Annotated in this window: 55 protein-coding genes (1 of these 55 only partly in view); 11 read left to right on the top strand and 44 right to left on the bottom strand. The window is 63.7% G+C overall.

Annotated features, from left to right (window positions below; all coding sequences use genetic code 11):
- From hflC to ndk, 12 genes are all read right to left on the bottom strand, one after another.
- Window positions 1–457 carry the 5' portion of a protease modulator HflC gene (gene hflC, locus P0D70_RS17855; RefSeq protein WP_408185452.1) on the bottom strand. It extends 446 nt beyond the left edge of the window, so 457 of the gene's 903 nt are visible here — the first part of the coding sequence; it begins with the start codon at window positions 455–457; its stop codon lies off the left edge, out of view.
- Between the two features lie 12 nt (window positions 458–469).
- The gene (hflK, locus tag P0D70_RS17850; RefSeq protein WP_408185451.1) at window positions 470–1,858 is read right to left on the bottom strand and encodes an FtsH protease activity modulator HflK; all 1,389 of its coding nucleotides are present in this window, start codon (window positions 1,856–1,858) and stop codon (window positions 470–472) included.
- Window positions 1,859–1,907: 49 nt separating this feature from the next.
- On the bottom strand, window positions 1,908–3,122 hold the full coding sequence (gene hflX, locus P0D70_RS17845; protein WP_177204955.1) for a GTPase HflX: 1,215 nt from the start codon (window positions 3,120–3,122) through the stop codon (window positions 1,908–1,910).
- A gap of 30 nt (window positions 3,123–3,152) precedes the next feature.
- Entirely contained in the window at window positions 3,153–3,389 is a 237-nt protein-coding gene (gene hfq, locus P0D70_RS17840) for an RNA chaperone Hfq (protein WP_006051315.1), read from the bottom strand.
- A gap of 153 nt (window positions 3,390–3,542) precedes the next feature.
- Window positions 3,543–4,880, bottom strand: a complete 1,338-nt coding sequence (gene der, locus P0D70_RS17835) for a ribosome biogenesis GTPase Der (RefSeq protein ID WP_091792934.1) — start codon at window positions 4,878–4,880, stop codon at window positions 3,543–3,545.
- A 447-nt stretch (window positions 4,881–5,327) separates the two neighbouring features.
- Window positions 5,328–6,473 carry an outer membrane protein assembly factor BamB gene (gene bamB, locus P0D70_RS17830; RefSeq protein WP_091792932.1) on the bottom strand — a complete coding sequence of 382 codons (1,146 nt, stop codon included), beginning with the start codon at window positions 6,471–6,473 and terminating at the stop codon, window positions 5,328–5,330.
- A gap of 86 nt (window positions 6,474–6,559) precedes the next feature.
- Window positions 6,560–7,189, bottom strand: a complete 630-nt coding sequence (locus P0D70_RS17825; protein ID WP_091792930.1) for a YfgM family protein — start codon at window positions 7,187–7,189, stop codon at window positions 6,560–6,562.
- Between the two features lie 78 nt (window positions 7,190–7,267).
- The gene (gene hisS, locus P0D70_RS17820; RefSeq protein ID WP_408185450.1) at window positions 7,268–8,608 is read right to left on the bottom strand and encodes a histidine--tRNA ligase; all 1,341 of its coding nucleotides are present in this window, start codon (window positions 8,606–8,608) and stop codon (window positions 7,268–7,270) included.
- A 21-nt stretch (window positions 8,609–8,629) separates the two neighbouring features.
- Window positions 8,630–9,946 carry a flavodoxin-dependent (E)-4-hydroxy-3-methylbut-2-enyl-diphosphate synthase gene (gene ispG, locus P0D70_RS17815; RefSeq protein WP_091792926.1) on the bottom strand — a complete coding sequence of 439 codons (1,317 nt, stop codon included), beginning with the start codon at window positions 9,944–9,946 and terminating at the stop codon, window positions 8,630–8,632.
- Window positions 9,947–10,032: 86 nt separating this feature from the next.
- Window positions 10,033–11,145 (bottom strand): helix-turn-helix domain-containing protein, encoded by a 1,113-nt coding sequence (locus P0D70_RS17810; RefSeq protein ID WP_408185449.1) that lies wholly within the window; start codon window positions 11,143–11,145, stop codon window positions 10,033–10,035.
- A gap of 216 nt (window positions 11,146–11,361) precedes the next feature.
- A complete protein-coding gene (gene rlmN / locus P0D70_RS17805; protein WP_091800296.1) occupies window positions 11,362–12,513 on the bottom strand; it encodes a dual-specificity RNA methyltransferase RlmN in 1,152 nt (383 codons plus the stop codon).
- 161 nt (window positions 12,514–12,674) lie between these two features.
- Window positions 12,675–13,100 carry a nucleoside-diphosphate kinase gene (gene ndk / locus P0D70_RS17800; RefSeq protein ID WP_007181343.1) on the bottom strand — a complete coding sequence of 142 codons (426 nt, stop codon included), beginning with the start codon at window positions 13,098–13,100 and terminating at the stop codon, window positions 12,675–12,677.
- A 294-nt stretch (window positions 13,101–13,394) separates the two neighbouring features.
- Between ndk and P0D70_RS17795 the strand changes: the two genes are divergently transcribed.
- The gene (locus P0D70_RS17795; RefSeq protein ID WP_007181342.1) at window positions 13,395–14,093 is read left to right on the top strand and encodes a Bax inhibitor-1/YccA family protein; all 699 of its coding nucleotides are present in this window, start codon (window positions 13,395–13,397) and stop codon (window positions 14,091–14,093) included.
- Between the two features lie 145 nt (window positions 14,094–14,238).
- On the opposite strand, the gene P0D70_RS17790 is transcribed toward P0D70_RS17795, so the two are convergent.
- The 10 genes from P0D70_RS17790 to P0D70_RS17745 form a co-directional block, all read right to left on the bottom strand.
- On the bottom strand, window positions 14,239–15,012 hold the full coding sequence (locus P0D70_RS17790) for an MBL fold metallo-hydrolase (RefSeq protein WP_091792922.1): 774 nt from the start codon (window positions 15,010–15,012) through the stop codon (window positions 14,239–14,241).
- A gap of 7 nt (window positions 15,013–15,019) precedes the next feature.
- Window positions 15,020–16,159, bottom strand: coding sequence for an NlpB/DapX family lipoprotein (gene bamC, locus P0D70_RS17785; protein ID WP_091792920.1), 1,140 nt, complete (start codon window positions 16,157–16,159; stop codon window positions 15,020–15,022).
- Window positions 16,160–16,291: 132 nt separating this feature from the next.
- Window positions 16,292–17,218: a 4-hydroxy-tetrahydrodipicolinate synthase gene (gene dapA, locus P0D70_RS17780; protein WP_091792918.1), complete on the bottom strand. Its 927-nt coding sequence runs from the start codon at window positions 17,216–17,218 to the stop codon at window positions 16,292–16,294.
- A gap of 43 nt (window positions 17,219–17,261) precedes the next feature.
- Complete coding sequence (locus P0D70_RS17775; RefSeq protein ID WP_408185448.1) at window positions 17,262–17,861, bottom strand: class I SAM-dependent methyltransferase; 600 nt, start codon at window positions 17,859–17,861, stop codon at window positions 17,262–17,264.
- A 73-nt stretch (window positions 17,862–17,934) separates the two neighbouring features.
- The gene (locus P0D70_RS17770; protein WP_408185447.1) at window positions 17,935–19,137 is read right to left on the bottom strand and encodes a tryptophan--tRNA ligase; all 1,203 of its coding nucleotides are present in this window, start codon (window positions 19,135–19,137) and stop codon (window positions 17,935–17,937) included.
- Window positions 19,138–19,143: 6 nt separating this feature from the next.
- Complete coding sequence (locus P0D70_RS17765; protein WP_408185446.1) at window positions 19,144–19,806, bottom strand: site-2 protease family protein; 663 nt, start codon at window positions 19,804–19,806, stop codon at window positions 19,144–19,146.
- 47 nt (window positions 19,807–19,853) lie between these two features.
- Entirely contained in the window at window positions 19,854–20,489 is a 636-nt protein-coding gene (locus P0D70_RS17760; protein ID WP_091800294.1) for an L-threonylcarbamoyladenylate synthase, read from the bottom strand.
- A gap of 157 nt (window positions 20,490–20,646) precedes the next feature.
- Complete coding sequence (locus P0D70_RS17755) at window positions 20,647–21,477, bottom strand: 3',5'-nucleoside bisphosphate phosphatase (protein ID WP_091792910.1); 831 nt, start codon at window positions 21,475–21,477, stop codon at window positions 20,647–20,649.
- A 148-nt stretch (window positions 21,478–21,625) separates the two neighbouring features.
- A complete protein-coding gene (locus P0D70_RS17750; protein ID WP_408185445.1) occupies window positions 21,626–22,510 on the bottom strand; it encodes an alpha/beta fold hydrolase in 885 nt (294 codons plus the stop codon).
- 85 nt (window positions 22,511–22,595) lie between these two features.
- Window positions 22,596–23,495: a ferritin-like domain-containing protein gene (locus P0D70_RS17745; protein ID WP_408185481.1), complete on the bottom strand. Its 900-nt coding sequence runs from the start codon at window positions 23,493–23,495 to the stop codon at window positions 22,596–22,598.
- Between the two features lie 333 nt (window positions 23,496–23,828).
- Here P0D70_RS17745 and P0D70_RS17740 point away from each other — a divergent pair, with 333 nt between their 5' ends.
- From P0D70_RS17740 to P0D70_RS17730, 3 genes are all read left to right on the top strand, one after another.
- Window positions 23,829–24,353 carry a gamma carbonic anhydrase family protein gene (locus tag P0D70_RS17740; RefSeq protein WP_408185444.1) on the top strand — a complete coding sequence of 175 codons (525 nt, stop codon included), beginning with the start codon at window positions 23,829–23,831 and terminating at the stop codon, window positions 24,351–24,353.
- Window positions 24,354–24,417: 64 nt separating this feature from the next.
- Window positions 24,418–25,368 carry an Hsp33 family molecular chaperone HslO gene (gene hslO / locus P0D70_RS17735; RefSeq protein ID WP_091792907.1) on the top strand — a complete coding sequence of 317 codons (951 nt, stop codon included), beginning with the start codon at window positions 24,418–24,420 and terminating at the stop codon, window positions 25,366–25,368.
- Between the two features lie 194 nt (window positions 25,369–25,562).
- Complete coding sequence (locus P0D70_RS17730; protein WP_408185443.1) at window positions 25,563–25,952, top strand: hypothetical protein; 390 nt, start codon at window positions 25,563–25,565, stop codon at window positions 25,950–25,952.
- Window positions 25,953–26,073: 121 nt separating this feature from the next.
- On the opposite strand, the gene ftsB is transcribed toward P0D70_RS17730, so the two are convergent.
- The 10 genes from ftsB to P0D70_RS17680 all read right to left on the bottom strand — a co-directional run bounded on the left by ftsB (window position 26,074) and on the right by P0D70_RS17680 (window position 37,948).
- Window positions 26,074–26,508 carry a cell division protein FtsB gene (gene ftsB, locus P0D70_RS17725; RefSeq protein ID WP_091792905.1) on the bottom strand — a complete coding sequence of 145 codons (435 nt, stop codon included), beginning with the start codon at window positions 26,506–26,508 and terminating at the stop codon, window positions 26,074–26,076.
- A gap of 107 nt (window positions 26,509–26,615) precedes the next feature.
- Window positions 26,616–27,899, bottom strand: a complete 1,284-nt coding sequence (eno, locus tag P0D70_RS17720; RefSeq protein WP_042322785.1) for a phosphopyruvate hydratase — start codon at window positions 27,897–27,899, stop codon at window positions 26,616–26,618.
- Between the two features lie 165 nt (window positions 27,900–28,064).
- Complete coding sequence (gene kdsA / locus P0D70_RS17715) at window positions 28,065–28,919, bottom strand: 3-deoxy-8-phosphooctulonate synthase (RefSeq protein WP_091792904.1); 855 nt, start codon at window positions 28,917–28,919, stop codon at window positions 28,065–28,067.
- The gene (gene pyrG, locus P0D70_RS17710) at window positions 28,916–30,589 is read right to left on the bottom strand and encodes a CTP synthase (protein ID WP_408185442.1); all 1,674 of its coding nucleotides are present in this window, start codon (window positions 30,587–30,589) and stop codon (window positions 28,916–28,918) included. Before pyrG ends, kdsA begins: the two co-directional genes overlap by 4 nt.
- Window positions 30,590–30,763: 174 nt before the next feature.
- A complete protein-coding gene (locus tag P0D70_RS17705; protein ID WP_091792902.1) occupies window positions 30,764–31,567 on the bottom strand; it encodes an alpha/beta fold hydrolase in 804 nt (267 codons plus the stop codon).
- 143 nt (window positions 31,568–31,710) lie between these two features.
- Window positions 31,711–34,455 carry a DNA internalization-related competence protein ComEC/Rec2 gene (locus tag P0D70_RS17700; protein ID WP_408185441.1) on the bottom strand — a complete coding sequence of 915 codons (2,745 nt, stop codon included), beginning with the start codon at window positions 34,453–34,455 and terminating at the stop codon, window positions 31,711–31,713.
- Between the two features lie 109 nt (window positions 34,456–34,564).
- Window positions 34,565–35,353 carry a TatD family hydrolase gene (locus P0D70_RS17695; RefSeq protein ID WP_091792900.1) on the bottom strand — a complete coding sequence of 263 codons (789 nt, stop codon included), beginning with the start codon at window positions 35,351–35,353 and terminating at the stop codon, window positions 34,565–34,567.
- 46 nt (window positions 35,354–35,399) lie between these two features.
- Window positions 35,400–36,143 carry a lipoprotein-releasing ABC transporter ATP-binding protein LolD gene (gene lolD, locus P0D70_RS17690; RefSeq protein WP_091792899.1) on the bottom strand — a complete coding sequence of 248 codons (744 nt, stop codon included), beginning with the start codon at window positions 36,141–36,143 and terminating at the stop codon, window positions 35,400–35,402.
- Complete coding sequence (locus P0D70_RS17685) at window positions 36,136–37,389, bottom strand: lipoprotein-releasing ABC transporter permease subunit (protein ID WP_408185440.1); 1,254 nt, start codon at window positions 37,387–37,389, stop codon at window positions 36,136–36,138. Before P0D70_RS17685 ends, lolD begins: the two co-directional genes overlap by 8 nt.
- 313 nt (window positions 37,390–37,702) lie before the next feature.
- On the bottom strand, window positions 37,703–37,948 hold the full coding sequence (locus tag P0D70_RS17680) for a hypothetical protein (RefSeq protein WP_408185439.1): 246 nt from the start codon (window positions 37,946–37,948) through the stop codon (window positions 37,703–37,705).
- A gap of 169 nt (window positions 37,949–38,117) precedes the next feature.
- Here P0D70_RS17680 and P0D70_RS17675 point away from each other — a divergent pair, with 169 nt between their 5' ends.
- From P0D70_RS17675 to P0D70_RS17655, 5 genes are all read left to right on the top strand, one after another.
- Complete coding sequence (locus P0D70_RS17675; RefSeq protein ID WP_408185438.1) at window positions 38,118–39,302, top strand: regulator; 1,185 nt, start codon at window positions 38,118–38,120, stop codon at window positions 39,300–39,302.
- A 40-nt stretch (window positions 39,303–39,342) separates the two neighbouring features.
- Window positions 39,343–41,049, top strand: a complete 1,707-nt coding sequence (recJ, locus tag P0D70_RS17670) for a single-stranded-DNA-specific exonuclease RecJ (RefSeq protein WP_408185437.1) — start codon at window positions 39,343–39,345, stop codon at window positions 41,047–41,049.
- A gap of 153 nt (window positions 41,050–41,202) precedes the next feature.
- Window positions 41,203–42,307 (top strand): peptide chain release factor 2 gene (gene prfB, locus P0D70_RS17665; protein WP_143048276.1). Its coding sequence is split into 2 segments (ribosomal slippage): window positions 41,203–41,283 and window positions 41,285–42,307, totalling 1,104 coding nucleotides; the frame shifts between segments, so codons are not numbered across the junction.
- A gap of 159 nt (window positions 42,308–42,466) precedes the next feature.
- The gene (gene lysS, locus P0D70_RS17660) at window positions 42,467–44,023 is read left to right on the top strand and encodes a lysine--tRNA ligase (protein WP_408185436.1); all 1,557 of its coding nucleotides are present in this window, start codon (window positions 42,467–42,469) and stop codon (window positions 44,021–44,023) included.
- Window positions 44,024–44,314: 291 nt separating this feature from the next.
- Window positions 44,315–45,043 (top strand): glycine zipper 2TM domain-containing protein, encoded by a 729-nt coding sequence (locus P0D70_RS17655; protein WP_408185435.1) that lies wholly within the window; start codon window positions 44,315–44,317, stop codon window positions 45,041–45,043.
- A gap of 122 nt (window positions 45,044–45,165) precedes the next feature.
- Here the strand turns inward: P0D70_RS17655 and iscX are convergent, their stop codons facing one another.
- From iscX to P0D70_RS17605, 10 genes are all read right to left on the bottom strand, one after another.
- Window positions 45,166–45,363, bottom strand: coding sequence for a Fe-S cluster assembly protein IscX (gene iscX / locus P0D70_RS17650; RefSeq protein ID WP_007181290.1), 198 nt, complete (start codon window positions 45,361–45,363; stop codon window positions 45,166–45,168).
- Between the two features lie 15 nt (window positions 45,364–45,378).
- Window positions 45,379–45,720, bottom strand: coding sequence for an ISC system 2Fe-2S type ferredoxin (gene fdx, locus P0D70_RS17645; protein WP_091792893.1), 342 nt, complete (start codon window positions 45,718–45,720; stop codon window positions 45,379–45,381).
- Window positions 45,721–45,879: 159 nt separating this feature from the next.
- Complete coding sequence (gene hscA / locus P0D70_RS17640) at window positions 45,880–47,751, bottom strand: Fe-S protein assembly chaperone HscA (RefSeq protein ID WP_091792892.1); 1,872 nt, start codon at window positions 47,749–47,751, stop codon at window positions 45,880–45,882.
- 117 nt (window positions 47,752–47,868) lie between these two features.
- Window positions 47,869–48,396, bottom strand: coding sequence for a Fe-S protein assembly co-chaperone HscB (hscB, locus tag P0D70_RS17635; RefSeq protein WP_091792891.1), 528 nt, complete (start codon window positions 48,394–48,396; stop codon window positions 47,869–47,871).
- Between the two features lie 169 nt (window positions 48,397–48,565).
- Window positions 48,566–48,889, bottom strand: coding sequence for an iron-sulfur cluster assembly protein IscA (gene iscA, locus P0D70_RS17630; protein WP_028199494.1), 324 nt, complete (start codon window positions 48,887–48,889; stop codon window positions 48,566–48,568).
- 151 nt (window positions 48,890–49,040) lie between these two features.
- Window positions 49,041–49,454, bottom strand: coding sequence for a Fe-S cluster assembly scaffold IscU (gene iscU / locus P0D70_RS17625; protein ID WP_007181285.1), 414 nt, complete (start codon window positions 49,452–49,454; stop codon window positions 49,041–49,043).
- Window positions 49,455–49,534: 80 nt separating this feature from the next.
- Window positions 49,535–50,758: an IscS subfamily cysteine desulfurase gene (locus P0D70_RS17620; protein WP_091792890.1), complete on the bottom strand. Its 1,224-nt coding sequence runs from the start codon at window positions 50,756–50,758 to the stop codon at window positions 49,535–49,537.
- Between the two features lie 75 nt (window positions 50,759–50,833).
- Complete coding sequence (iscR, locus tag P0D70_RS17615; RefSeq protein WP_091792889.1) at window positions 50,834–51,364, bottom strand: Fe-S cluster assembly transcriptional regulator IscR; 531 nt, start codon at window positions 51,362–51,364, stop codon at window positions 50,834–50,836.
- A 142-nt stretch (window positions 51,365–51,506) separates the two neighbouring features.
- Window positions 51,507–52,004: a low molecular weight protein-tyrosine-phosphatase gene (locus tag P0D70_RS17610; protein ID WP_091792888.1), complete on the bottom strand. Its 498-nt coding sequence runs from the start codon at window positions 52,002–52,004 to the stop codon at window positions 51,507–51,509.
- 182 nt (window positions 52,005–52,186) lie between these two features.
- Window positions 52,187–52,426 (bottom strand): hypothetical protein, encoded by a 240-nt coding sequence (locus tag P0D70_RS17605; RefSeq protein WP_091792887.1) that lies wholly within the window; start codon window positions 52,424–52,426, stop codon window positions 52,187–52,189.
- A 280-nt stretch (window positions 52,427–52,706) separates the two neighbouring features.
- Here P0D70_RS17605 and P0D70_RS17600 point away from each other — a divergent pair, with 280 nt between their 5' ends.
- A complete protein-coding gene (locus tag P0D70_RS17600; protein ID WP_408185434.1) occupies window positions 52,707–53,270 on the top strand; it encodes a hypothetical protein in 564 nt (187 codons plus the stop codon).
- 239 nt (window positions 53,271–53,509) lie between these two features.
- Here the strand turns inward: P0D70_RS17600 and P0D70_RS17595 are convergent, their stop codons facing one another.
- Together P0D70_RS17595 and P0D70_RS17590 are read right to left on the bottom strand one after the other, a co-directional pair.
- The gene (locus P0D70_RS17595; RefSeq protein ID WP_408185433.1) at window positions 53,510–54,925 is read right to left on the bottom strand and encodes a lactate utilization protein B; all 1,416 of its coding nucleotides are present in this window, start codon (window positions 54,923–54,925) and stop codon (window positions 53,510–53,512) included.
- A gap of 81 nt (window positions 54,926–55,006) precedes the next feature.
- Complete coding sequence (locus P0D70_RS17590; RefSeq protein ID WP_408185432.1) at window positions 55,007–55,729, bottom strand: (Fe-S)-binding protein; 723 nt, start codon at window positions 55,727–55,729, stop codon at window positions 55,007–55,009.
- A gap of 180 nt (window positions 55,730–55,909) precedes the next feature.
- Here P0D70_RS17590 and P0D70_RS17585 point away from each other — a divergent pair, with 180 nt between their 5' ends.
- On the top strand, window positions 55,910–56,716 hold the full coding sequence (locus P0D70_RS17585; protein WP_091792884.1) for an IclR family transcriptional regulator: 807 nt from the start codon (window positions 55,910–55,912) through the stop codon (window positions 56,714–56,716).
- Window positions 56,717–56,736 lie beyond the last annotated feature (20 nt).

Below are 56,736 nucleotides of genomic sequence, written 5' to 3'. Positions count from 1 at the left end.
TGTCCATGGCGGCACGCGCTTCGTCGGCGACGGCCTGCTGACGGGCCAGCGCGTCGGACAGCGTGACCTTCGCGAACGCATCGCCAAGCGCGCTGCGCGACAGCAAGGCGAGCCGGTCCGGCAGGCTCTGCGCGTCTCCTCGCGTTTCGGCGAGCAGCTTGAGCGGATCGGTCACGCGGTATTTGACGACCGGGTTCGCCAGCAAATCGGTTTTATCGGACGTCACGTAGCGGTCTTCGTCCGGGGCGTCGAGCGACTGGATACGGTTATCGACCAGCGTGACCGTTTGCAACGGCGGCGGGAGTTTGACGTGCAAGCCGGGGCCGAGCAGGCTCGGCGCCTTGTCGCCATGCGACGACAGGACAGCCAGATGCCGCTGATCGACGACGAACACCATCGACGAAGCGGCAAACAGCACGATAACGATAGCGACGACGAGCGCAATGATCTTGTTCATGATGTGCGCTCCTTATTGAACGTCGTCTTCGCGCATACGGCTGCGGAAGGAGTCGCGTGAACGCAGCGCGTCGCTGCTGGCCGCGGCCTGGCTGGCGGGCGTGGCGAGCGCCGCCGGCGCGGAGGCTGCGGTGCCGGTTGCGGAGGCAGACGGCGCGGCCAACGGCAACGCGGCAGCGCTCGCCGCTTGCGGCGCGGCAGCGGCCGCGGCGCCCGAAGCGGCAGCAGCCTCGGACACACGCTGGCGGGTCTGCTCGACCAGCTTGTCGAGCGGCAGATACAGCACGTTGTTGCCGCTCTTGCTATCCACAAACACCTTGGTCGTATTCGAATAGATCTGCTGCATGGTTTCCAGATACATGCGCTCGCGAATCACAGCGGGCGCTTTCGAGTACTGCGCATAGACTTGCTTGAAGCGTTCGGCGTCGCCTTGCGCCTGGGCCACCGTCTTGTCGCTGTACGTTTTCGCTTCGTCGATCTGGCGCGCCACGTCGGCTTGCGCGCGCGGCAACAGATCCGCGGCATAGGCCTCGGCATCGCGTTTCGCGCGCTCGTTTTCCTGACGGACTTTCGCGGCGTCGTCGAACGCGGCTTGCACCTGGCTGGGCGCCTGCACACCCTGGATCGTCACACCGGTCACGGCGAGTCCGGACTGATATTCATCCAGGGATTGCTGGATCGCCGCGATCAGTTGCTGGCGAATTGTTTCGCGATCCTGATAGAGGATGTCGTTGGTGCTGCGCGCGCCGACGATGCTGCGCACCGCCGCTTGAGCAGCCTGCATCACACCCTGATCGGGATCGACGCTGCGAAACAGGTAGTCAGTCGGCTTCTTCACCTGGTATTGCACGGCGAAGCGCACGTCGACGATATCCGCGTCGTGCGTGAGCATCGACGCGTCTTTCACATTCGCGAGACGCACCACGTTGTTGCGGCCGATCTCCACCTGACGGACCTGACCGATATTGACAAGCTCATGCGCTTCGAACGGATACGGCAGACGCCAGTGCACGCCCTGACCTGCCGTGTAGCGATACTTGCCGAACTGCATCACGACGCCGGCCTGGCCGTCCTGCACGACGAACACGCCGCTGCCGAGATAAATGGCCAGCAGCACGCCGATCACGATGCCCACGCCAATGCGCGCGCCACGACCGTTGTCCGGCCGCCCGCCACCCGCGCCGCCGCCCTTGCGACCGAACACGCGGCTCAAACGGCGGTTGAAATCGCGCCACATCTCGTCGAGATCGGGCGGCCCTTCACCTTCCTTGGTCGGTGGACGCTTGGGCTCGTTTGGACGTTGCCGCTCGCCATTGCCGTCCCCACGGCCCCAGCGCGGATCGTTCAGTGAAAGCATGGCGCGCATGCGCAGCCAGATACTCCGCTCGTTGTAATCGTTCACCTGTGTTCGTTCACCAGAGTAGACAGCGGGTCAGTGCAATTGGAACGGGTCAATGCCCGAGTTCTGGGACCTTGCGGTCGTCGCGTGGTGCTGCCGACCGGTCTTCTTCCGAGAGATCGACCAGCGTTTCGGGAAGAGGTTCGGCAGTAGCGATTTCAGCGATGGCAGCGCGCAGTGTGTCTAGCCCTTGCCCCGTGCGCGCGCTCAAAAAGACGCGCGAAATATTACCATACTCGTCCCTTTCAACCGCGTCCCCACGGGCCGCCAACTCCGGCACCGCGTCGATCTTGTTGAAGACGAGCACCTGCCGGATCGTGTCCGCACCGATTGCGTGCAACACCTCGTTGACCTGATCGATCTGGTCGAGCCGCACCGCGCTCGACGCGTCGACCACGTGCAGCAGCAGGTCGGCGTGAATCGTTTCTTCGAGCGTGGCGCGAAACGCCGCCACGAGCTGGTGAGGCAATTCGCGGATGAAACCGACCGTGTCGGACACCACCACCTGCCCCGCTTCGTCGCCGAGATAGACGCGCCGCGATGTCGTATCCAGCGTCGCGAATAACTGGTCGGCGGCGTACGCCTGAGCCTTGGTGAGCGCGTTGAAGAGCGTGGATTTGCCCGCGTTCGTGTAACCGACGAGCGACACGGACATGGTCTGATTGCGGCTGCGCGCGCGGCGCTGCGTGCCATGCTGACGGCGCAGTTTTTCGAGCCGCGTCTTGAGCGCCTTGATGCGCTCGCCGATCAAACGGCGGTCCGTTTCGAGCTGCGTTTCACCCGGGCCGCGCAAACCGATACCGCCTTTTTGCCGTTCCAGGTGAGTCCATGCGCGGATTAGCCGCGTGGACAGATACTGCAGTTGCGCGAGTTCCACCTGCAGCTTGCCTTCGTGGCTGCGGGCGCGTTGCGCAAAAATGTCGAGGATCAGACTGGTGCGATCGATCACGCGCCGATTAAGCGCTTGCTCCAGATTGCGCTGCTGCGCAGGCGCCAGAGCGTGATTGAAAATGACGAGTTCGATGTCGTTCGCCTCACACGCAAGACGCAACTCTTCGGCCTTGCCGCTGCCGACGAACATCTTCGCGTCGGGACTGGACCGGCGCCCGGTGAGGGTGACTAAGGGATTCGCGCCCGCGCTTTGCGCGAGCAGGCTGAGTTCTTCTAGGCTGGCTTCGAAATCGATCTTACCGAAGTCGATGCCGACAAGCGCTGCATTGATCAAATTGGAGGGTATCAAAATGAGGCGGCCGGAAGTAATCGCCAACGGGCGACGTTACGCCGGCCGCGACGGGGGTTAGGACTGTTCGGAATCCGGGTGGAAATTCACCGGGCGGGCTGGCACGACAGTCGAGATTGCGTGCTTGTAGACCATCTGGGTGACCGTATTCCGGAGCAACACGACGTACTGGTCGAACGATTCGATGTTCCCTTGAAGCTTGATGCCGTTGACCAGGTAGATCGACACCGGCACATGCTCTTTACGCAGTGCGTTCAAAAACGGGTCTTGTAACAATTGCCCTTTGTTGCTCATAGCAAACTCCGTATTTTTTTGCAGGTTGACTTAATTGACGACGAAGAAAAAGAGATCCGCCGTCAACCGCTACACTATAGCCGATTTTCATTTTTGCGCGAGCGACCTGGCCAGGCGGCCAAAGCCAGCACACACGCGGGTTTCAGCCTGGATTTAGCCTTTATCCGCGTAAGGGTTCGTCGACGATCTGAACTCTATGCGCAATGGAGTCCCAGTCAGCTTGAAAGTTTCCCGGAAGCGGTTTTCGAGGTAGCGTTTGTACGTTTCGGTGATCGCGTCGAGCGCATTGCCGTGAATCACGATGATCGGCGGATTCTGTCCGCCCTGGTGCGCGTAACGAAGTTTCGGGCGCACCGGACCACGCCGGCGCGGCTGCTGGAATTCAACGGCATCGATCAGCGCGCGCGTGAGCTTCGGCGTCGGCAGCTTGGCCATGGCGGCTGCGTACGCGTCGTCCACCGAGCGCATCAATGGGCCGATTCCGGTTTTTTCCGCAGCGGAAATGAAATGGAATTTGGCGAAGTCGAGAAATTTTAGTTTGCGTTCGAGGTCCGCCTTGGTGCGCTCGCGCACATGCGGATCGAGCCCGTCCCACTTGTTCACGCCCACCACCAGCGCGCGGCCCTGCTCCACCACGAAGCCCGCAATGTGCGCGTCCTGCTCCGAGATGTCCTGGCGCGCGTCGAGCAGCAGGATCACGACGTTCGCGTCGGAGATCGATTGCAGCGTCTTCACCACCGAGAATTTCTCGATCGCTTCGAACACTTTGCCGCGGCGGCGCAAGCCGGCGGTGTCGATCAGCGTGTACGGCTTGCCACCTCGCTCGAAATCGACGTAGATCGAATCGCGCGTGGTGCCGGGCATGTCGAACGCGATCACGCGCTCTTCGCCCACCAGCGCGTTGATCAAGGTCGACTTGCCGACATTGGGACGGCCGACGATCGCGATCTTCACGCCACGCGTTTCTTTCTCTTCGTCGCTTTCTTCCGGCTGACCGGCGTACGCGACTTCGAGTGCCTCGTTGATCATCTCCGTCACGCCGTCGCCGTGCGCCGCGGAAATCGCGCGCGGGTCGCCCAGACCGAGCTCGTAGAAGTCGGCGGCGACCGTGCTGTACTTCATGCCCTCGGCCTTGTTGACGACGAGGAAGATCGGCCGGCCGACCTTGCGCAGGTAGTCCGCAATCGACTTGTCCTGCGGCGCGAGGCCATTGCGACCGTCGACGATGAACACGACGATGTCCGACTCCTCGACCGCCTGGCGGGTTTGACGCGCCATTTCGTGCAGGATGCCGTCTTTCGCGACCGGCTCGAAACCCCCAGTATCGACGACCAGATACGGCCGGTCGCCGGCGCGCCCTTCGCCGTAATGGCGATCGCGGGTAAGACCGGGCAGGTCGGCAACCAGCGCATCACGCGTACGCGTGAGACGGTTGAACAGCGTGGATTTCCCCACATTGGGGCGCCCGACGAGGGCAATAACGGGTTTCATCAGATGTTGTTCACGGTGAAACGCGGGATCGAAATCGACCGTCCGCGTAGCGACGCCATGCGGCCGCTACACGGCAGCGTTTGACGAAAATTATCACGAATTCGGCCAGCCCCGGATGTGCTGTCAATATGCGCACCCGGGCGGACGGGGGTTTGGCTGTATGGGGCGGCGCCAAGGGGCCGCCAGGTCTAGTCTTTCCTGCTCGACGGCTCGCACGCCAATTCGAATACGACGCTCCGCGATATTTGCGAAGATGCCGCCGATGGTGGCGCCGCAAGCAGCCACCGATGGCCACGTGGGCCCGTGTGCCATGTCTGATCCGACTTGCCGGACCAGCCAGTCCGGCGCAATTCTTCTACTTACTCTGCCCTGCAACACACTCTTCTAAAACGCGTACGGCCGGCGAAGCCGGCCTGCACGCTCAACGGCGATTGCCTCCCCGCGCGATCAGCGCGGGCGGTAGCCGTACAGATCGCCGTCGTGCGTCAGCACCACCAGCGTCTCGCCGGCCAGCACCGGTGCCGCGGTGATCGGGCTGCCGTCGGTCTTCAGGCGGGCGACGAGCGTGCCGTCGTCGCGGGACAGGAAGTGCACGTAACCCTGGTAGTCGCCCAGCACCGCAGCGTGACCCAGAATGAACGGCACGCTCAGGTCGCGATTCTTCAGCTTGTCGTTCTTCCACAGCGGCGCGCCGCTGCTGACGTCGAACGCCGACACCACCGACCAGTCGTCCGCCGCGACCACCGCGCGGTCATCCTGCGCCAGACCGCTCGTGCTGGAAAACGCCTTTTCCCACACCGCGCGGCCCGAGTTCGCGTCGAAACAGCCAATCTGCCCCTGGAACGTCACGGCGCAGGTTTCCGAACCGACCAGCGTGGGCGGTCCGGTCACGTCGTTGATCCGCTCGACTTCCGTCACGCCCTTCGGATAGGACACCGGCGTTTGCCAGTAGTTGTCGCCCGTCTGCAGGTTGATCGCGGCGAACGCGCCACCCGGGAACCCCGCCAGCACGGCTGCGTCGCCCGCGAACGTCATACCCGACGACACGCGCAGATTGAGCGGCACCGCGCGGTTGCGGTAGTTCCACTTCTGCTCGCCGGTTTGCGCATTGAACGCGACGATCTGGCCGTCGACCGTACGCACCACCACGAGGCCGTTGCCGACGAGCGGCGGCGAAATGATCTCGCCCGGCGCCTTGGCGGTCCAGAGTTGCTTGCCGTCCGCCCCGAGCACGTACACGTCGCCCTTCAGGCCGCCGACAGCAGTGAGCGTGCCGTCGCTGCCGACACCTGCCGAGAGGTCGTCGTGCAGCTTGACACGCCACACGTCCTGCCCGGTTTGCGCGTCGATCTTCGCCACCGAACCGTTCGCGCCAGCCGCGTACACCGCATTGCCAACCGCCACCGGCGAGAACAGATAGCGGCCCGCCTTACCGACGCTCGCCTTCCAGGCCTGCTGCACGTCGAGCACGGGTTTGAACTCGGTGAGCGGCGTCGGCACGCGGCGCTCGTCTTTCGTGGATGAGCAAGCCGCCATGGTAAGGACGGTCATCGCACAGGCAACGGGCACAGCGTAACGTTTCAGCAGATTCATCGGTGGACGAAGCATTCAGAAAATTAGTTAAAGGAGACCGGTTGGTCGTTACACGCGGCGCCGATAATGGCGCTGACATGCGGCGATCAGCCGCCCAGCGCGTCCAGCTTGAACTGAATCAACTGGCGTGCCGAGCTATCGTTTTTCGACAGCGAGTCGAGCGCGAGCTTGTAAGCCGCACGCGCATCGTCGCGCTTGCCTTGAGCGGCGAGCAGATCGCCGCGGCCGTTCGCCACGATGCCTTTGAACGCGTCGGACTGCGGTTCGGCGAGCAGCGCCAGACCCTGGTCGTAGGCCTTGTCGTCGAGCAACAGCGAAGCGAGGCGCAGTTTGGCGATCTGCTTGAACTCGTCATCTTTCGCGTGATCGATGGTCCATTGCAGTTGCGCCTTCGCGGCCGGTTCGTCGCCCGCGGCGTACAGCGCCTTGGCCGCGCCCAGCGCGGTCATCTGCGCATACGCGGTGCGGCTGAACCTGTCTTCCATGTCGGCGGCGACGCGGGTGATCTTCGCCTTGTCGCCCGATGCCACGGCTTGCTGCACCTGGTCATACAGCACGGCGGCTTCCGCCGCCTCGCGCCGTTGCCAGAAATTCCAGCCGTTCCAGCCGGCCGCGGCCACCAGTGCTACCAGCACGATCCATGTGGTTGCATTGCCCCACTGCGTCCACCATGCCTTCAGACTTTCAATCGATTCTTGTTCGTCGTGGTAACTCATTGCCCGGCGATTTCCTCTTTCTTGCTACGTGTGCGTGTCGAGCCTGATTGCGAACCAACCGGCTCGACGACATCGCGATCAGTCGTCGCCGTCTTCGGCGGTTGCAACCATCGCATTGATTAGAAATTCGGTCAAGTCTTCGGCGGGCACGTTATGTTGCTCGTTTTTACCGCCGTTAGCATTTGTATCGCGCAGCGGCTTCACACCGACCGTGCCGTTGGCGATCTCATCTTCGCCGAGCACCACGGCGAAGGCCGCGCCGCTCGCGTCGGCACGCTTCATCTGCGATTTGAAGCTGGCCGTCTGACCGTCGGCGCTGCAATGCAGGATCACGTCGAGGCCCGTATCGCGCAGACGCTCGGCGATGATGAAGGCCTGCTCACGCGCCGCGTCGCCCTGATGGACCACGTACACGTCGCACCCTTCGTCTTCCGGCACAAGTTGCTCTTCTTTCAGCAACTCGAGGATCCGCTCGACGCCCATTGCCCAGCCACATGCTCCCGTGGGCTTGCCGCCGAGCTGTTCGATCAACGGATCGTAACGGCCGCCGGCCGCGACCGTACCCTGAGCGCCGAGCTTGTCGGTCACCCATTCGAACACGGTCAGATTGTAGTAATCGAGACCGCGCACGAGGCGCGGATTGATCGTGAACGGAATGTTGTTCGCTTTCAGAATGCGCTGCAGACCTTCGAAGTGCGCGCGCGATTCTTCGCCGAGAAAATCGATCAGCTTAGGCGCGTTCTGCGCGACTTCCTGCATGGCCGGATTCTTCGTGTCCAGCACGCGCAGCGGGTTCGTGTAGAGACGGCGCTTCGCCTCTTCGTCGAGCACGTCCATGTGCTTTTCGAGGTACGCGATCAGTTCGACGCGATGCGCCGCGCGCTCTTCGGCGAGGCCCAGCGAATTGAGTTCGAGCTTGATGCCCATTAACCCGAGATCGTCCCACAGCCGCTGGCACATCATGATGATTTCCGCGTCCGCGTCCGGACCGGCAAAGCCCAGCGCTTCCACGCCGACCTGATGGAACTGGCGATAGCGGCCGCGCTGCGGACGCTCGTGACGGAACATCGGGCCGATGTACCACAGGCGCTTCGGGCCGTCGTACAGCATGTTGTGTTCGATCGCCGCGCGCACCACCGCCGCCGTGTTCTCCGGGCGCATGGTCAGATTTTCACCGTTGAGCGCGTCCGTAAAACTGTACATCTCTTTCTCGACGATGTCGGTCACTTCGCCGATACCGCGCTTGAACAGCTGCGTATGCTCGATGATCGGCGTACGAATATTCTGGTATCCATACGAACGCAGCATCGACTTGACGGTCGTTTCGAAAAATTCCCACAGCCCGGCTTCCTGCGGAAGGATGTCGTTCATGCCCTTCACGCCGGAGAGCTTTTCGAGCTTTTTCTTCTGTTCAGTCATCTGTATGTCGAGAGCCGATATTTAGTTGGCTACCGTGGCGCGGCCATAGCTGCGCTCAACGTAGTCACTCACGATTTGCTGGAATTCTTGCGCGATGTTATCGCCGCGCAACGTCTTCACTTTTTCGCCGTCGATAAACACCGGCGCAGCGGGATTCTCACCCGAACCCGGCAAGCTGATACCGATGTTGGCCTGCTTCGACTCGCCCGGACCGTTGACGATGCAGCCCATCACCGCGACGTGCATCTTCTCGACGCCAGGATATTGATCGCGCCACACCGGCATCTGCGTGCGCAAGTAGGTCTGGATTTGCGACGCCAGTTCCTGGAAAAGCGTGCTGGTGGTACGGCCGCAACCCGGGCACGCGATCACCATCGGCGTGAACGAGCGCAGACCCATGGTCTGCAGAATTTCCTGGCCGACGATCACCTCGCCGGTGCGCGATCCGCCCGGTTCCGGCGTCAGCGAAATACGGATCGTGTCGCCGATCCCCTGCTGCAACAGCACGGACAACGCCGCGGTCGATGCCACTATGCCTTTCGAGCCCATGCCCGCCTCGGTCAAGCCGAGATGCAGCGCGAAATCGCAACGGCGCGCCAGTTCACGGTACACGGCGATCAGATCCTGCACGCCGCTGACCTTGCACGACAGAATGATCTGGTTGCGCGACAGGCCGAGTTCGACCGCCCGCTCCGCCGAGCCGATCGCCGACTGGATCAGCGCTTCGTACATCACGCTTTGCGCTTCCCACGGCGTGGAACGCGCCGCGTTTGCGTCCATCATCTTCGCGAGCAGATCCTGGTCGAGACTGCCCCAGTTGACACCGATACGGACCGGCTTGTCGTACTTCACCGCGGCTTCGATCATTTGCGCGAACTGCGTGTCGCGCTTCGCGCCGTGGCCCACGTTGCCCGGATTGATCCGGTACTTGGACAGCGCCTCCGCGCACGCGGGGTAATCGCGCAACAGCAAATGGCCGTTGTAGTGGAAGTCGCCGACGAGCGGCACCGACACGCCCATGCGGTCGAGCTGCTCGCGCACGGCCGGCACGGCCGCGGCCGCTTCCGGCGTATTCACCGTGATACGCACCAGTTCCGAGCCGGCTTGCGCGAGCTCCTTGATCTGGATCGCGGTGCCGATGGCGTCCGCGGTATCCGTGTTGGTCATCGACTGGACGCGCACGGGCGCGTCGCCACCGATGGTGACGAGCTGGCCGCCCCAACGGACGTCGACCGCATGCGACTTGCGCCGCGCAGCCTGGCCGCCGAACACCGGCTCGTCGGAAATAATCTTGCTACCAGATTGGGATTGAGCTTCGGAATGCATCGAAAAACCCATTTACGCCGCATGCGCCACACAAAAGACGTGGCGCCTGAATTGAAAAAGCGCCGCGGACCGGTTGGCCGCGGCGCATACCGTATTTGTCAAGGCAGTGCGAAACGCGCCACGTTACCTTTGGCAGCCGAATATTTCGACGGATCGACCGGCTGGCCATCGAGCGTCAGCGATTCAAGACCGGCCTTGTTGCCAACCGTGATCTTGAATGGTGCCGCGCCCGTCACTTCTTTCGTATCGCCTGCGTGCACGAGGCCGGAGAACACCTCCTTGCCATCCTTGCTACGCACACTGAACCAGCTGTCCTGTGTCACACGCAATGCGACGACTGACTCACCGGCAGCCGGCGCCACCGTTGCCGCCGACGCGCCCGCAACCACCGCCGCCGGCGCACTCGCGCCTGGCGCTGCAGGCACCTGGGCCTGCGAGCCTGCCTTGGGCTCGGCCATTGTTGCCGTGACCGCCGGCGCTGACGACGGCGTCGTGCCGGTGGCAAGCGGCGCGGGCATCGGCGTAGCCGACGCTGCGTTCTCTGCCGCCACCTGTGCCTCCGGCGCTGACGCAGACTCAGCCGCCGTTGCTTCGGAACCCGCCGATTGACCTTGCGCCACCGTACCCGATGCGCCCGTCACACCACCAGCGGCACCGTTCGCGCTCGCTTTCAAACGCGCAAGCCATGCAGACGAATCGCCACCGTTGGTGTGCCACATGCCGAGCGCGATCACCGCGACGATCACCGCCGCCACGCCCCACAACCATGAGCGGCTTTTTTGTCCGCTGCCGCCCAGCGACAGCGACACCCGCCCGCGCGGCAAATCTTTTCCCGACGACGCCGGCATCGACAGATCCGGCGCGGCCACACCCTTCTCGCGGCGCAGCACCGCCGTGAACGGCGCGGGATCGGCGCCGAGCATCTTCGCGTAGCTACGCATTACACCCAGCGCGAAGGTCGTGTCCGGCAAGTGGCTGATGTCGCCCGATTCGAGCGCGCGCAACTTGATGACTGACACTTTCAGACGCGCCGACACGTCGTCGACCGTCCAGCCTTTCGATTCACGCAGTTGGGTCAAGCGCGCGCCCACCGCCGCCAACGAATCCATGCCCGGCTGCACGGCGGGCTGCACCACCGCCCGTGCGACCGGCGCCGGATGGCCTTCGTTCGTGTCTGTGTCCTGCGGCTGCGGGTGCTGCGGCTCACTCATCCCAAATCCTTTCGCGTCGATTCTTTTTCACTTGTGCAACCCCGACAGGCTCAAGCCTCACGTCCGAATCGCAGACCGTTTATAACAAAATGTGCGGCCTTGTGTGCCGCTTCCGATCGCTTCTGCAAACTTTCTTTTCAATCGACGCTGGCACCGCAGGTTTTCGCGCTTTCGGGGAGCTTTCCCGACCATCGGCGCCCTGCGGTCCCCGCGCGATTACACGGCGCGAACCTCGATAATCTTCGCTGCCTTCCCGGTGCGTTCAGCAAGGCGAGTGCGGTCTTTTACCGCACCGGCCAACTGACCGCAGGCAGCGTCGATATCATCGCCGCGTGTTTTGCGCACCGTGGTGACGACGCCTGCGTCCATCAACACTTGTGCAAACCGCTTGATCTGTTCCGGCTTCGAGCGGATGAGGCCCGATTCGGGGAACGGATTAAACGGAATCAGGTTGAACTTGCACGGCACGTCGCGCGTAATGGCGAGCAACTCGCGCGCTTGCGCCTCGCTGTCGTTCACGCCGTCGAGCATGCAATATTCAAACGTAATGAAGTCGCGCGGCGCGACTTTCAGATAGCGCTGGCAAGCCGCCATCAGTTCGCGCAGCGGATATTTCTTGTTCAGCGGCACGAGCATGTCGCGCAGCGGATCGCTAGGCGCATGCAGGGAGACCGCGAGCGCCACCGGCAGATCGGCGCCGAGCCGGTCCATCATGGGCACGACACCCGAGGTGGACAGCGTGACGCGGCGGCGCGACAGGCCGTAGGCGTTGTCGTCGAGCATCAGGCGCATGGCCGGCACGACCGCGTCGTAGTTGAGCAGCGGCTCGCCCATGCCCATCATCACGACATTCGTGACGACGCGCTCGCCCTTGCCGTCACCGCCCGTGGCGCGACCGCCATCCACACCGCGCGACGCGCGCAGCGCGAACTCGGCCATACGCAACTGGCCGATGATTTCGCCGGTGGTGAGATTGCGGGAAAAACCCTGTTTGCCGGTCGAACAGAAACGGCAATTGACTGCACACCCGGCCTGCGACGACACGCACAGCGTGCCACGCGTTTCTTCGGGAATGTAGACAGTTTCAACCGCGTTGCTGTTGCCGACGTCGATCAGCCACTTGCGTGTGCCGTCGGTCGAAATATGGTCGCTGACGATGCCGGGCATCGAGATCGTGGCGCGCCCTTTGAGCTTTTCGCGCAAGGACTTCGCCAGATCGGTCATGCCGTCGAAGTCGGCAGCGTTGTATTGGTGAATCCAGCGCTGCAATTGCTTGGCGCGAAACGGCTTCTCGCCCAGGCTGTCGCAGTAAGCGACAAGCCCTTGGGCGTCGAGGTCGAGAAGGTTGACGGTGGGACTGCTCGTCATATCGAATCCTGCCATTTCAGTGCGAGACTACGTTCATGCAACAAGCTGCATGAACGCAATGCCGTTCGCGCCCATTCCTGCTGCTTTTACCTTACTACTTTGCCGGGCGATTCGTGCGATAAATCCAATCGGCTGCACGAACCGCGCAGGGCAAGTCCTGCTTAACGCGAGTAGACGTTCACTTGGGGGAAGAAGAACGCGATTTCGACTGCTGCCGTTTCAGGCGCGTCGGAACCGTGCACTGCGTTCGCGTCGATGCTGTCTGCGAAATCGGCGCGGATCGTGCCCTTTTCCGCCTTCTTCGGGTCCGTTGCACCCATCAGGTCACGGTGCTTAAGAATGGCGTTTTCGCCTTCCAGCGCTTGCACGACGACCGGGCCCGAGATCATGAAATCGACCAGGTCCTTGAAGAACGGACGTGCGGCGTGCACGGCGTAGAACTTCTCTGCGTCGGCGCGCGACAGGTGAACCATGCGCGAAGCCACGATCTTCAGACCAGCGTTCTCGAAACGGGTATAGATCTGGCCGATCACGTTCTTGGCCACTGCGTCCGGCTTGATAATGGACAGGGTGCGTTCGATCGCCATAAAAACTCCAAAAAATTAAGAGGTTACAGATTCAAATGAATCCGCTATTGTAGCATGTTCCCGTGTATGATTGCGATTGAACCCTTACAACACTGAAAGACTCCAAGCAGGAGTTTCCGAATACTGGTAGCGTTGGCCGTGTGGGTGCCAAGTCAGTATTTTCAGGGCATTGAAACTCCCTGCCCGCGCGCCAATCTTAGGGATGAGAGCGCCGCGCCGGTGACAGGAATTCCACGGCTCGCTACAACCCGCTTCACAACCATACGCAACTTGCTTCTGAGGTAAGGAGAGACCATGAACGATCATCCGTATAGCTTTGGCCGCAATGGCGCGGTCAGCACGGTCGAAACGCGTAACCGCGTGCTACGGAACACCTACTGGCTGCTCGCGCTGTCCATGATTCCGACAGTGCTCGGCGCGTGGGTGGGCCTCGCCACGGGTTTCTCGCTGTTCGCCGCCACGAGTCCCGCCATGAGCATGCTGGCGTTCTTCGCGATCGCCTTCGGCTTCATGTTCGCCATCCAGAAAACCAAAGACAGCGCGGCCGGCGTGTTCGTGCTACTCGGCTTCACGTTCTTCATGGGCCTGATGCTGTCGCGCATCCTGAGCTTCGTGCTCGGTTTTTCGAACGGCCCGTCGTTGATCATGCTCGCCTTCGGTGGCACTGGTGTGATCTTCGCGTCGATGGCAACCATCGCCACGGTCAGCAAGCGCGACTTCTCGGGTCTCGGCAAGTGGCTGTTCATGGGCGTGATCGTGCTGCTGCTCGCATCGGTCGCGAACGTGTTCCTGCATCTGCCGGCGCTGATGCTCACGGTGTCGGTTCTCGCCATCGTGATCTTCTCGGCCTACATGCTGTTCGACGTTCAGCGCGTCGTGAACGGCGGTGAAACGAATTACATCACCGCCACCCTCGCGATCTACCTTGACCTGTACAACGTGTTCGTCAACCTGCTCGCGCTGCTCGGAATTTTCGGCGGTAACCGCAACTAAGGGTGGCAAACCAGCCTGATTCAGGGCGCGGCGTTCGAGACGCTCCGCCTTGAAGAAAAAGCCCATAACGAGTAATCGTTATGGGCTTTTTTCATGGAATCGCGGCGCCTGCCGCGCGGGGCAAGCATCAGGAATCAGGCGCGGATCAGACGCTCAGCCACGCAAACCCGTCGTCCTGCGAAGCCACCACCACTTCTGTAGGCGCCGCGCCCAGCACGCCGGCCATAGCGGCCTGCGCCAGTTCAGGCGAATTGTTCTGCTGACTCAGATGCGCGGCGACCAGGTGGCGCAATCTCGAACGATCGAGCGAAGCCAGAATTTCAGCCGCCGCGTCGTTGTTCAGATGCCCATGATTGCCGCCGATGCGCGCTTTCAACGATTGCGGATAGCGGCTGCCCGCCAGCATCCGCACATCGTGATTGCATTCGAGCACCAACGCGTCGCATCCGCTCAGCACCGAGCTGATATGAGGCGTGGACGTGCCGACGTCCGTCAGCACGCCAAGCCGGCTCGCGCCGTTCGAGAGCACGTATTGCAACGGCTCGCGGGCGTCGTGCGGGACGGTGTAGGGGAGAATGCTGAGGTCGCCGATCGCCACCGCTTCGTCGCCCCAGAGCACCTGCAGGTCCACGTCGGCTTCGTCGGCGCCTACCGCGCGAGCGGTGCCCCAGCTCATGTACAAGGGAATCGACCACTTGCGCGCCAGCGTTAGCGCACTGCCAATGTGATCGCCATGCTCATGCGTGATCAGAATCGCGTCGAGACCTTCGACGCTCGCGCCAAGCCGCGTCAGCCGCCGCTCGACTTCCTTGGCCGAAAAACCGCAGTCGAGCAGCACACGCGTGGTGGTCGCGCCGCTTTGCGCTTCCACCAGCATGGCGTTGCCTTCACTGCCGCTGCCGAGACTCGCGAACCTCACGGTCCGCTTAGTTCAGTTGCGCGTGCAGCAGCGTCACGATGCGCTGCGCGTCGGACGAATTGTCCACCTGTCCGTTCGCGTTCAGCACGGCCACCTGCGTCACTGCATCGCCCTTCGAGCGAACGTTGACGAGGAATTCCTGACCCGGCTTCTTCGCCGTATTGCCGCTGTAGAACAGCTTGCCGAACAGCCCTTCTTTCTTCAGCTCCTGCATCGAATCCGCGTAGCGCACGTAGTAGATGCCCTTCGCACGATCGCGGTTGTCGACGGTGAAGTTGGTGCGGTCGAGCGCGAGGCCCACGCGCAGCCATGCGCGGTCGAACGACTCCTGCAGATCGAGCGTGGACGCGCCCGCGCTCTGGTCGAGCGTGGTCGGCGCCACCGCCGGACGCGCGTCGGTCAGCAACTGCTTCGACTGCGCTTCGGTCAGACCGAACTTCTGCATCAGCTTGGTCAGGAACAGCGCTTCCAGGGCCGGATCGCGAGGACGCTCTTCCCAACGCGAGGACGTCTTGTCCTGCCCTGTCATCACTTCTTCCATCGCGCTGTGCGTGATGGAAATGTCCGTTGTTTCGCCCGGCGCGCGCGACACGAGCGTGCGGAAGCTGTCACGCGTGCCCGACGAATACGCGAAATCGATGACCTTGCCGACCGTGCGGCGGAACCAGTCGTCCGGAATGTTGGCGCGGTTTTCAGCCCAGTCGGTCGTCATGATGCCGGTAGCCGGAGCGTCGGTCTTCAGCGCAAAGCCGTTCTCCTGCCAGAACTCCTGCAACTGCGACCAGAGTTGTTCCGGCGTGCGGCCGTCGACCACCAGCCAGCGGCGATCGCCGTCACGTTCGATATGCATGCCGAACGGATCCTGCGCGTTCGGCTGACCTTCGGTCGAATTGCCGGCGGCCGTGACCGCGCGCTGCTGCGCGCCGCCCAGCGCCAGATTGGCCGGCGGTGCGACATAGCGCTGATCGGTCGGCGTGGTGCTCAAATCGCCGGGAACGGCGAGCGCCGGCGCGCTGCCCGCGCCCTTGTAGTTGACGCGGTCGGAAGCAAACCAGTCGTTCAGCGTGTCACAGCCGGCGAGCGTCGTGAGGGCAAGCGCCAGCGCCGCCATGCGGGTTGCGTGGAGGGAAAGTGCGGAACGTTTCATGAGGTCCTTCGTGATGCTGGAACGCGGTGCCTTGGTTCTGTGTGCCGGGAACGTGGGCTGGATCGACGTCGGTTAAGGGAGTGCCGGTGGCAGGCTTTCGTTGGCGCTGGTGGTGCCGCGGACGCTGTCCGCCTAGCCCAGCAGGCCCGCTTCGCGCAGCGCGCCGCGCACCACTTCGTGGTATTGCGGATCGAGCGGCGTGAGCGGCAGGCGGATTCCGCCCTGCACACGACCCAATTGCTGCAGCGCCCATTTGGCCGGAATCGGATTCGATTCGATGAACAGGTTCTTATGCAGCGACAGGAGTTTCATATGAATCTCGCGCGCGGTCTTAGCGTCCGCGGCGAGCGCAGCCTTGCAGAGATCACTCATGGCGCGCGGCGCGACGTTGGCGGTGACCGAAATATTGCCGTGGCCGCCGAGCAGCATCAGCGCGATGGCGGTGGGATCGTCGCCGCTGTAGATGCCGAAGTGCGACGGCGCGGACTTGATCAGATGCGCGGCGCGATCGATATTGCCGGTCGCTTCCTTCACACCGATGATGCCCGGCACCTGCGCGCAACGCAGAATGGTTTCGTTGCTCATGTCCGCAACGGTGCGGCCCGGCACGTTGTACAGGATCACCGGCAGATCGACGGTTTCGGCGATCTTCGCGAAATGGCGGTAAATGCCTTCCTGCGTCGGCTTGTTGTAGTACGGCACGACCTGGAGCGTGGCGTCGGCGCCGACTTCCTTGGCCTGCTGGGTGAGTTCGATCGCCTCGGTCGTGGAATTGCCGCCCGAGCCCGCGATCACCGGAATCCGGCCCGCCGTGTGCTCGACCGCGGTCTTGACCATCAGCACGTGTTCCTCGACCGACAGCGTGGCCGATTCGCCGCTCGTGCCGACCACGACGAGAGCGTTCGTGCCCTCTGCGATATGCCAGTCGATCAGTTTGCGAAACGCCGGCAGATCCAGGCTGCCGTCTTCGAGCATCGGGGTGATGATGGCAGGAATGCTGCCGCGAATCTGAACGCCGTCGTTGCTGCCTTGGTTGCTGCCTTGGTTGCCGTTAGTCATGAAACGCCATGAATTTGATCAGGTAAACCGCGATTGTAGCGGATTAGCCAGCCAACTCGTAACAAGGCGGAGCTGCCGCCTGCGCGGGGTCGACTGAGCGCTCCGCCTCCAGAATTGCGCAGATCCGCTGGACGTAGGCCGGGCGCGGCTGCGCGAGAAAACCATCTTGAAATGCGACCACCCGGAGCTGGCCGCGCACGCGCTCGAGCAGCTCGCCGGGCGCCAGTAGAAACGCCGGATTGGAGGGTTTGCCGACCCTTTCGTTTCCTTGCGCGAAGGTCTCGTAAACCAGCACGCCGCCGGGCGCGAGCGCGCGCAAAAGCTGCGCAAAGAGCGGGCGGTGCAGGTAATTCGTCACCACGACGGCGGCGAATTTCGCCTCGGCGGGCAACGGCCACGCGGCGCCCTCGAGGTCGGCTTCGACTGGCGTGACGAGCGGCTCGCCACGCAGCATGCCGAGCGCCGCCGCGTCGCGGTCGATGGCGGTCACCGGATGCCCCAGCGACGCAAAGAACCGCGCATGCCGGCCCGCGCCGGATGCGACGTCGAGCACCGCGCCGCCCGGCGCGATCAGATGCGCCCAATCGCGCACCCAGGGAGACGGCTCGCCCAGTCCGTGCATGGCGGCAACGGGCGTGCTCATCGACTTGCCCGCCGTTCAGCACGGCTCACCGGTTGGGTCACTTGCGTCAGCTGCTTCACTTGCGTCAGCTGCTTCAGTTGTAAGACAGGCCCATGGCCTCGCGTACGTCGCGCATCGTTTCCGTGGCGAACTTGCGGGCCTTGTCGCAGCCGTCGGCGACGATCGCGCGCAACAGCGACGGGTCGTCCATGTACTTCTGCGCGCGCTCGAGCATGGGCTGCTGCTCGCGCAGAATGCCCTCGATCACCGGCTGCTTGCACTCGAGGCAGCCAATGCCGGCCGACCGGCAGCCCTTCTCCACCCATTCGTGAGTGGCTTCGTCGGTGTAGACCTGGTGAAGCTGCCACACCGGGCACTTGTCGGGGTCGCCCGGATCGGTGCGGCGCACGCGAGCCGGATCGGTCGGCATGGTGCGGACTTTCTTCGTGATCGTCTCCGCGTCTTCACGCAGGCCGATCGTGTTGCCGTACGACTTCGACATTTTCTGACCGTCGAGACCCGGCATGCGCGACGCCTCGGTCAGCATGGCTTGCGGCTCGACCAGAATGATCTTGCGCGAACCTTCGAGGTAGCCGAACAAACGCTCGCGATCGCTCATCGACAGGCTCTGTGATTCCTGCAACATGGCGCGCGCCTGTTCGAGCGCTTCGTCGTCGCCTTCCTGCTGGTAGGCATTGCGCAGTTCGTGATAGAGCTTGGCGCGCTTGCCGCCGAGCTTTTTCGCCGCCTCGTTCGCCTTCTGCTCGAAACCCGGTTCACGGCCGTACAGGTAGTTGAAGCGGCGCGCGATTTCGCGCGTCATTTCGACGTGCGGCACCTGGTCTTCACCAACCGGCACGAGCGAGCCGCGATACAACAGGATGTCCGCCGCCATCAACACCGGATAGCCGAGAAAGCCGTAAGTGGACAGATCCTTGTCCTTCAGCTTCTCCTGCTGCTCCTTGTAGGTCGGCACGCGTTCGAGCCAGCCGAGCGGCGTGCTCATGCCGAGCAGGAGCGCCAGTTCGGCATGCTCGGGCACCTTGCTCTGAATAAACAGCGTGGCCTGCGCCGGATCGATACCCGCTGCCAGCCAGTCGGTCAGCACATCCCAGACGTTCTTTTCGATCACTTCGGGCGTTTCGTAATGCGTGGTCAGCGCATGCCAGTCGACCACGCAGAAGAAACACGGGTACTCGGACTGCAGCCGCACCCAGTTTTTCAGCACGCCGTGATAGTGGCCGAGGTGCAACGACCCGGTGGGCCGCATGCCGGAGAAGATACGGTCTGGGAACATGATTATTTAGAAAAGCGAAACAAGAGGAGTCAGAATGGCGGTGATCGCGCTATAGCCGATCGTGACAAGCGGGTTCAGCCAGTAGCGCGTCAGCGTGCCCGTCATGACGAGCGCCATTACGATGAAAAAACCGTACGGCTCGAGGCGTGACAGCGTGATGGATTGCCGCGGCGGCAGCAGCGCCATTAGCACACGGCCGCCGTCGAGCGGCGGCAGCGGAAACAGGTTCAGCACGCCGAGCACGAGATTCACGCCCACGCCGGCTCCCGCCATGCGCGTGAAGAATGGCTCGTCCACATTCATTACCGCGAGCGCGACACCGAACAGGCCCCAGATCAGCGCTTGCACGAAGTTGCAGGCCGGACCCGCGGCCGCGACCCACAGGCTGCCCCAGCGCGGATTGCGCAGGTTGCCGAAGGCAACCGGCACCGGCTTGGCGTAGCCGAACATGAACGCGCCGCTGGTGGCGAAGTACAGCAGCAAGGGAATCGCGATCGTGCCGAGCGGGTCGATGTGCCGCATCGGATTGACCGACACGCGGCCGAGTACGTAGGCCGTGTTGTCGCCGAGCCAGCGCGCCACATAGCCATGCGCGGCTTCATGCAGCGTGATGGCGAAAATCACGGGCAACGCGTATACCGCAATGGTCTGTATCAGGGAAGAATCCATAACTCGCTATTGTAACAACGCGATTGCGTGCGTCTGTCCGCTTTCACTCATGCCGTCTCTTCGAGGCCGAACGGCGCGAGAGAACCGCGCCCTGCCCGCACCAGCACCGGTTCCGCGCCCGTCAGATCGATCACCGTGGACGGCTCGCACACGCAGGGGCCGCCGTCGATCACCAGATCCAGCTGCTTTTCCAGACGCGCGCGGATTTCTTCCGGGTCGTTCATTGGCTGGGTTTCCCCTGGCATGATCAGCGTCGAGCCGAGCAGCGGCTGGCCGAGTTCTTCGAGAATCGCCAGCGTGATCGCATGATCCGGCACGCGCAGGCCGATGGTTTTGCGCGAAGGGTGCGAGAGGCGCCGCGGCACCTCCTTGGTAGCCTGCAAGACGAATACATAGGGGCCGGGCGTCACCGATTTGATCAGCCGGTACTGCCGGTTGTCCACCATCGCGAAATTCGAGAGTTCGGACAGATCGCGCACCAGCAGCGACAGCAGCTGCTTCTCGTCCAGTCCGCGAATGCGGCGCAGACGCTCGACCGCGTCCTTGTCGTCCAGATGGCAAGCGAGCGCGTAGCTGGAATCCGTCGGCAGCGCGACCACGCCGCCATCGTTGATGATCTGCACGGCCTGCTTGACGAGGCGCGGCTGCGGGTTATCAGGATGAAGCCGGAAGTATTGGGACATGGCTAACGTTGGCTGACGAATGAACTGCGGCTGAACGGCAAATGAACTGCGGCTGAAGACCGGCCGGAAGATCGCGCCCAAGCTTGGAGCCAGGCGCGTGCCGCGCGCCGCGCCCCGCCGGCTTTCGCGCTCGACGTGCCGTTACGGCACGGCGCGCTCACAGCCAGCGTTCCCAGACGGGCTTCAGATCGGAGGGCAGCGGCGGCAACGTGCCGAGGTCGACACGGCCTTCGCCGGGTGCGTGGAAGTCGGACCCGCGCGACGCCTCGAAGCCGAAACGGCGCGCGACATCCGCGTATTCGCGATACTGGTCGGGCGTATGGCTGCCCGTCACCACTTCGATCGCCTTGCCGCCGAGATCGATGAATTCGGCAAAAAACGCGTCGAATTCGACCGGCGAGTAAGCATACCGACCCGGATGCGCAATGATGGCTTCGCCGCCGGCAGCCTGGATCCAGCCGACCGCGTCGGCCAGTTTGGCCCACCGGTGCGACACGTAGCCGGGCTTGCCGTCGCCCAGATAGCGCGTGAACACGTCTTGCGTGGAAGTGGCGTAGCCGTTTTCAACCATGAACCGCGCGAAATGCGTGCGCGAAATCATGTCGGGGTTCGATACGTATTTGAGGGCGCCCCGATAGGCGTCGGGAATGCCGAGCGTGGCCAGTTGCTCGCCGATGGCTTCGGCGCGCGCGGCGCGGCCGTTGCGGGTGCGCGCGAGACCGTCGATCAGGATCGAACTGGTCGGATCGATGCCCAGCCCGACGATATGCACCGTGCGCGACGCCCACGTCACCGAAATTTCGACGCCGCTCAGATAGCCCATGCCGAGCGCTTCGGCGGTGTTTTTCGCTTCGTGCTGGCCGCCGAGTTCATCGTGATCGGTGAGCGCCCACAGCGTCACGCCGCCCGCGTGCGCGCGGCGCGCAACCTCGGCCGGCGCGAACTGGCCGTCGGAAACGGTGGAATGACAGTGGAGGTCGGCGTTCATCGTTGTCTTGAAAAGGATCTGCACTCATTTTACTGCAACGCAGTAAGTGGACGCAGAGCTATCTCGCGCAACCGCCGACCGGAGGCAGTTCCTATGCGGGGCGTTCCGAAGGAAGCGCCCTTTGCGATTCCTCGGCCTGTCGAGGACGCTACGCGCAGAACCCTTCTATCAGCGCGGCCACCTGCTCCGGCTGGTCGTGGTGAACCATGTGCCCTGCTTCGTCGATGATCTTCTCGCGCCAGTTCGGGAACGCCTGAAAGCGCGCCTTGAACTCGTCGAGCGGAATTTCGCCGGCGATCTGCGCAAGCGTCGGCGAGTTGGCGGCTTCCACGTGCAGCACCCTGGCGCTCACCTTGCGCCACGTCGCCATCACTTCGTCGAGACGGTACAGCGCAGGGCCGCGCAGTTTGTGCGCTGGGTCGGCGAGCAGCATGAAGCGCCCTTCGCCATCCGGCTTCGACCAATGCTGCGCGAGAAACTGCGCGCGCTGCGGATCGAGGCGCGGATTGGTCTTGATGAGACGCGCGGCGACGTCGTCGAGCGACGCGTAGCGCTTCAGCTGCGGCGGATCGCGCAATTCGTCGAGCCAGTTGCGCAGACGTTTGGGCGCCTGCGCCGCGTGCGAAGGCGCGAGGCCGAACCCTTCGAGGTCGACCACGCGCCGCACCCGCTCCGGCCGCACGCCCGCATACACGCAGGCAATGTTGGCGCCCATGCTGTGGCCGACCAGATTCACTTCGCCGGTCGGCGCATAGTGGTCGAGCAAGGCGTCGAGATCGGCCAGATAGTCCTGGATCCAGTAATTGCCGCCGCCGCGCTCCGCCACCGGCCAGTCCGACAGGCCGAAACCGCGCATGTCCGGCGCCAGCACCTGCCACTCGCCGCCCAACGCGTCGACGACGAACTGGAACGAGGCCGCGACGTCCATCCAGCCGTGCAGCATGAACAGCATCGGCGCATCCGGGTTGCCCCAGCGGCGCACATGCAGACGGATGCCGCGCACGGCGACGAATTCAGACTGGGAAGAGTTCATGAACGGCACGTCCAAAAAAAAGAATGGTCGTTCGATTATAACGAGATAGGCCGGCAACGCGCGGCGCCGGATTGCGAAGGAAACCTCAGTCGGCGGCCGACGGCGGCACCGCCTGCGGAGCGTCGAGGCCCGCGAGGGCTGTCAGCTCGGCCAGTTCCGCTTCGTCGAAACCGGCCTCGCGGCGCGCCTCGAAATTGAACGGACCACGTAATTTCGGTGCGTGATACTGGTCGGCAAGACGCGTGTACGTGTCGTGAGGGTCGCATCCGCTGGCGTCGCACAGGTGCCGGAACCAGCGGTTGCCGATCAGCACGTGGCCGATTTCGTCGCGCAGGATCACGTCGAGAATTGCCGCCGATGCCTGATCGCCCGCCTGCAGCAGGCGCGCCCGAATCGGCGGCGAGGCGTCGAGGCCGCGCGCTTCGAGTGCGCGCGGCACCAACGCCATGCGCGCCAGCACGTCGCCGCGCGTGCGCTCGCACATGTCCCACAAGCCGTCGTGGGCCGGGAAGTCGCCGTAGACGTGGCCGTACTGCGCGAGGCGCGCGGCCAGCAGCGAGAAGTGATAGGCCTCTTCGGCGGCGACTTTGAGCCAGTCTGTGTAGAACGCCGCGGGCATGCCGGCAAAGCGCCAGACCGCGTCGAGCGCGAGATTGATGGCGTTGAATTCGATGTGCGCGAGCGCATGCAGCAGAACCGCGCGCCCTTGCGGCGATTGCATGCTGCGCCGCTTCAGCTGGCGCGGATCGACCAGTTCGGGCCGAGCGGGACGGCCCGGCAGACCGGCCGGTTCGACGAGTTCGAGGTCTGCGGCGCACACCATGCGGCCTTCGAGTACCGCCGCGTAGAGCCCTCGGGCCGCGGCGGCCTTGGCGGCCGGATCGGCTTCGCACAATGCGTGGAGCGCGGCGGCGCGCGCGCAATGCACTTGCCGTCCGGAATCGGCGACGGATGAATCAGACGGAGCGGACGGAGCGGCAGACATCATGGCAAGCGGATCGACAAAGGAAACAGCAAAAAGAGCCGAAGGCGCGGAGGCCAGGGAAACGGCAGGACGAGCCGCGGCCGATACATCGACCCGCGGCCTTCAAAGCACGAGCCGCGGCACGACCACGCATCCGGCAGCCCCAGGAGCGAAGCGGCGTATCGCGCCGCCGTATCAAGCGGCTCAAGCACACAACCGTTTACAATACTCGATTCGACGACCATCCAACGTGACCGAAGCCTTGGCGTGGCGGCACAGCCCGGCGGCGCAAGACATGCCGGCCCGTTTCGCGCCCTATTCCGCGCACGTAGCGACCGATCAAGAGGAGACACTGTGACCATTTACAAGCTTGGCGATGCCGCCCCGACCATCCATGAAAGCGTGTTCGTAGCGGATTCAGCGAGCATTATCGGCAACGTGACGCTCGAAGAGAACGCCAGCGTCTGGTTCGGCGCGACGATTCGCGGCGACAACGAGCCCATCACCATCGGCACGGGTAGCAACGTGCAGGAAAACGCCGTGCTGCACACTGACCCCGGTTTTCCGCTGACGATCGAGCCGAACGTCACGATCGGCCACCAGGTCATGCTGCACGGCTGCACGATCAAGGAAGGTTCGCTGATCGGAATTCAGGCCGTGGTCTTGAATGGTGCGGTGATCGGCCGCAACTGTCTGGTCGGAGCGGGCGCCATCGTCACCGAAGGCAAAGTGTTTCCCGACAATTCGCTGATTCTCGGCGCGCCCGCCAAGGTGGTGCGCGAACTGACCGAGACGGATATCGCCAACATGCAGCGCGGCGCGGCAACCTATGCCGAGCGCCGCGAATATTACAAGGCGCAGCTCGTGCGCATCGGCTAGCCAGCCGGTGCGCGCGGCGCGCACGACGCGGCATCATGCTGCGTCATTTGACCGAGGAAAAGTTGTGAGCGACCAGTTGCAAAAATTCATGTTCAGCGCGGCGCCGGTGCGCGGCGAGATCGTTTCGCTGCGCAATACGTGGCAGGAAGTCCTGACACGCCGCGATTATCCGGCGCCGGTGCGCACGGTGCTGGGCGAAATGATGGCCGCGTGCGCGCTGCTGTCGGCGAACCTCAAGTTCGACGGCACGCTCATCATGCAGATTTTCGGCGACGGCCCGGTCAAGATGCTGGTGGTGCAGTGCGGCTCCGATCTGTCGATGCGCGCCACCGCCAAGCTGTCAGGCGAAGCGGCCAATGTGATCGGCGAGACGACCAGCATGGTCGACCTGTTGAACGCGAGCGGCCACGGCCGTTGCGTGATCACGCTCGATCCGGCCGACAAGCAGCCCGGTCAGCAACCGTATCAAAGTATCGTGCCGCTCTCGGGCGTGGACGGGCCGCTCAACTCGATGTCCGAAGTGCTCGAGCATTACATGCACCACTCGGAGCAGCTCGACACGCGTCTATGGCTCGCGGCGAACACCGAGCGTGCCGTCGGCATGTTGCTGCAAAAACTGCCGGGAGACGGCGGCATCGTCCCGCATCCGGGCGATCTGGACGCGGACACGTGGGAACGCGTCTGCACGCTGGGCGGCACGATGTCGCAAGACGAGTTGCTGAAGGAAGAACCGGAAACGATTTTCCGGCGCCTGTTCTGGCAGGAGAACGTTCAGCATTTCGAACCGGCAAAGACGCGCTTCGAGTGCACGTGTTCGCGCGAAAAGGTCGGCGGCATGCTGAAGATGCTGGGCCGCGAAGAGGTGGACGGCGTACTCGAAGAGCGCGGTCACGTGGAGATTCATTGCGAGTTCTGCAACCAGCGTTACGAGTTCGATCCGGTCGATGTCGCGCAACTTTTTGTCGCCGAGGCGCTCTCACAAGGAGTGACGCCCGCGGCTGAACAGCGGCACTGAACGGCCCGCCGGCGCGCGGGCTCCATGCACGCCGAACGCCGGTCCGTCACGCTTGTGTCACGGCAGACAATACCGTGTCGCCCGCTGCATTTTCAGGGCTTGGGCGGCACAGCATCGTCGAATATTGCGTTGAATCATTGGCGGGGCCAGGCGGCGCATGATTTGCTTAGGCATCCGACCGATGGAGATCGAACATGAACCACCCTACTTCGTTGATGCCGCTGCTGCGTCATGCACGCACGGCCGCCGTGCTGGCTATCGTCGTCGGCAGTGGCATGCTGGCCGGCTGCATGATGGACCCGCCGGGGCCGTCGCCGATCTATAGCCGCCTGCCCGCCGACCAGTCGGGCATGGCCGGCACCGCCCAACCGCTGACACCCGCAGAGCGCCAGCGCTATGACGCGATCGACCAGCAGGTCATGGCCGAGCAGAATCAGGCGATTGCCGCCGAAAACGCGGCGCAAGCCTGGTCGCGTTACTACACGCCGCCAGTCAGTGTGTACGGCAGCTACTACGGTGGTGGTTGGGGGCACGGCTGGGGTACGGGAATTGGCGTCGGTTACGGGCCGTACTGGGGTTGGTGAGCGGCGGCAAGCTCACGCGGCGCGAGAATCCGGCCCGACGAGCGAGCATAAAGAAAAAGGCACGGTACTCGCCGTGCCTTTTTTACGTCTCTCGTATTGCGCCCTTGAGCCGCGACGAAGCTCAGTGCGCAGGCTTCTTCTCGTTCGCAGCACCTTTGCCGCCGTGCTTGCGATCCGGCTTCGCGCGCGATTCCGGATTCGGCACCACATGCAGCGGCGCCGCCGACATCTCACCGCGCGTGGATGTGGTCACCGATGGCGTGTTCGCCGTCGGCAACGGCGCATTCGGCGATACGAACTGCACGAACACTTCGCCGTCCTTCACCATGCCCATTTCATAGCGCGCCCGCTCTTCGACCGCGGCCGTGCCGTTCTGCAAATCCTGCACTTCACCTTGAATGCGCTCGTTACGCAGCTTCGAGTCGGCATTCTTTTGCACCTGCTGCGCCAGTTGCTGCTGCAACTCGTGGACGCGCAGCCAGCCGCCATGCCCCCACCAGAGCGGGTACTGGATCAGCGCCAGTAGAACGATCAGGACAGCAGTGACAAGCCGCATGAAGTAAGCACAATAAATACACGCCGCCCTGCGCTATACGCAGGGCGGCGGGGTCAATCAGAAACGAAGGATAACCGGCTCATCGGTCGGCGCCAGCACAACAGCCATTAGCGCAGATTGTAGAACGCCGACTTGCCCGGGTAGCTGGCGATATCACCGAGGTCTTCTTCGATGCGCAGCAACTGGTTGTACTTCGAGATGCGGTCCGAGCGCGACAGCGAACCCGTCTTGATCTGACCGGCGTTCAGGCCGACTGCGATATCCGCAATCGTCGAATCTTCGGTTTCGCCCGAGCGGTGCGAGATCACGGCCGTGTAGCCCGCGCGCTTGGCCATTTCGATCGCCGCGAAGGTTTCCGTCAGCGTGCCGATCTGGTTGATCTTGATCAGGATCGAGTTGGCGATGCCCTTCTCGATGCCTTCCTTCAGGATGCGCGTGTTGGTGACGAACAGGTCGTCGCCCACGAGCTGAACCTTCTTGCCGAGCTTGTCGGTCAGAGTCTTCCAGCCGGCCCAGTCGCTTTCGTGCATGCCGTCTTCGATCGAGACGATCGGGAATTTGTCGGCCAGGTTCGCGAGGTAATCCGCGAATTCCGTCGACGACAGTTGCAGGCCTTCACCAGCCAGCTGGTACTTGCCGTCGTGGTAGAACTCGCTCGCTGCGCAGTCGAGCGCGAGCAGCACGTCTTCACCGGCGCGGTAGCCTGCTTTCTCGATGGCTTGCAGGATAGTCGACAGGCATTCGTCGTTGCTGCCGAAGTTCGGCGCGAAGCCGCCTTCGTCGCCCACTGCCGTGCTCATGCCGCGATCCGACAGGATCTTCTTCAGCGCGTGGAACACCTCGGCGCCGCAGCGCAGTGCTTCGCGGAAGGTCGGCTGGCTGACCGGCACGATCATGAATTCCTGGATGTCCAGGCTGTTGTTGGCGTGCGCGCCGCCGTTGACGATGTTCATCATCGGCACCGGCAGTTGCATCGCGCCCGAGCCGCCGAAGTAGCGGTACAGCGGCAGGCCGGCTTCTTCAGCAGCGGCTTTGGCGACGGCCATCGAGACAGCCAGCATCGCGTTCGCGCCGAGGCGCGACTTGTTGTCGGTGCCGTCGAGCTCCAGCAGCGTCTTGTCGAGGAACGCCTGCTCGGAAGCGTCCAGACCCATGATCGCTTCGGAGATTTCGGTGTTGATGTGCTCGACGGCCTTCAGCACGCCCTTGCCGCCGTAACGGCCGGCTTCGCCGTCGCGCAGTTCGATCGCTTCGCGCGAACCCGTCGACGCACCCGACGGCACCGCAGCGCGGCCCATCGTGCCCGACTCGAGCAGCACGTCGCATTCGACGGTGGGGTTGCCTCGCGAATCGAGAATCTCTCGACCGATGATATCTACGATAGCACTCATGGTTTCCTCAAGAAATGACGTTGAATTCTTTACTGTGACACTGTATCTGGCGCAGACCGGTCTCCCCGGCAAACTGCTTGCGCGCCGATACGTTCGACGACCATTGCGTGCATTCGCCGCGTGCCGATTGTGCATTCCGATCGTGACACGCGGTGAATGCCTGAATCAGTTGAAATCGCTTTCGAGGAACGGCGCGCGCTTGACGGCCTGATCGAGCGTAACCAGCGTCTCGAGCAGATCGGCCATGCGATGAAGCGGCACCGCGTTCGGACCGTCCGATTTGGCTTCGGCCGGATTCGGGTGAGTCTCCATGAAGAGTCCCGACACGCCCACCGCCACCGCGGCACGCGCCAGCACCGGCACGAACTCACGCTGGCCACCCGAGCTCGTGCCCTGCCCGCCCGGCAACTGCACCGAGTGAGTGGCGTCGAACACGACCGGCGCGTTGGTTTCGCGCATGATCGCGAGCGAGCGCATGTCCGACACGAGGTTGTTATAGCCAAACGACACGCCGCGCTCACACGCCATGAAACGGTCTTCCGACAGACCCGCTTCACGCGCCGCATCACGCGCCTTGTCGATCACGTTCTTCATGTCGTGCGGTGCGAGAAACTGGCCCTTCTTGATGTTGACCGGTTTGCCCGAACGCGCGCAAGCGTGGATGAAGTCCGTTTGACGGCACAGGAAAGCCGGCGTTTGCAGCACGTCGACCACCGAGGCGACCTGCTCGATCTCGTGCTCGGCGTGAACATCGGTCAGCACGGGCAGACCGAGTTGACGCTTCACTTCGGACAGGATGCGCAAACCTTCGTCCATGCCCAGACCGCGGAACGACTTGCCGCTGCTGCGGTTGGCCTTGTCGTACGACGATTTGTAGATGAACGGAATATTCAGCTTCGCGCAGATTTCCTTCAGCCGGCCGGCTGTGTCGATCGTCATCTGTTCGGATTCGACGACACAGGTGCCTGCGATCAGGAAAAACGGCTTGTCGAGCCCGATTTCGAAATCGCCCAGTTTCATGCTTTCTCCCCGACTGCGCTCGCCGTGCTCGCTTCGTGATGCGCGAGCGCCGCTTCGACGAACGACTTGAACAGCGGATGGCCGTCACGCGGCGTGGACGTGAATTCCGGGTGGAACTGCACGCCGACGAACCACGGGTGCATGCTGCGCGGCAGTTCCATCATTTCCGGCAGATCTTCACTCGGGGTACGGGCGCTGATGATAAGGCCGCCCGCTTCGAGTTGGGGCACGAAGCGGTTATTGACTTCATAACGGTGGCGATGGCGCTCGTTCACGTCCTTGCCATAGATCTCTTCCGCCATCGTGCCGGGTTTGATCGGGCAGCGTTGCGAACCGAGGCGCATCGTGCCGCCCAGATCCGACTCTTCCGTGCGCTTCTCGACGCGGCCTTCGCGGTCGTACCATTCGGTGATCAGCGCGACCACGCGGTTCGGCGTTTCCTGATCGAACTCGGTGCTGTTCGCGTCTTTCAGACCCACCACGTCGCGGGCGAATTCGATCACGGCGAGCTGCATGCCGAGGCAGATGCCGAGATACGGCACCTTCGCTTCACGCGCATAACGGATCGCGGCGATCTTGCCTTCGGTGCCGCGACGGCCGAAGCCGCCCGGCACGAGGACCGCGTCCAGATGCTTGAGGCTTTCGACGCCTTGCGTCTCGATTTCTTCCGAGTCGATGTATTCGATGTTGACCTTGGTCGACGTATGCATCGACGCATGGCGCAGCGCTTCGATCAGCGACTTGTACGACTCGGTCAGATCGACATACTTGCCGACCATGCCGATCGTGACTTCATTCTTCGGATGCTGCAGCTTCTCGACCAGATCGGACCACATGGACAGATCGGCCGGCTTCGGCGTGAGCTTGAGCTCTTCGCAGATGATCGCGTCGAGGCCCTGATCGTGCAGCATCTGCGGAATCTTGTAGATGCTGTCCGCGTCCCACACGGAGATCACGGCGTCTTCCGGCACGTTCGAGAACATGGAGATCTTCGCGCGCTCGTCGTCCGGAATGCGGCGGTCGGCACGGCACAGCAGCACGTGCGGTGAGATACCGATTTCGCGCAGCTTCTGCACGCTGTGCTGCGTGGGCTTGGTCTTCAGTTCGCCGGCCGTGGCGACCCAGGGCACCAGCGTGAGGTGCACGAAGCACGCGCTGTTGCGGCCCATGCGCAGGCTCATCTGACGCGCGGCCTCGAGGAACGGCAGCGATTCGATATCGCCCACGGTGCCGCCCACTTCGACGATGGCGACGTCCGGCTCACCGCACGTTGCGGAAGCCGCACCGCGTTCGATAAACGCCTGGATTTCGTTCGTGATGTGCGGGATGACCTGCACCGTCTTGCCGAGATAATCGCCGCGGCGTTCCTTGCGGATCACCGATTCGTAAATCTGGCCCGTGGTGAAGTTATTGGCCTTGCGCATCTTCGTGCTGATGAAGCGCTCATAGTGGCCGAGGTCGAGGTCGGTCTCCGCTCCGTCTTCCGTCACGAACACTTCGCCGTGTTGAAACGGGCTCATCGTGCCGGGGTCGACATTGATGTAGGGATCGAGCTTGAGGAGGGTGACTTTAAGACCGCGCGATTCGAGGATCGCGGCGAGGGAAGCGGCGGCAATACCCTTGCCGAGGGAAGATACTACGCCGCCGGTGACGAAAACATATTTGGTCATCGCTGGATGCTCGCGGGAAAAACGGATTATACCGTAAAGCAGGGTCTCAACCCAGCAAAATCCGAGCGATGTCTGCGCGCGCATATGCCACCGCGGCGGCCGTCGCCGCAGGTCGATCACGCACCGTTTTTTGCGGCGCAGGCGCGGCGGCCATGCGCCGCACTCAACGCGGCGTCAGGCGCGCCGCTCCAGTTCATGCAACATGCGTTGCACCGCGCGCGCGGTTTCGAGCGGTTTTTCCATCGGGTACAGATGACTGCCCTCGATCCATTCCACATGACCGCCGGTCGCGCGGCGGGTTGCCGCGAGACCGGCCTGGCGAATTTCCTTCGAACGCGTGCCGGCGATGAAACCCACCGGCACCGGTGCGCCCCGGGCGAGCCGCGAGCCGAGCGTATGCGGCAAGGTTCTATAGATCTGATACTCGGTGCGGCGATCGAACGCCAGCGAACGCGAGCCGTCCGGCGAAGTTTGCGGAATCCCGAAGTCGATGTAGTCGGAGAGCATGCGCTCATCCCAGCGCGCGAATGCCGGCTTCGAATGGAAATGCCGCCACGCTTCGTCGCGGCTCGCCCACTGGGTGCGGCGCGTACGGGTGGCGGCCGCGGGCGAGAGACGCTCGTCGAGCCCGGTCCATTGCGACACCCGCAGCATGCTGCTGCGCCAGCCGGCGATCACCGGCGAATCGAGCATCACGACCCCTCTCACCCACTGCGGCTTTTTCAGCGCGGCCATCAGCGACAGATAGCCGCCGAGCGAATGCCCCACCAGCCACACCGGGTGTTCGTACGTTCTGCCGATGTCGTCGAGCAACTGCTCGACCAGATGCGGCCAGTCCTGCGTCACCGGAAAGCGCGCGTCGTGACCGATCCGCTCGATGGAGCGCAGTTCGTAGTCGTCGGCGAGTTCGGCGAAGATCGTCCGGTAGGTCGACGCCGGAAAGCCGTTCGCGTGCGAGAAGTGGATGATGTTTTTCAACTGCGGCTATCTCCGTTCTGTTTTTTGCGTGCGGGGCTTCCGTGCGCGCTTGCGCGCAGGCGCTTTGCCCAGCAGCGCGCTTCTTGTGCGGTCCTGCTGCGTTTCGTCCATCCATGCCGGCCGGCATTTCGCCGACAAGCTTGCTAGCGGTCCATCCAGTAGCGGCGCTGCGTGTCGCGATAACGCTCGAGCGTCAGCCCGGCACTTTCGCTCGTGGCGCGAGGATTCGACCCGGCGCCCGGGTTCACCTCGACCCGCACCGCACCGTCCGTATCGCTGCGGCCAAGTTCGATCTGTCGTGCCTTGTAGCGCTCGAACACACCCGCACTCGGATGATGAAAACGGTTGCGATAGCCTACCTGAAATAGCGCAACGAGCGGGTCGATAGAGTCGAGGAACGGCTCGGTCGACGAGGTCTTGCTGCCGTGATGCGGCACGACCAGCACCTGAGCCTGCAATGCGCCGCGATCACGCGCGAGCAGAACACGTTCCACGGGCGCCTCGATATCCGCCGTGAGCAAGGCGGTCATGACCGGCGGCGTTGTTTGAACGGGTTGAACGCCCGCGGTCGGCTGACCGGTGGCGGGCGGCAACGTGCTGACCCGCAGCACGCAGCAATGCGCGTTCGGCTTGCCTTGCAGCGGACCGGCGTCGGGCCAGAGCATCGTGAACTCGACGCCATCCCACTGCCAGCGCTGCCCCGCCGCGCAGGGCAGCGTGTCGGCGCCGTGCCGGCGCGCGTTCGACCACAGCGCATTCGACGGCGCCAACGCCGCCACCATTTGATGCACCTCGATCGCGTCGAGAACAGCGGGCGCGCCGCCCGAATGATCCGAATCGGCGTGGCTGACGATCAGCGTATCGAGCGCGTTCACACCATGCGCCTGCAAGAACGGCACGACCACCCGCTCGCCCGCGTGAGTCGATTCCGGTCCCGGACCCGTATCGAACAGCAACGTGTGACGCGCCGTTTCCACCAGCACGGACGTACCTTGACCGACGTCCAGCGCCGTGAGGCGGAAGCTGCCGTGCGGTGGCCCGGACGGCGCCGGCATGACGAGCGGCAGCCACGTCAGCGGTGCGGCCCAGCGCAACGGCCAGCCGCGCGGCGCCAGACACCAGAGCACGCCGAGCGCGGCGGCGGCCAGCGTCCACGCATCCGGTTGCGGCAGGCGCCAGAGCGCCCAGGCGGGACCCGACAGCCGCTGCAAGCCCGCGGCCAGGCACTCCAGCAAAGCATGCGCGACATGCCACGCGTAAGCGTCGAGCGGTGCAGGCAACGCGACGCCCGCCAGTACCGACGGCGTCACCAGCAGGCTCACCCACGGAATCGCGAATGCATTCGCGAGCGGACCGATCAGCGGAATCTGCGCGAACCAGTAAACGGTGAGCGGCGCGAGCGCGACCGTCACGGCGAACTGCACCTGCGCCGCACTGCGCAGTCTTTCGCCTGCACCGCGCACGCGGCGCGGCAATCCGGCACGCAGCCTCGATAGCCAGGACGGTGCCTCACCGTTCACGTTCGCATCGTCGTGGTGCTGTTCGTGGTCCTGCACTTGCGGGCGTCCCGACATGGCGAACAGGATCGCCGCGACCGCGCAGAAGGACAACCAGAATCCCGCCGACACGACCGCCCAGGGATCGATCAGCACCACGAGCCCCAATGCCCAGGCAAGCACCGCGGACCGCGCCACATTGCGCCCGCTGACAAACGCGAGCGCGACCACAGCCGCCATCCATAGCGCGCGCTGCGCCGGCACATTGAAGCCGGCCAACGCGGCGTGCAGCGCGGCGAACAGCGCACCGCCCGTCATCGCGACGACTTGTGCTGGCAGCCGCAAGGGCCAGTCGCGGCCGATCCAACCGGAGCGCCGCCACAGCGCTCCCGCGAGCCAGCCCGCGAGGCCCGCGACGAAGCCAATGTGCAGTCCCGAAATCGCCACGAGATGACTCGTCCCCGTGCCGCGCATCAGCAGCCAGTCCGCGGCGCTGACTTCGTCCTGCGCGCCGATGGCGAGCGCCACGACGATCCCGCGGTGTGGCGCATCCCCGAGTACCGCGCCGATCCGCGCGCGCAGCGCCGCACGCCAGCGGTCCACCGTCACGCCGATCCCGCGTGCGTGGCCACGCAATCGCACCGCGCGAGCCGGCGCGCTCACGTAGCCGGTGGCGCGCACGTTGCGGGCAAGCAGATTGGCTTCGGCATCCCGCACGCCGAAGTTGGCGTTGCCATGCGGACGTTTGAGCCGGACGGTCAACTGCCAGCGTGCGCCGGGTTCGAGGATCGGCGGCGGCGCATCTTCGGCAATCCACGATAGCTGGATCACGCGCGGGAAATTGGCAATAGGCGCGTCGGCCGATTCGACGTCGAATAGAAAACGCGCGCCGTTTTCGTCGCGTGACGGCAAGCCTTTTATAGTGCCGACGACTTCGATATCGCGGCCTTCCCATGCAGTCGGCAAGCTCACCGCGAGGCGCATCTCCGCGCGCACGGCGGCGTAGCCGAAGCCCGCGCACAACGCGGCGCACCACAGGGCGCCCCAACCGGCGACTGAACGCAAGCGCGGGGTGAAGCGGACGCGAGTTATGAGTGAAGCGAGCTTCGCGGCGCGAGCGTACGCGCCAAACGTAGGCGCGGCGGTTGGCGGCGGCGACGACGCCGACGCAGGAGCTAAACACTCCTTCGCGCCAGCAGCCAAACGGGCTGCAGCACCCACCGCCCGATGCTCCTCCACCAACCCCTCAGCCCCGCCCACCCCCCACACCGCCACGACAACCGCAGCGCACGCGACCATCACCAGCCCGCACATCGCCACCCAATCCGGCAGCGCCGCCTGCCGCTGCAGCCAGACCACCCCCAACGCAAACCCGCACCACCATGCCCGCATCCGCCCTCCGCCAGCAGAGCCGGACGACACAACGCCTACGCGCGGGCGTCAACGAACCCGCCGGGCGTGGGTGTCGCCCGGCGCGAACCACTCAGACCATCGAGTTCAATTATGCAGAGGAAAGTGCGAGCCGCGGCAGCGCGGCGAGCGCGTTAGCCGTTGTGCCTAGGGCGGCTTCATCGGCTGTCATGCCGCGCAGTTCCGCGAGGCCCGCGCCGATCGCCGGAATCTGCTCCGGCGAGTTGCGCTGCTTGTAGATCCAGGCCGGAGCGATGTCCGGCGCATCGGTCTCGACGACCAGTGCGTCGAACGGCAACTGTTCGGCGAGGCGGCGGATTTGCCGCGCCCGCTCGAACGTCAGATTGCCGCCGAAACCGAGATGCATGCCCTGGTCGATATACGCCTGAGCCTGCTGAAAACTGCCGTTGAACGCATGCGCAATGCCGCGATGAATCTGATGCCGCCGCAGCCCCTTGATCACCTGATCCTGCGATTTGCGCACATGGCAGATCACCGGCAGGTCGAATTCACGGGCGAGTTGCAACTGAGCGTTGTAGAAGAACTGCTGGCGCGCGTCGTCGAGACCGTCGACGAAATAATCCAGCCCGATCTCACCTATACCGACAAACAGCGGATCGTCGAGACTCGCCTCGATTTCCATGCGCAACAGATCAAGATCGCTCTCTTGCGCCGACGGCGTGAACAACGGATGGATGCCGAGCGCATACGCGCCGCCGGCGACCCGGTGCGCCAGTTCGCGCACCGTGGCGAAGTTCTCACGGCCGATCGCCGGAATCACGATCCGCCCCACGCCCGCGCGCTGCGCCGCCGCCGCGACTTGCGCGCGGTCGGCGTCGAATTCCGATGCATCGAGATGACAGTGCGTATCGATCCACATGGCGTGCCTCGCTAACGGCTCAGCCCAGGCTTTCGGTGTCCGGCAATCAGACCGGCACCACCGGCTCTTCGTGCAGCACGCCGTCGCGCAGCCGCATGATGCGGTCGCAACGTCCCGCCAGTTCTGGATCGTGCGTGACGATCACGAAGCTCGTTTCGAGCGTTTGCGACAGTTCGAGCATCAGGTTGAACACGGTGTCGGCGGTGCCGCCGTCGAGATTGCCGGTCGGTTCGTCGGCCAGCACGCAGGCGGGCTTCGTCACCAACGCGCGCGCAATCGCGACACGCTGACGCTCGCCGCCCGACAACTCGCCCGGACGATGCTTCGCGCGATGCCCCATGCCGACGCGCTCCAGCACCGCGAGCGCTTCGCGGCGCGACGCTTCGGTAGACATGCGGCGGATTCGCAGCGGCATCGCGACGTTATCGAGCGCGGAAAACTCGGGCAGCAGGTGGTGGAACTGATACACGAATCCCAGCGCGCGGTTACGCAGGTCGTTGCGCTCGCGCTCGGAGAGCCTGGTGAACGGTTTGCCCATGACGGAGACATGCCCGGCGCTCGGGTCGTCGAGGCCGCCGAGCACATGCAGCAGCGTGCTCTTGCCGGACCCCGACGCGCCGACGATCGCCAGCTTCTCGCCGCGCCGCACGTTCAGTTCCGCGTTGTTGAGCACCGTCACGTTCAGACCGCCCTGCACGAACGACTTGGAAATGCCGGTCGCTTCCAGCACATAGGGATGCAGCACGGTATCTGAAGAAGCCATGGATAGAGTAGCGGAACGGTCATTCATAGCGCAGTGCCTCCGCGGGACGGACTTTCGCACCACGCCAGCTCGGGTACAAGGTTGCCAGCGCCGACATCACGAAGGCGATGATGCCGATCCGCGCGACGTCGGCCGGAATCAGTTCGGACGGCAATTCGCTGATGAAATACACCGACGGCGGCAGGAACTGCACGCCGAGCATGTGCTCGATCATGGGCACGAGCCACGGAATGCTCCACGCGATCAGGCAACCGAGCGCGACGCCGGTGGCCGTGCCGATAAAACCGATCGTTACGCCCTGCACCACGAAGATCTTCATGATCGAGCCGGGCTGCGCGCCGAGCGTGCGCAGAATCGCGATGTCGGCCTGCTTGTTGGTCACCGTCATGACGAGCGACGAGACCAGATTGAACGCCGCCACCGCGATGATCAGCGTGAGGATGATGAACATCATGCGTTTTTCGATCTGCACCGCCGAGAACCAGGTCTTGTTCTGCTGCGTCCAGTCGCGAATGTACAGATCACCGGACAGCGTGCGCGCGAGCTGATGCGCGACTTCTGGCGCGCGCTGCATGTCGGTCAGGCGCAACCGCACGCCGGTCGGCGCGGGCAGCCGGAACAGCGCCTGCGCGTCCTTGATGTTGATCAGCGCGAGCGTGCTGTCGTATTCGTAATGTCCCGACTCGAAGATGCCGACCACCGTGAACTGCTTGAGCCGTGGCAGCATGCCGGCGGGCGTGATCGTGCCTTCCGGCGCGACTAGTGTGATCTTGTCGTTGACCGTGACGCCGAGACTGGTGGCGAGATCGGCGCCGAGCACGATGCCGAAATCGCCCGGCACCAGCGCGTTCAGACTGCCGCCTTTCATTTCCTTGCCGATATCGGACACCTGCGGCTCGAGCGACGGCTCGACGCCGCGCAGCGCCACCCCGCTCACCGCGTCCTGACGCGTGAGCAGCGCCTGCGCTTCGACATACGGCGCCGCGCCGATCACTTCCTTGTTCTGGCGGGCTTCCTGGGCGGTCAACTGCCAGTTGGGCATCGACCCGGTCGGCGAGAAAATTTCCACGTGCGCGAGCACCGACAGCATCCGGTCGCGCACCTCTTTCTGAAAACCGTTCATCACGGACAACACGACGATCAGCGCCGCGACGCCGAGCGCGATGCCCGACATCGAGACGAGCGCGATGAAGGAAATGAAGCCGTTACCGGTCGTGCGTTTGCCGGCGCGGGTGTAGCGCCAGCCAATCTGCCATTCGTAGGGAAATTTCAAGCGAATCCTTTTCTGCGTTTCTTCGGCTTTGTGCCGCGCACGAAGGCGTGAAGCGCCTGCCGTGCGGCCCGAGCGTCGTGATTATTGGTGTCGTTGCGCAGCGGATGGTTCCGGCATGACGCGCCATGCCCATAGCAATGGGCGCGCCACCCCGATCCGCGGCGGTCTGGAAGACGCCCGCCGCCGCTGGCACCGCCACTGCCACCACCAATCAAGCGCGAAGTTTGCCATACAATGCCGCCGACTCGCGCAAAGGCAGTCTGGAGCGGAGCGCAGGCGCAATGGCCGGCCCCGAAACGCACGCCCATTCCACCTACCGCAGGTTGTAACGCCCGCGCAGCTCATTGATGATGCCCGCGGCGGCGCTGTTGGCGACCCCGGCCACGTCGGCGTCCTTGCGGTCGCGGTGCAGATGGCTGATGTCCCAGTTGCAGCCGGTCTCGTCGTCCACGGTTTCGTGGAAACCGGTTGGAATCCAGGCGGCCGTGGCCGGGTTGGCATCGAGCGCCTTGACGACCAGCGCCAGCAGTTCCTGTTCGGTTTTGAGTTCACGCGACATGACGGTCTCCATCGTCCTCTGCGCGGTGCCGCCGCGCGCGGCTGTTGCTCCACGCTTCAGGGCCGGGTCTGACCAGGCCAGGCTGATACGGCGGCGAACGCATGGCCCGCCGCCGCGGCTTCAGCAAGCGGGAGCTGATGGACGGAATACTCGCACTCTTTGCCCTACAATGCGCAGCATCATGCTCGCCAACCGCCTCCATCTTCTCCTGCCCTTCGCGCTGCCCGCCGCAGCGGACGCCGCAACCGCCCTTCACGATATCCGCAGTCCCGCCCTCGACCGGCTGATTTCACGCGCGACGCTGGTGGAGCGCGTGATCGGCGAAGACTTTCAGCGCACGCTGCCGCACGAGCGCTGGGTCGCGCGCCAGTTCGGCGCGCTGCCGAGCGGCGCGGCCGCCGCCGACGAAGCGCCGCTCGCGCCCTACATGCTGCGCGCCGACGGCGGTGAACCCGGCAACGCGACATGGGCCTGCGTGCAGCCGGTGCATGTGCGCATCGCGCACGACCATCTGGTGCTCATCGATCCGGCCTCGCTCGATCTGTCCGATGCGGAAGCCGGCGCCCTGCTGGCGGTCGCGCGGCCGCTGATCGAGGAACTCGGCGTGCGTATCGAAGCGCCGCGGCCCGCGCGCTGGTATCTGTCGGGCGAAGGGTTCGGCACGTTGGCCGGCGCGTCGCCGTTGCGCGCGAGCGGGCGCAACATCGAAATCTGGCTGCCGCACGAGGCGCATTCCGGCGAGCGTTCGCGCGCCTGGATGAAGCTGCAGAACGAAGTGCAAATGGCATGGTTCGAACATCCGGTCAATGAAGCGCGCGAAGCGCGCGGCCTGCCGGCCGTCAACTCGATCTGGTTTCACGCGCAAGGCGCGGCGCAACCGGTGCGCAGCCCGTTTGCACGGGTGTTCTCCGACGCCGCCGCCACACGTGGCCTCGCGATGACCGCGGGCGTCGCGGCGGCTGCGCCGCCGGCGTCGTTTGCGGCGCTGCGGGCGGCGGGCGCGACGCGCGGCGCTGCGGATAACGCGCTGCGTGGCACGTCGGGCGGCGCGCCCGCGCTCAACGCCAACGCCAACTCGAATGCAAACACGGACACGAGCGGTTCCACGCTGGTCGAACTCGATCCGTTCTCCGCGCCCTACATCGAGCAGGATTGGGCGCGCTGGAACGACGCCTTCGCCGCCTTGCAAACAGACTGGTTCGAACCGGCGCTCGCCGCGCTGCAATCCGGCGAGTTCGGCGAACTTGGCCTGACCCTGTGCGGCGACACCGGCTCGGTCACGCTCTCCGTTACGCGCGGCGATCTGCGCAAATTCTGGCGGCGGCGCGTGCTCGCCTCGCTCTTCATCGAATAAATGATCGAATGACCCAACGAATGATCCACGGCCTTTCCGAATGACTCGAATCGTTACGCGCACCTGCTCTCCCGTCGACGCTGAAATTCTCACCCGCCACGGCCTGCATCCGGTGCTCGCGCGCCTCTACGCGGCGCGCGGTGTGTGCATGCCCGACGAGATCGAAACGGGCCTCGCGCGGCTCGTGCCGCCGGTCGCGCTCAAAGGCTGCGAAGACGCCGCCGCCCTGCTCGCCGACGCGATCCAGAACCAGCGTCGCATGCTGGTGGTCGCCGACTACGACTGCGACGGCGCTACCGCCTGCGCGGTCGCCGTGCGCGGCCTGCGCATGTTCGGCGGCCGGATCGACTACCTGGTGCCGAACCGTTTCGAATACGGCTACGGCCTGACGCCGGAGATCGTCGAGCTGGCGGCGCGCAATCCGTCGGGCAAACCGGAACTGCTGATCACGGTGGATAACGGCATCGCCAGCGTGGACGGCGTGGAAGCGGCGAACGCGCTCGGCATCGACGTGCTGGTCACGGATCACCACCTGCCCGGCGACGAACTGCCGCCCGCCCGCGCGATCGTCAATCCGAACCAGCCGGGCTGCACGTTTCCGAGCAAGTGCATTGCGGGCGTCGGCGTGATGTTTTATGTGCTGCTCGCGTTGCGCGCGGAATTGCGCCGCCGTGGCGCGTTCAACGATAACTTCCCCGAACCGCGCCTCGACGGTCTGCTCGATCTGGTCGCGCTCGGCACGGTCGCGGACGTGGTCAAGCTCGACGGCAATAACCGCGTGCTGGTCGCGCAAGGGTTGCAACGCATCCGCAAAGGCAAGATGCAGCCGGGCATCGCCGCGCTGTTTCGCGCCGCCGCGCGCGACGCCCGCAGCGCGTCGGGGTTCGACCTCGGCTTCGCGCTCGGGCCGCGCCTGAATGCGGCGGGCCGCCTGTCGGACATGTCGCTCGGAATCGAATGCCTGACGACCGACGACATCGGCCGCGCCTGGGACCTTGCGCAGCAACTCGACACGATGAACCGCGAGCGCCGCGAAATCGAAGCCGGCATGCAGCAACAGGCGCTCGACGACCTCTCGGCGATCGACCCGGACGGCAGGACCACCATCACGCTCTTCAATCCCGACTGGCACCAGGGCGTGATCGGCATCGTCGCAGGACGGCTGAAGGAGAAATTCCACCGGCCCTCGTTCACTTTCGCGCTCGCCGACGACAGCGGCCAGACCGTCAAAGGCTCGGGCCGCTCCATTGCGGGCTTCCATCTGCGCGACGCGCTCGACCTGATCTCGAAGCGCGAGCCGGGCCTGATCGTGAAGTTCGGCGGCCACGCGATGGCCGCGGGCCTTACGCTCGCTGCCGCCGACGTGCCGCGCTTCACCGCCGCGTTCGAAGCGGTCGGCCGCGAATGGCTGTCCGAAGAGGCGCTCTCGCGCACGGTGGAAACCGACGGCGAGCTCGAAGACGCGTATTTCACGCCGCAGTTCGTCGAAATGCTCGACGCGGCCGTGTGGGGTCAAGGCTTTCCGGCGCCGGTGTTTTCGAGCGAATTCGATATCGCGTCGCAGGCGCTGGTGAAGGACAAGCACCTGAAACTGCAACTCGTGCGCGGCCGCCAGCGCTTCAACGCGATCTGGTTCAACCACACGGACACCCTGCCCGCCCGCACCACGGTCGCCTACCGTCTCGCGAGCGATACGTGGAACGGCGTATCGCGCGTGCAGTTGATCGTCGAGCACGCGGCGAGTTGAAGCTCGCGCAGCGCGCCGGTGTCCGGTGTCCTGAAAAGGTCGAAAATCTCCACAAAATCAACCCCAAACACGCGCCGGATCGCTCAACAGCCTCCGGCGCGGCGCGCCGATCGGCTATAATTTCGTCTTTTTACGAAGCTATAAAAGATCGACATGGAAGCGGAACGTCTCAACGCGATCGAAGCCTCACTGGCGGACCTGCGCACTCGCGCGGACTCGCTACGGGGGTATCTTTGACTACGACGACAAAGCACTGCGTCTAATCGAAGTCAACCGGGAACTCGAAGACCCGGACGTCTGGAACGACTCGAAGCACGCCCAGGCCCTCGGCCGGGAAAAGAAGCTGCTCGACGACACGGTCGGCAAACTCACGTCGCTCGATAACGACCTGCGCGACGCGCAGGACCTGTTCGACATGGCCCGCGAAGAAGACGACGAGGAAACCCTCCTCGCCTGCGAAGCCGACGCGCAAGGCATCGAACAGCGCGTGGCCGACATGGAATTCCGCCGCATGTTCGCGAACCCGGCCGATCCGAACAACGCGTTCCTGGACATCCAGGCCGGCGCCGGCGGCACCGAGGCGTGCGACTGGGCGTCCATGCTGCTGCGCCAGTATCTGCGCTACTGCGAGCGCAAGGGCTTCAAGACCGAAGTGCTGGAACAGACCGACGGCGATGTCGCGGGCATCAAGAACGCCACGATCAAGATCGAAGGCGAATACGCGTACGGCTTTCTGCGCACCGAAACCGGCGTGCACCGCCTCGTGCGCAAGTCGCCGTTCGACTCGTCGGGCGGCCGTCACACGTCGTTCTCCTCGGTGTTCGTGTACCCGGAAATCGACGACTCGATCGAAGTGGACATCAATCCGGCCGATCTGCGGATCGACACGTACCGCGCGTCCGGCGCGGGCGGTCAGCACATCAACAAGACCGACTCCGCGGTGCGTATTACGCACATGCCGTCGGGCATCGTCGTGCAGTGCCAGAACGACCGTTCGCAGCACCGCAACCGTGCCGAAGCCATGGCCATGCTGAAATCGCGCCTGTACGAAGCGGAAATCCGCAAGCGTCAGGAAGAGCAGGACAAGCTCGAAGCCGGCAAGACCGACGTGGGCTGGGGTCATCAGATCCGCTCGTACGTGCTGGACAACAGCCGTATCAAGGATCTGCGCACCAACGTCGAAATCAGCAACACGAAGAGTGTGCTCGACGGCGACCTCGATCCGTTCATCAGCGCCAGCCTGAAACAGGGCGTCTAAGCGCAAACGGCGCGGCCTGAAAAAGCCGCGCCGCATCTTCGCCGTCTTCTGCTGCTTCTTCCTGTTTCTTCGCTGTTTCTTTACACCGCCTGAGGTTTTTACTGACTGGCCACCCGCAAGCGCGCCACTCGCGTGCGGGCCACCGAATACCAAATCATCATGACCGAACCGACCCAGCCTAACGCGGCCCAGCCTGACGCGGCCCGACCGAATGCCGTGCCCGAGGTGGACGACAACAAAATCATGACCGAGCGCCGCGAAAAGCTGCGCGAGTTGCGTGAGCAAGGCGTCGCCTATCCGAACGATTTCCGCCCTACGCATCACGCCGAAGATCTGCAGTCGCAATACGAGCACGCCGACAAGGAAGCGCTCGAAGCGAATCCGCTCGAAGTCGCGATCGCCGGCCGCATGATGCTCAAACGCGTGATGGGCAAGGCAAGCTTTGCGACGGTGCGCGACGGTTCGGGTCAGATCCAGTTCTTCATTACGCCTGCCGACGTTGGCCAGGACACGTACGACGCCTTCAAGAAGTGGGACATGGGCGACATCGTCGCGGCGCGCGGCGTGCTGTTCCGCACCAACAAGGGCGAACTGTCGGTGCGCTGCACGGAACTGCGTCTGCTGTCGAAGTCGCTGCGTCCGCTGCCCGACAAGTTCCACGGTCTGGCCGACCAGGAAATGAAGTATCGCCAGCGCTATGTCGATCTGATCGTCACGCCGGAAACGCGCAAGACGTTCGTCGCGCGCACCAAGGCGATTTCGTCGATCCGCAAGTTCATGTCGGACGCCGACTTCATGGAAGTCGAAACGCCCATGCTGCACCCGATTCCGGGCGGCGCGGCGGCCAAGCCGTTCACCACGCACCACAACGCGCTCGACATGCAGATGTTCCTGCGTATCGCGCCGGAGCTGTATCTGAAGCGCCTCGTGGTCGGCGGCTTCGAGCGTGTGTTCGAGATCAACCGTAACTTCCGCAATGAGGGCGTGTCCGTGCGCCACAATCCGGAATTCACGATGATCGAGTTCTACGCCGCGTACACCGACTACAAGTGGCTGATGGATTTCACCGAGCAGCTGATCCGCCAGGCGGCGATCGACGCGCTGGGCACGGCTACCATCACGTATCAGGGCCGCGAACTCGATCTGGCGAAACCGTTCCATCGCCTCACGATCACGCAAGCAATCCAGAAATACGCGCCGCAGTACACGAACGAGCAACTCGCCGACAGCGCGTTCCTGCGCACCGAGCTGAAGAAGTTCGGCGTGGATGCGTCGCAGCCGCAGTTCCTGAACGCGGGCGTCGGTTCGCTGCAACTGGCGCTGTTCGAAGAAACCGCCGAGTCGCAATTGTGGGAGCCGACCTACATCATCGATTACCCGATCGAGGTGTCGCCGCTCGCGCGCGCGTCGGACAAGGTTGAAGGCATTACGGAGCGTTTCGAACTGTTCATCACCGGCCGTGAAATCGCCAATGGCTTCTCGGAACTGAACGATCCGGAAGACCAGGCAGCGCGCTTCAAGAAGCAGGTCGACCAGAAAGACGCCGGCGACGAAGAAGCGATGTTCTACGACGCGGACTATATTCGCGCGCTGGAATACGGCATGCCGCCGGCCGGCGGTTGCGGCATCGGTATCGACCGCCTGGTCATGATGCTGACCGACAGCCCGAGCATCCGCGATGTGATTCTGTTCCCGCATCTGCGCCGCGAAGACTGATCGCTGCGCGGTTGAAGTTGCGGTTGAACACACCCCAAGCGCCCGGCATGAGCCGGGCGTTTTTCTTGCTGCTCCGAAGACGTGTGGCGGCTGTCAAGTTTGTAACCATCGGTAAAAACTGCCCACCCTGCCGGGCTCGGCTGTATGGGATCACCATTCGAGCACCTGCTTTCGACGCGGCGCAGTCAGGATGATTGCCCGGAAATCGTTACAAATTGAAACCCTTGCGGAATCGATTTGTCAGACACTTCGTCTCACTAAAAGTCGACTCTGCTAAAGACGGAGGCCAAAATGGACAATCCCAACACGCAACCCACCACGCAATCCCAACAGCCTACGCAACAGCGCCGGATACACCCGCTGGTCGCGACCGCTGCCGGTGCGGTGATCATCGCTAGCCTGGCCGCCACGGCGGCCGTTACGGGCCTGTTTCCGAAGGCGTCCAGCAATGGCGCGCAAAACGATCAGACTCAGGCGGCGCAAGTCGCTACGCAAGGCACACAGCCGGGCGTAGTCGATTCGGCAGCGCCCGCCAACCCGACGGCGCAGCAGGCTGCCCAACAGCAGGTGGCTCAGCAACCGCAGCCTGCACCCGCCCCCACGCCCGCCCAGCAGCAATACGCGCAGCAGCAACAGGCTCGACCGGCACCTGATTACGCCCAGCAACAGCCCGCACAACCGGCCTACTGCTCGACATGCGGCACGGTCGAAGCCATCTCGGCGGTACGTCAGGAAGGTCACGGCACCGGCATCGGCGCAGTCGGCGGCGCGGTAGCCGGCGGCGTGGTCGGCAATCAGTTCGGCAGCGGCAACGGCCGCACGGCGATGACCGTTCTCGGCGCGCTCGGCGGCGGCCTTGCCGGCAACTCGGTCGAAAAACATATCCGCAGCACCACGTCGTACTCGGTGCGCGTGCGGATGGAAAGCGGCAAGACGCGTTACTTCACCTACCATGAAGCGCCGCCGTTCCAGCAGGGTCAGCGCGTTCGTGTTGAGAACGGCACGCTCGTGGCAAGCTAGACACCCACTGAATACGTTTTCGATAGACGCAAAAAAGGCGATTCCAACGGAATCGCCTTTTTCTTTGCCGTAACCGGAGGGGCGAGCAGAACGCCGGCCGGCGCCGGAAAACTCAGTGACGCTCAGTAATCCGCGTCTTCAATCCATGCAGCCTGAATCGCCTCGAGGATCTTTTCGTTCGAACGGTTAGGATCGTCGTCGAATCCTTCCAGTTCGGTAACCCAACGGTGCAAGTCGGTGAAGCGCACCTGTTGCGGATCGATGTCCTGGTGCTTGTCAGTCAGGGCCATCGCGATGTCTTGCGTATCGGTCCACTTCATGGCTGCATCCTCCTGTTAGTGGTTTTCCTTCGCGTGATTGATCGAGTAGCGAGGGATTTCGACAACCAGATCCTGCTCGGCCGGCACCATGGCCTGGCATGACAGGCGCGAGGTCGGTTCGAGCCCCCATGCCTTGTCCAACAGATCGTCCTCGTCTTCCTCGGATGGCGTCAAGGCGGCGAAACCCTCACGCACGATCACATGGCAGGTCGTGCACGCGCACGACTTCTCGCACGCGTGCTCGATTTCAATGCCGTGCTCGAGCAGGCTGTCGCAGATGCTCTTGCCGGGCACGGCATCGATCACCGCGCCTTCCGGGCACAGTTCGACGTGAGGCAGCACAACGATTTGAGGCATACATTTTCCGTTTGGGTCTGAGGCACGGCGGCCTCAAACAGGCTCCGTACCATTTTACTGGCGACGCGAGGACTTTTTAAGTCCACGCGGCGCGATTCGAATTTTTGCAGCGGCGGACAACGCAGGCCGCCTGCCGCTGCTGCAAGGCTCGGGTCGAGCTCAGATCTCGTCGAGCTTGCGGCCGGCAAGCGCGCGGCGAATGCCCTTGTTCATGCGGCGGGCGGCGAATTCGTCGGTGCCTTCAGCGAGGGCTTTCGTGGCGGCTTCGATTGCATCCACGTCGTCGCTCTGCGCGACATTGCGCAATGCATCGAGCAGCGTGTCGAGTTCGGCGCGCTCGCTGTCGTCGAGGAGCTCCGCGTCGGCGGCGAGCGCCGCGTCGGTGGCTTCCACGAGACGCCGCGCTTCGACTTGCGCTTCGCGCAGCGCCCGTGCCCGCATGTCGACCTCGGCGGTTGAGAAGCTCTCTTCGAGCATTTTCGCGATGTCGTCGTCGGCGAGACCGTAGGACGGCTTGACTACCACCGACGCTTCCACCCCCGAGCCCTGCTCACGTGCGAACACGGACAGCAGGCCGTCGGCGTCCACCTGGTAGGTCACGCGAATGCGCGCGGCGCCCGCGGCCATCGGCGGAATGCCGCGCAGCTCGAAACGCGCGAGCGAGCGGCAGTCGCTGACGAGTTCGCGCTCGCCCTGCACGACGTGGATCGCCATGGCCGTCTGGCCGTCCTTGAAGGTCGTGAAGTCCTGCGCGCGCGCGACCGGAATCGTCGAATTGCGCGGGATGATCTTCTCGGTCAGACCGCCCATTGTCTCGACGCCGAGCGACAGCGGAATCACGTCGAGCAGGAGCCACTCGTCGCCGTCCGCGCCGCGGTTGCCCGCGAGCAGATCGGCCTGGATCGCCGCGCCGAGCGCGACCACCTGATCCGGATCGAGATTGATCAGAGGCGGCTGGCCGAAGAACGACTCGACCGCGCGTCGGATCACCGGCATGCGCGTCGCGCCGCCGACCAGCACCACGCCCTTGATGTCTTGCGTCGTGACCTTGGCGTCGCGCAGCGCCTTTTTCGTCGGGCCGAGCGTGCGCTGAACCAACGCCTGCGTGATGGCCTCGAAAGTGGCCTCAGCGATCGTCAGATCGATCCGGGTGCCGTTCGAGAGCGTGACCTGTAGCTTCGCATCCGGCGCGTCGGACAGCGCCTCCTTGGCCACACGCACGCTGTCCAGCAGCAGGCGGACGTCTTCGGGTGCGAGCGTTTGCGGCGCGATGCCCACCTGCTCCAGCACGTAGCGATACAAGGCGTGATCGAAATCGTCGCCGCCGAGTGCGGAGTCGCCGCCCGCCGCGAGCACTTCGAACACGCCTTTGGTGAGCTTGAGAATCGACAGGTCGAAGGTGCCGCCGCCCAGGTCGTACACGGCGTACAGCCCCTCGGAACCGTTATCGAGGCCGTAGGCAATCGCGGCCGCCGTCGGTTCGTTCAGCAGGCGCAGCACATTCAGGCCAGCCAGACGCGCGGCGTCTTTGGTCGCCTGACGCTGGGCTTCGTCGAAGTAAGCCGGCACCGTGATGACCGCGCCGACGAGTTCATCGCCGAGCGTGTCCTCGGCGCGCTGGCGCAGCGTCGCGAGAATTTCGGCCGACACTTCGACGGGGCTCTTCACGCCGTCCACGGTGCGGATCTGCACCATGCCGGGTGCGTCGACGAAATCGTACGGCGCGTTTTCGGCGCCTTCCACTTCCGCCTTGCCACGGCCCATGAACCGCTTGACCGAAACGATGGTGTTGCGCGGATCGCTCGCCGCCTCGGCCTTGGCCGTACGGCCGATGCGGCGGCCGCCCTTTTCCAGGTAGCGCACCACCGACGGCAGCAGCGCATGGCCGTCTTCGTCGGGCAGCACGTCGGGCACGCCGCTGCGCACGGCGGCGACGAGGGAATTGGTGGTGCCGAGATCGATGCCGACCGCCAGACGCCGCTGGTGGGGTGCCGGCGCCATGCCGGGTTCGGAGATTTGCAGTAAGGCCATCTGGGTCTTCTCGGGGCCGCTCGGCCCCGTCCTGAATTTTCGCGTTGCTGGATATAAAGCTACGGCTCGGCTGGCGAACGTGGCCGCGCTCCCGCTGCTGCGCGCGGCGCGGGCTCGCTAGGAGTCGAGCCGCTCGATCTGCGTACCGATTTCCGACGCCACCCGCTCGATGAACATCAACTGCCGCACGGCCTCGCCTGCGGCCTGATTCGCGCCGCTGTCGAGCAACGCGCCTAGCTTGTCGAAACGCATGCGCTCTTCGTCGCGCAGTTCCGTGAGCAAGGCGTCGAGCGCGTCGACGTTCTTCGCCGCGGCCGCGTCTTCGATCCCTTCGCGCCATTCCATTTGCTGCATGAGGAACGCCGGCTCCATCGCCGTATTGTTCTCCGCGCCGACGTCGATGCCACGCAGATGCAGCAGATAAGTGGCGCGCTTCAACGGATCGCGCAGCGTCTGATACGCCTCGTTGGTGCGCGTCGCCCACTGCATCGCAATGCGCTTTTGCGCGTCGCCGGCCGCCGCGAAGCGGTCCGGATGCACTTGCGCCTGGACCGTGCGGTAGGCGTGATCGAGCGCCGCCGCGTCGAGCGCGAATTGCGCCGGCAGGTCGAACAGGTCGAAGTGGCTGTCGTTCAGCGAGGCCATCGGATAGAAGAAGTCCGTTCAGGAAAGCGCACCGGAGTGCAGTCTAAAAACTCGGCTCGGTGGAGCGTGAAGGCGGCGTCGCGACGTCGCGGCGCAGGCGAATGCGCGGATCAAACTAAAAAGGCGGCCCGCGCCGCCTTTGATCCGCTGCACGCGGAAATGTCCGGAATTACACGCGGAACGATTCGCCGCAACCGCATTCGTCCTTCACGTTCGGGTTGTTGAACTTGAAGCCTTCGTTCAGCCCTTCACGTGCGAAGTCGAGCTCGGTGCCGTCGATATAGGCGAGGCTCTTCGGGTCGACAATGATCTTCACGCCGTTGCAATCGAAGACTTCGTCTTCGGGCGCGAGTTCATCCACGTACTCGAGCTTGTAAGCCAAGCCGGAGCAACCGGTGGTGCGCACGCCGACGCGCAAGCCAACGCCTTTACCGCGCCGGGTCAGATACTTCTGGACGTGCTGTGCTGCCTTTTCGGTCAACGTAATTGCCATAGCGTTTCTCATTGCGCAGTGCGTGCCGGCCGTTCGTCTGCCTTCTCACGCGCTGCTACCCTGCCTGCATCAAATATCGCTCGTGTCGGACGGTTGCGTTGAATTCGCGCCGTCCGTTTCCATTCACCTGAAACCGCGCCGCAACCGCCGCTTAAGCGTGTTGCTTCTCGTCCGCGACGACCGCTTCACCGTGACGTTGCTTGTAGTCGGCGACCGCTGCCTTGATCGCGTCTTCCGCGAGGATCGAGCAGTGGATCTTCACCGGCGGCAGCGCCAGTTCTTCGGCGATCTGCGTGTTCTTGATCGACATGGCCTGATCGAGCGTCTTGCCCTTCACCCATTCGGTGACGAGCGAGCTCGACGCGATGGCCGAACCGCAGCCATACGTCTTGAACTTCGCGTCTTCGATAATGCCGTCCGCGCCCACGCGGATCTGCAGCTTCATGACGTCGCCGCATGCGGGCGCGCCGACCATGCCGGTGCCGACCGCATCGTCGTCCTTCGCGAAGGAACCGACGTTGCGCGGGTTTTCGTAATGGTCCAGAACCTTGTCGCTATAAGCCATGATGACACTCCTTGATTCGTTTCAACCTGCAATTCGTGCAATTCGCAATTCGATAAATTCGACGTAGTCCAAACGGCGCGTCAGTGCGCTGCCCACTGGATAGTCGAAATATCGATCCCGTCCTTGTGCATTTCCCACAGCGGCGACAAGTCGCGCAGCTTCGAAATCTTGGTCTTCAGCAGGTTGATCACGTAATCGACATCCTGCTCGGTCGTGAAGCGGCCCACCGTGAAGCGGATCGAGCTGTGCGCCAGCTCGTCGTTACGGCCCAACGCGCGCAGCACGTACGACGGCTCCAGCGAAGCCGACGTACAGGCCGAGCCCGACGACACCGCCACATCTTTCACCGCCATGATCAGCGACTCGCCTTCGACGAAATTGAAGCTGATGTTCAGGTTGTGCGGCACACGCTTTTCCATGTCGCCATTCACATACACCTCTTCCATTTCCGACAGGCCGCGCAGCAGACGGTCGCGCAACATGCGGATACGTTCGTTCTCCGTCGCCATTTCTTCACGCGCGATCCGGAACGCTTCACCCATGCCGACGATCTGGTGCGTAGCCAGCGTGCCCGAGCGCATGCCGCGCTCGTGACCGCCGCCGTGCATCTGCGCTTCGATACGGATGCGCGGCTTGCGGCGCACGTACAACGCGCCGATGCCCTTCGGTCCGTACGTCTTGTGCGCCGAGAACGACATCAGGTCGACCTTCAGCTTTTGCAGGTCGATCGCGATCTTGCCGGTGGCTTGCGCGGCGTCGACGTGGAAAATAATGCCCTTTTCACGGGTGATCTCGCCGATCGCCTCGATGTCCTGAATCACGCCGATCTCGTTATTGACCGACATGACCGACACCAGAATCGTGTCCGGACGCAGCGCGGCCTTGAATTTCTCGAGGTCGATCAGGCCGTCGTCCTTGACGTCCAGATACGTGACTTCGAAGCCTTCGCGTTCGAGTTCGCGGCAGGTGTCGAGCACGGCCTTGTGCTCGGTCTTCACCGTGACGATGTGCTTACCCTTGCTCTTGTAGAAGTGCGCGGCACCCTTGATCGCCAGGTTGTCCGACTCCGTGGCACCCGAGGTCCAGATGATTTCGCGCGGGTCGGCGTTCACCAGCGCGGCGACATTCTCACGCGCTTCTTCGACTGCGCGCTCCGCGTCCCAGCCATACGAGTGGCTGCGCGATGCGGGGTTGCCGAACTGCTCGCGCAGATACGGAATCATCTTGTCCACCACGCGCGGATCGATCGGCGTCGTCGCGCTGTAGTCCATGTAGATGGGCAGATGGAGAGTGTCGTTGTTCATCAATTGCTCCGGGGACGTCATGTGCTCTGGCTTCTGGGTTTCTGATCAGGCTGCGGTTTCTGCTCGATACCGCGCCTAGGAACCGGCCATGTTGAAAACGGAATTCGGCCCTTTCGGCGCCACGCGGACAGGTTCGACCGCCGGCGCCTCGTTGCGCCTGTCGCGCAATACGGCCGGCGCGCCTTCGCGCGAACGCTGCTGGTCGACCAGATCCTTCAGGGAGACCGAATCGAGGTACTCGACCATTTTCTGGTTCAGCGTGGACCACAGTTCGTGCGTCATGCAGTGGCCGTCGTGCTGCTTGGTACCCTCGCAGGAGCCTTTGCCGCCGCACTGGGTGGCGTCGAGCGGCTCGTCGACCGCGATGATGATGTCGGCCACGGTCACGTCTTCAGAGCGGCGGGCCAGATTGTAGCCACCGCCCGGTCCGCGCACGGACTCGACGATTTCATGACGACGCAGCTTGCCAAACAGCTGCTCGAGGTACGACAGGGAGATATGTTGGCGCTGGCTGATACCCGCAAGCGTCACCGGGCCCTGCTCCTGGCGCAGTGCCAGGTCAATCATCGCCGTGACGGCGAAACGGCCTTTCGTGGTGAGTCTCATATGTAGGGGAACCGCAATTCTCGACAAGTTTTGTCAAGTATAAATACATGAGCGATTTAGTCAAGTATCCCTATCGCGATTTGGGTCATTCGCTTAATTGCGAGATAGGCTCGGCGCACTAACGCCCACGGCCGCCAAGCGCTTAAGCCAGCAAATGCGGGCGCAACGCCGCGATCAGGCCACGGCAGGCCGCTTCGCACTGATCCAGCACCTGCTCGAAACCTTCCGCGCCGCCGAAATACGGATCCACGACTTCGCGGGCGCCGCCCCAGCGGACGTCCGCCTCGGGGACGAACTCCATCAGCAGACGAATCTTGTCGTGCTGTTCCGGCGCGCAGACCTGGCGCAGGGCGGCGACGTTTTTATCGTCCATTGCGATCAGCAGATCGAAACGCTCGAAGTCCGCAGCGGCGATCTGGCGGCCGCGCAACGCGGCTAGTTCATACCCGCGCCGGCCGGCCGCGTGCTGCGCGCGCTCGTCCGGCGGCTCGCCGATGTGCCAGTCGCCCGTGCCTGCGGAATCGATCAGAATGCGCTCCGCGAGCTTCGCCTCGCTCACCAGATGGCGCATCACACCTTCCGCAGTCGGTGAACGGCAGATGTTGCCGAGGCAGACAAAGCAGATCGACACGGTTTTCATCAGAGGCTTTTCCGGCGCGCCAGCGCTTCGGCCGACGGTTAGCAAACAGGTGCCGCGATTATACAAAGCCGGCCGGAATTTCGCCGGAAGCCCGGCGCGCGGGAGTTTGGGATGGCGCGGCGCTACGCGGCGATCCCACTTGCGCCGCTGCGGTCGCGCGTACCTTGTACTTACCTTCGTGTTTACGACGCTTCCGCGAGCGGCATCGCGGTGACAGCTCGCATCGGTTTCGCCGGCAGCGCCGAGGCGGCATCGACCATGCCGTACGAGACTGCGCGAGCGAGTTCAGCCGTCAGTTGATCGGCAGCGAGCGGGGCTTGCGACGCGTGCGATGCGGTGTTTCCGCAAATGTGCAGATAGGCAGCCGCAGCGAGCGGCACAACGATGGCTAATGGCCAGTACACCGATATTGTCTTTTTCATGATGTCGTTTCTTCCGATTGTGGGCGGATGAGCTTGTAGCCCACTATGCCCAGTCCAAATCCTATAGGAATATGCAATCGGGAAAAACCCAACGCCGCGAGACAGATCGTTGCTCTCAATGAAACAGTCGATCGGCTGTTTGCGGCGCGCATCGCGGGCGCGCGGCTTGCGGCAGAAAAAGAAATCCTTACAAACGCATACAAAGCTCTTGTGACGGATGGCGATAATAGCGGTCTTATAAATACATGCCCTCGCACTGGTCTATCTTGGTCTATCTCACATGAAACGCTTCGCACCAATCGTCTGTCTCGCGGTCGCCGCTCTGCTCGGCGGCTGTGCGGTGTACCCGGACGGCACGCCGATGTACGGCAATGCCAATGGCGGATACAACGGCTATAACGCCTATGACGGGTACGACGGGTACGCCACTGGCGTGCCGGTCGTGCCGCAAACCAACGTCTACATGGGCTACGGCAACTACTCGGAACCGGGCTACTACGGCGGCCCGGGCCGTTATTACGGCCCCGGGCCCGGTTATGGCGGCTATCCCGACCACGGTCGGCCGAATAACGGCAACTATGGAAATAACGGCAACCACGGCGACAACGGCGGCTGGCATGGCCAGCCCGGTGGCGGTGGATCGCACGGCGGACCGCCGCCTCAAGGCGCGGCGGGCGGACCGCGGGGGCCGAGCGGATCGAATGCGCCGCGCCCGGGAGCCGGCGCCCCGCCACCTCCGCCGCCGCCTCAACAGGCAGGGAATGGCGGCCATGGCAACGGCAACAACGCGGCACCCGTACGCGGGGTGCCGGGCCGACAGTCCGGCCAGATGACGGACCACTGAGTCAAGCGTTCGCGTTGGAGTTCCGACGCGAACTTGCGAATCCGCCAGGCGACCGCGCTCCAATTGACGGCTATGGGAGCGCACTTGAGCCTACTCTGCGGCTTCGGCTGAGTTCATCCGAAGCGCCAGCCAGAAAGCGAGATGAGCAATCAGACAGCGCGATGCCGGAATCTACGGCTCGCGCACAATGCCGCGAGACATCGGACCTACCACACCAAGCCCCGCTTGCCCCATTCCGCTCAGCCGATATGACTACGTTGCGCGGCGTACAACTCCCTGAACGTCCGTCCGACCGGCGCGGGCATATCCCGCGTATCGGTCCAGCCCGCGCCACCTAACGGCAGCCTGGCAATCGACCGGTTCGTGCCACCCATGCGCTCCAGCACCCGCACGGCCAGCTTCGTAAAGAGCGCATAAGCATCCGGGTGCAGCGCCAGAAAACCCCACACGGCGAGCCCCACGCGTTCTTTCCAGGGGCGCAGCCGCCGCTCCACCTGCTTCTCGCGCAGCTTGCGCAACAGATCCGACAGCGGGATCCCCACCGGGCACACGCTATTGCACTCGCCACACAAGGTCGCGGCCTGCGGTAAGTCCAATGCCTTGTCGATACCGACATAGCTTGGGGTCAACACCGAACCCATCGGCCCTGGATACACCCAGCCGTACGCGTGGCCGCCCACCTTCTGGTACACCGGGCAGTGGTTCATGCACGCGCCGCAGCGGATGCACCTCAACATTTCCTGGAAGTCGCCGCCGATCAGCCCTGTGCGCCCGCCGTCGACGAGCACCACGTACATATGTTCGGGACCGTCCTGATCGCCCTCGCCGCGCGGCCCGGTCAACACGGAAAAGTAGTTCGAGGTCGCCTGCCCGGTCGCCGAGCGCGGCAGCAGACGCATGGCCGTAGCCAGATCCTCGAGCGTGGGCAATACTTTCTCGATTCCGGTCACCGCCACATGCACGCGTGGCATGACCGTGCACATGCCTTCATTGCCCTCGTTCGTGACCAGCACGACCGAGCCGGTCTCCGCCACCACGAAATTGCCGCCTGTCACACCCATGTCCGCCGTCATGAAATGCGGACGCAGAATCTCGCGCGCTTCGCGCGTCATGTCGGTGATTTCGGTCAGGCGCGGCCGGTTGTGAGTCTTTGCGAACAACTCGGCGATTTCGTCCTTATCTTTGTGGACGACCGGCGCGATGATGTGGCTCGGCGGCTCATTGTCGTTGATCTGGAGGATGTACTCGCCCAGATCCGTTTCGATGGATTGCACGCCCATTTGCCCGAGCACTTCGTTCAGGCGCATTTCTTCGGTGACCATCGACTTGGTCTTGATCACCTTCTTTACCTCGTGACGACGGGCAATGTCGCCGACGAGCCGCGCTGCCTCCTGAGTCGTCTCGGCGAACAGGACGGTCACACCACGCCGGGCCGCCTCGCGCTCGAAGGTTTCCAGCCACACGTCGAGATTGTCCAGCGCGCGATTGCGGCGCTCCTTCAGCGCGGCGCGCGTGGCCGGAAAGTCGATCTCGGTCATGGCCGAGGCACGGGCCGTGACGAATTTGGTCGACAGCTTGGTCAGGTTCTGCTGCAAGCGCTGATCGGCGAGCTTTTGACCAGCGCGCGCCTTGAATTGCATGGATTGGACTTGCATGGCGGCCTTGTGCGGAATCGGGCAAAACGCGCGTGAAAGCTGAAGCGCGAATCTGAAACGGCGGGAATGCGGCGAGCAGCGTTACACGTCGCCGGCCAGGACCTGGGCGATGTGCAGCACCTGCGTGGTGACGTCGCCGGTACGCCGCAAACGGCCTTCGATATTCAGCATGCAGCCCAGGTCGCCGAGCACCACCGTGCCGGTTTCGCTCGCCCGGATATTCGCGCATTTTTCGTCGACGATCGCCGTGGAAATATCGCCGTACTTGAGCGCGAACGTGCCGCCGAAGCCACAGCAATGCTCGCAGTCCTTCATCTCGCTCACCGTCACGCCGACCTGCGCCAACAGCGCGCGGGGCTGCGCTTTCACGCCTAATTCGCGCAACCCTGAGCAGGAATCGTGATACGTGACGCGACCCGCGAACTCACCCGGCTGCAACTGCACTTTGGCCACATTCACGAGGAAGTCGGTCAGTTCGAACACTTTGGCGCGCAGGCGACCGAAGCGGTTCATCATTTCGGGATCGTCGGCGAAAAGGTCGCCGTAATGCGCGCGGATCATGCCGCCGCACGAACCGGACGGCACCACGACGTAATCGAACTGTTCGAACTCGCGCAGCGTTTTCTCGGCCAGATCGCGCGCGATGCGCCGTTCCCCTGAGTTGTAGGCAGGCTGCCCGCAACAGGTTTGGGCAGGTGGCACCATCACCTCGAAACCCGCGGCTTCGATCAGCTTGATGACCGAAAACCCGATCTCAGGACGCATCAGGTCGATCAGGCAGGTAACGAACAATCCGACTCGCATGAGCCCTCCTTCGGGAAAACGTCCCTGATTATCCGCTGTTTGGCGCACAATACCAACGGCCGGAAGGCATAGGACACAGATCAAATCTGATTGGAATAGCGCCTCCAACCGCTTTCTTTTTTTTCACAATACGGGATACAATCAATTTCCGCTGTTTGACGCGTCAACCGATTCCTCCCCATGAGCGATACGAACCCGGATCCCAAGACTTCGATCCAGGTGATCGAACGCATGATGCGCTTGCTCGACGCCCTTGCTGCGCATAGCGACCCGGTCAGCCTGAAAGAACTCGCCATCCGCACCGAGTTGCACCCTTCCACCGCCCACCGCATCCTGAACGACATGGTGATGTGCCGGCTGGTGGACCGGTCTGACCCCGGCACTTACCGTCTGGGCATGCGCCTGCTCGAACTCGGCAATCTGGTGAAAGCCCGCCTGTCGGTACGCGACGCGGCGCTCACGCCGATGCGTGAATTGCACCGTCAGACCGGCCAGACGGTGAACCTGTCGGTACGTCAGGGCGACGAGATTGTCTATATCGAGCGTGCTTATTCCGAGCGTTCCGGCATGCAGGTGGTGCGCGCCATCGGCGGGCGGGCGCCGCTGCATCTGACGTCGGTCGGCAAGCTGTTCCTCGCCGCAGACGAATCCACGCGCGTGCGCGCCTATGCAACCCGTACCGGCCTGTCGGGCCACACGCAGAACAGCATCACCGACCTGACGAAACTGGAGCGCGAACTCTCGCACGTGCGTCAGCAAGCCTGCGCGCGTGATAACGAAGAACTGGAACTCGGTGTGCGCTGCATCGCCGCCGGCATTTACGACGACACCGGCAAACTGGTCGCCGGTCTGTCGCTGTCCGCGCCGGCAGACCGCCTGCAGGACTCCTGGCTCGGCCAACTCAGCCAGACCGCGCTGATGATCTCCGAGTCGCTCGGCTACCGGCCGCAACCGGCGCAAGACCATTCGCATAGCCATCACGCGTAAGCTGGCGCCTGACTTTCAGC

It is taken from the genome of Paraburkholderia sp. RL17-381-BIF-C, from assembly GCF_046026435.1.
Taxonomy (GTDB): Bacteria; Pseudomonadota; Gammaproteobacteria; order Burkholderiales; family Burkholderiaceae; genus Paraburkholderia.
Note: the sequence above shows the minus strand (reverse complement) of the source record. Positions and strands in the feature narration are given on the sequence as shown.

What these genes read in the sequence shown, in the direction of transcription:
- P0D70_RS17730 (WP_408185443.1), top strand. Translation starts at nt 25,563, where the DNA reads ATGAACCACCCTACTTCGTTGATGCCGCTGCTGCGTCATGCACGCACG.
- P0D70_RS17750 (WP_408185445.1), bottom strand. Translation starts at nt 22,510, where the DNA reads ATGAACTCTTCCCAGTCTGAATTCGTCGCCGTGCGCGGCATCCGTCTG.
- P0D70_RS17700 (WP_408185441.1), bottom strand. Translation starts at nt 34,455, where the DNA reads ATGCGGGCATGGTGGTGCGGGTTTGCGTTGGGGGTGGTCTGGCTGCAG.
- hscA (WP_091792892.1), bottom strand. Translation starts at nt 47,751, where the DNA reads ATGGCCTTACTGCAAATCTCCGAACCCGGCATGGCGCCGGCACCCCAC.
- bamB (WP_091792932.1), bottom strand. Translation starts at nt 6,473, where the DNA reads ATGAATCTGCTGAAACGTTACGCTGTGCCCGTTGCCTGTGCGATGACC.
- P0D70_RS17810 (WP_408185449.1), bottom strand. Translation starts at nt 11,145, where the DNA reads ATGAGTGAGCCGCAGCACCCGCAGCCGCAGGACACAGACACGAACGAA.
- dapA (WP_091792918.1), bottom strand. Translation starts at nt 17,218, where the DNA reads ATGACTAACGGCAACCAAGGCAGCAACCAAGGCAGCAACGACGGCGTT.
- P0D70_RS17765 (WP_408185446.1), bottom strand. Translation starts at nt 19,806, where the DNA reads ATGGATTCTTCCCTGATACAGACCATTGCGGTATACGCGTTGCCCGTG.
- ndk (WP_007181343.1), bottom strand. Translation starts at nt 13,100, where the DNA reads ATGGCGATCGAACGCACCCTGTCCATTATCAAGCCGGACGCAGTGGCC.
- P0D70_RS17745 (WP_408185481.1), bottom strand. Translation starts at nt 23,495, where the DNA reads ATGTCTGCCGCTCCGTCCGCTCCGTCTGATTCATCCGTCGCCGATTCC.
- iscR (WP_091792889.1), bottom strand. Translation starts at nt 51,364, where the DNA reads ATGAGACTCACCACGAAAGGCCGTTTCGCCGTCACGGCGATGATTGAC.
- der (WP_091792934.1), bottom strand. Translation starts at nt 4,880, where the DNA reads ATGAAACCCGTTATTGCCCTCGTCGGGCGCCCCAATGTGGGGAAATCC.
- P0D70_RS17600 (WP_408185434.1), top strand. Translation starts at nt 52,707, where the DNA reads ATGAAACGCTTCGCACCAATCGTCTGTCTCGCGGTCGCCGCTCTGCTC.
- P0D70_RS17775 (WP_408185448.1), bottom strand. Translation starts at nt 17,861, where the DNA reads ATGAGCACGCCCGTTGCCGCCATGCACGGACTGGGCGAGCCGTCTCCC.
- eno (WP_042322785.1), bottom strand. Translation starts at nt 27,899, where the DNA reads ATGAGTGCTATCGTAGATATCATCGGTCGAGAGATTCTCGATTCGCGA.
- recJ (WP_408185437.1), top strand. Translation starts at nt 39,343, where the DNA reads ATGACTCGAATCGTTACGCGCACCTGCTCTCCCGTCGACGCTGAAATT.
- hscB (WP_091792891.1), bottom strand. Translation starts at nt 48,396, where the DNA reads ATGGCCTCGCTGAACGACAGCCACTTCGACCTGTTCGACCTGCCGGCG.
- lysS (WP_408185436.1), top strand. Translation starts at nt 42,467, where the DNA reads ATGACCGAACCGACCCAGCCTAACGCGGCCCAGCCTGACGCGGCCCGA.
- hfq (WP_006051315.1), bottom strand. Translation starts at nt 3,389, where the DNA reads ATGAGCAACAAAGGGCAATTGTTACAAGACCCGTTTTTGAACGCACTG.
- P0D70_RS17695 (WP_091792900.1), bottom strand. Translation starts at nt 35,353, where the DNA reads ATGTGGATCGATACGCACTGTCATCTCGATGCATCGGAATTCGACGCC.
- P0D70_RS17680 (WP_408185439.1), bottom strand. Translation starts at nt 37,948, where the DNA reads ATGTCGCGTGAACTCAAAACCGAACAGGAACTGCTGGCGCTGGTCGTC.
- iscA (WP_028199494.1), bottom strand. Translation starts at nt 48,889, where the DNA reads ATGGCAATTACGTTGACCGAAAAGGCAGCACAGCACGTCCAGAAGTAT.
- P0D70_RS17585 (WP_091792884.1), top strand. Translation starts at nt 55,910, where the DNA reads ATGAGCGATACGAACCCGGATCCCAAGACTTCGATCCAGGTGATCGAA.
- iscU (WP_007181285.1), bottom strand. Translation starts at nt 49,454, where the DNA reads ATGGCTTATAGCGACAAGGTTCTGGACCATTACGAAAACCCGCGCAAC.
- iscX (WP_007181290.1), bottom strand. Translation starts at nt 45,363, where the DNA reads ATGAAGTGGACCGATACGCAAGACATCGCGATGGCCCTGACTGACAAG.
- lolD (WP_091792899.1), bottom strand. Translation starts at nt 36,143, where the DNA reads ATGAATGACCGTTCCGCTACTCTATCCATGGCTTCTTCAGATACCGTG.
- ispG (WP_091792926.1), bottom strand. Translation starts at nt 9,946, where the DNA reads ATGGGTTTTTCGATGCATTCCGAAGCTCAATCCCAATCTGGTAGCAAG.
- P0D70_RS17595 (WP_408185433.1), bottom strand. Translation starts at nt 54,925, where the DNA reads ATGCAAGTCCAATCCATGCAATTCAAGGCGCGCGCTGGTCAAAAGCTC.
- P0D70_RS17760 (WP_091800294.1), bottom strand. Translation starts at nt 20,489, where the DNA reads ATGTCCCAATACTTCCGGCTTCATCCTGATAACCCGCAGCCGCGCCTC.
- P0D70_RS17795 (WP_007181342.1), top strand. Translation starts at nt 13,395, where the DNA reads ATGAACGATCATCCGTATAGCTTTGGCCGCAATGGCGCGGTCAGCACG.
- hisS (WP_408185450.1), bottom strand. Translation starts at nt 8,608, where the DNA reads ATGACTGAACAGAAGAAAAAGCTCGAAAAGCTCTCCGGCGTGAAGGGC.
- pyrG (WP_408185442.1), bottom strand. Translation starts at nt 30,589, where the DNA reads ATGACCAAATATGTTTTCGTCACCGGCGGCGTAGTATCTTCCCTCGGC.
- kdsA (WP_091792904.1), bottom strand. Translation starts at nt 28,919, where the DNA reads ATGAAACTGGGCGATTTCGAAATCGGGCTCGACAAGCCGTTTTTCCTG.
- P0D70_RS17590 (WP_408185432.1), bottom strand. Translation starts at nt 55,729, where the DNA reads ATGCGAGTCGGATTGTTCGTTACCTGCCTGATCGACCTGATGCGTCCT.
- rlmN (WP_091800296.1), bottom strand. Translation starts at nt 12,513, where the DNA reads ATGACGAGCAGTCCCACCGTCAACCTTCTCGACCTCGACGCCCAAGGG.
- P0D70_RS17655 (WP_408185435.1), top strand. Translation starts at nt 44,315, where the DNA reads ATGGACAATCCCAACACGCAACCCACCACGCAATCCCAACAGCCTACG.
- fdx (WP_091792893.1), bottom strand. Translation starts at nt 45,720, where the DNA reads ATGCCTCAAATCGTTGTGCTGCCTCACGTCGAACTGTGCCCGGAAGGC.
- P0D70_RS17825 (WP_091792930.1), bottom strand. Translation starts at nt 7,189, where the DNA reads ATGAGTTACCACGACGAACAAGAATCGATTGAAAGTCTGAAGGCATGG.
- P0D70_RS17770 (WP_408185447.1), bottom strand. Translation starts at nt 19,137, where the DNA reads ATGTTCCCAGACCGTATCTTCTCCGGCATGCGGCCCACCGGGTCGTTG.
- P0D70_RS17755 (WP_091792910.1), bottom strand. Translation starts at nt 21,477, where the DNA reads ATGAACGCCGACCTCCACTGTCATTCCACCGTTTCCGACGGCCAGTTC.
- P0D70_RS17605 (WP_091792887.1), bottom strand. Translation starts at nt 52,426, where the DNA reads ATGAAAAAGACAATATCGGTGTACTGGCCATTAGCCATCGTTGTGCCG.
- P0D70_RS17610 (WP_091792888.1), bottom strand. Translation starts at nt 52,004, where the DNA reads ATGAAAACCGTGTCGATCTGCTTTGTCTGCCTCGGCAACATCTGCCGT.
- ftsB (WP_091792905.1), bottom strand. Translation starts at nt 26,508, where the DNA reads ATGCGGCTTGTCACTGCTGTCCTGATCGTTCTACTGGCGCTGATCCAG.
- bamC (WP_091792920.1), bottom strand. Translation starts at nt 16,159, where the DNA reads ATGAAACGTTCCGCACTTTCCCTCCACGCAACCCGCATGGCGGCGCTG.
- P0D70_RS17620 (WP_091792890.1), bottom strand. Translation starts at nt 50,758, where the DNA reads ATGAACAACGACACTCTCCATCTGCCCATCTACATGGACTACAGCGCG.
- P0D70_RS17675 (WP_408185438.1), top strand. Translation starts at nt 38,118, where the DNA reads ATGCGCAGCATCATGCTCGCCAACCGCCTCCATCTTCTCCTGCCCTTC.